Origin of the sequence: Larkinella punicea (assembly GCF_003334855.1) — a bacterium.
Lineage (GTDB): Bacteria > Bacteroidota > Bacteroidia > Cytophagales > Spirosomataceae > Larkinella > Larkinella punicea.
Map to the genome: position 1 here is coordinate 1 of NZ_QOWE01000036.1, position 57,671 is coordinate 57,671.

General features: G+C 52.9%; 51 protein-coding genes (1 of these 51 running past the window's edge). 34 read left to right on the forward strand and 17 right to left on the reverse strand.

Going from position 1 to position 57,671, the window contains the following annotated elements; genetic code table 11:
• Nucleotides 1–209, forward strand: a 209-nt coding sequence (locus tag DUE52_RS33185) for a hypothetical protein (RefSeq protein WP_222930348.1), incomplete at its 5' end; no start/stop codon positions are given.
• Here DUE52_RS33185 and metG read toward each other — a convergent pair.
• Nucleotides 206–2,287, reverse strand: a complete 2,082-nt coding sequence (metG, locus tag DUE52_RS30245) for a methionine--tRNA ligase (protein WP_114409881.1) — start codon at nucleotides 2,285–2,287, stop codon at nucleotides 206–208. The two genes, DUE52_RS33185 and metG, sit on opposite strands and share 4 nt — an antisense overlap.
• Before the next feature lie 171 nt (nucleotides 2,288–2,458).
• Here metG and DUE52_RS30250 point away from each other — a divergent pair, with 171 nt between their 5' ends.
• From DUE52_RS30250 to DUE52_RS30270, 5 genes are all read left to right on the forward strand, one after another.
• Entirely contained in the window at nucleotides 2,459–3,556 is a 1,098-nt protein-coding gene (locus tag DUE52_RS30250) for an AAA family ATPase (RefSeq protein ID WP_114409882.1), read from the forward strand.
• The gene (locus DUE52_RS30255; RefSeq protein WP_114409883.1) at nucleotides 3,531–4,049 is read left to right on the forward strand and encodes a hypothetical protein; all 519 of its coding nucleotides are present in this window, start codon (nucleotides 3,531–3,533) and stop codon (nucleotides 4,047–4,049) included. Before DUE52_RS30250 ends, DUE52_RS30255 begins: the two co-directional genes overlap by 26 nt.
• Entirely contained in the window at nucleotides 4,030–5,061 is a 1,032-nt protein-coding gene (locus DUE52_RS30260) for an SDR family NAD(P)-dependent oxidoreductase (protein WP_114409884.1), read from the forward strand. The genes DUE52_RS30255 and DUE52_RS30260 overlap by 20 nt, the downstream gene beginning before the upstream one ends.
• Nucleotides 5,062–5,243: 182 nt before the next feature.
• A complete protein-coding gene (locus DUE52_RS30265) occupies nucleotides 5,244–6,647 on the forward strand; it encodes a tetratricopeptide repeat protein (RefSeq protein ID WP_114409885.1) in 1,404 nt (467 codons plus the stop codon).
• A gap of 100 nt (nucleotides 6,648–6,747) precedes the next feature.
• Nucleotides 6,748–7,581, forward strand: a complete 834-nt coding sequence (locus DUE52_RS30270) for a hypothetical protein (protein WP_114409886.1) — start codon at nucleotides 6,748–6,750, stop codon at nucleotides 7,579–7,581.
• On the opposite strand, the gene DUE52_RS30275 is transcribed toward DUE52_RS30270, so the two are convergent.
• Complete coding sequence (locus DUE52_RS30275; RefSeq protein ID WP_114409887.1) at nucleotides 7,575–8,453, reverse strand: mechanosensitive ion channel family protein; 879 nt, start codon at nucleotides 8,451–8,453, stop codon at nucleotides 7,575–7,577. The genes DUE52_RS30270 and DUE52_RS30275 overlap by 7 nt on opposite strands.
• A gap of 61 nt (nucleotides 8,454–8,514) precedes the next feature.
• Nucleotides 8,515–9,513, reverse strand: coding sequence for a glycosyltransferase family 9 protein (locus DUE52_RS30280; protein WP_114409888.1), 999 nt, complete (start codon nucleotides 9,511–9,513; stop codon nucleotides 8,515–8,517).
• Nucleotides 9,514–9,753: 240 nt separating this feature from the next.
• Here DUE52_RS30280 and DUE52_RS30285 point away from each other — a divergent pair, with 240 nt between their 5' ends.
• The 3 genes from DUE52_RS30285 to DUE52_RS30295 are packed head-to-tail and all read left to right on the forward strand — an operon-like array spanning nucleotide 9,754 to nucleotide 13,178.
• Nucleotides 9,754–10,086 (forward strand): PadR family transcriptional regulator, encoded by a 333-nt coding sequence (locus tag DUE52_RS30285; protein WP_114409889.1) that lies wholly within the window; start codon nucleotides 9,754–9,756, stop codon nucleotides 10,084–10,086.
• Nucleotides 10,083–12,812 (forward strand): FtsX-like permease family protein, encoded by a 2,730-nt coding sequence (locus tag DUE52_RS30290; protein ID WP_222930349.1) that lies wholly within the window; start codon nucleotides 10,083–10,085, stop codon nucleotides 12,810–12,812. Before DUE52_RS30285 ends, DUE52_RS30290 begins: the two co-directional genes overlap by 4 nt.
• A gap of 18 nt (nucleotides 12,813–12,830) precedes the next feature.
• Nucleotides 12,831–13,178, forward strand: coding sequence for a hypothetical protein (locus DUE52_RS30295; RefSeq protein ID WP_114409890.1), 348 nt, complete (start codon nucleotides 12,831–12,833; stop codon nucleotides 13,176–13,178).
• 192 nt (nucleotides 13,179–13,370) lie between these two features.
• On the opposite strand, the gene DUE52_RS30300 is transcribed toward DUE52_RS30295, so the two are convergent.
• A complete protein-coding gene (locus tag DUE52_RS30300; protein WP_114409891.1) occupies nucleotides 13,371–13,991 on the reverse strand; it encodes a hypothetical protein in 621 nt (206 codons plus the stop codon).
• A 132-nt stretch (nucleotides 13,992–14,123) separates the two neighbouring features.
• Between DUE52_RS30300 and DUE52_RS30305 the strand changes: the two genes are divergently transcribed.
• The 5 genes from DUE52_RS30305 to DUE52_RS30325 all read left to right on the forward strand — a co-directional run bounded on the left by DUE52_RS30305 (nucleotide 14,124) and on the right by DUE52_RS30325 (nucleotide 19,416).
• A complete protein-coding gene (locus DUE52_RS30305) occupies nucleotides 14,124–15,371 on the forward strand; it encodes a M16 family metallopeptidase (RefSeq protein ID WP_114409892.1) in 1,248 nt (415 codons plus the stop codon).
• A gap of 159 nt (nucleotides 15,372–15,530) precedes the next feature.
• Nucleotides 15,531–16,196: an O-methyltransferase gene (locus tag DUE52_RS30310; protein WP_114409893.1), complete on the forward strand. Its 666-nt coding sequence runs from the start codon at nucleotides 15,531–15,533 to the stop codon at nucleotides 16,194–16,196.
• 6 nt (nucleotides 16,197–16,202) lie between these two features.
• A complete protein-coding gene (locus DUE52_RS30315) occupies nucleotides 16,203–18,491 on the forward strand; it encodes a LysM peptidoglycan-binding domain-containing protein (RefSeq protein ID WP_114409894.1) in 2,289 nt (762 codons plus the stop codon).
• 18 nt (nucleotides 18,492–18,509) lie between these two features.
• On the forward strand, nucleotides 18,510–19,073 hold the full coding sequence (locus tag DUE52_RS30320) for a DUF3109 family protein (protein WP_114409895.1): 564 nt from the start codon (nucleotides 18,510–18,512) through the stop codon (nucleotides 19,071–19,073).
• A gap of 16 nt (nucleotides 19,074–19,089) precedes the next feature.
• Nucleotides 19,090–19,416, forward strand: coding sequence for an MGMT family protein (locus tag DUE52_RS30325; RefSeq protein WP_114409896.1), 327 nt, complete (start codon nucleotides 19,090–19,092; stop codon nucleotides 19,414–19,416).
• An 8-nt stretch (nucleotides 19,417–19,424) separates the two neighbouring features.
• Here DUE52_RS30325 and DUE52_RS30330 read toward each other — a convergent pair whose 3' ends face one another.
• The 4 genes from DUE52_RS30330 to DUE52_RS30345 form a co-directional block, all read right to left on the reverse strand.
• Nucleotides 19,425–19,904, reverse strand: a complete 480-nt coding sequence (locus DUE52_RS30330; RefSeq protein ID WP_114409897.1) for a response regulator — start codon at nucleotides 19,902–19,904, stop codon at nucleotides 19,425–19,427.
• Nucleotides 19,905–20,128: 224 nt separating this feature from the next.
• A complete protein-coding gene (gene mtgA, locus DUE52_RS30335) occupies nucleotides 20,129–20,848 on the reverse strand; it encodes a monofunctional biosynthetic peptidoglycan transglycosylase (RefSeq protein ID WP_170315715.1) in 720 nt (239 codons plus the stop codon).
• A gap of 193 nt (nucleotides 20,849–21,041) precedes the next feature.
• Entirely contained in the window at nucleotides 21,042–22,181 is a 1,140-nt protein-coding gene (gene hemW, locus DUE52_RS30340) for a radical SAM family heme chaperone HemW (RefSeq protein ID WP_114409898.1), read from the reverse strand.
• Between the two features lie 81 nt (nucleotides 22,182–22,262).
• Nucleotides 22,263–22,715 (reverse strand): GNAT family N-acetyltransferase, encoded by a 453-nt coding sequence (locus tag DUE52_RS30345; RefSeq protein WP_114409899.1) that lies wholly within the window; start codon nucleotides 22,713–22,715, stop codon nucleotides 22,263–22,265.
• Nucleotides 22,716–23,625: 910 nt separating this feature from the next.
• On the opposite strand from DUE52_RS30345, the gene DUE52_RS30355 reads away from it, so the two are divergent.
• The gene (locus tag DUE52_RS30355; RefSeq protein WP_133299987.1) at nucleotides 23,626–24,039 is read left to right on the forward strand and encodes a DoxX family protein; all 414 of its coding nucleotides are present in this window, start codon (nucleotides 23,626–23,628) and stop codon (nucleotides 24,037–24,039) included.
• Here the strand turns inward: DUE52_RS30355 and DUE52_RS30360 are convergent.
• From DUE52_RS30360 to DUE52_RS30370, 3 genes are read right to left on the reverse strand one after another with little or no spacing between them, the layout of a single operon-like run.
• Nucleotides 24,036–24,848: a PhzF family protein gene (locus DUE52_RS30360; protein WP_114409902.1), complete on the reverse strand. Its 813-nt coding sequence runs from the start codon at nucleotides 24,846–24,848 to the stop codon at nucleotides 24,036–24,038. The genes DUE52_RS30355 and DUE52_RS30360 overlap by 4 nt on opposite strands.
• Nucleotides 24,849–24,863: 15 nt before the next feature.
• On the reverse strand, nucleotides 24,864–25,550 hold the full coding sequence (gene hxpB, locus DUE52_RS30365; RefSeq protein WP_114409903.1) for a hexitol phosphatase HxpB: 687 nt from the start codon (nucleotides 25,548–25,550) through the stop codon (nucleotides 24,864–24,866).
• 3 nt (nucleotides 25,551–25,553) lie between these two features.
• Nucleotides 25,554–25,841 (reverse strand): YciI family protein, encoded by a 288-nt coding sequence (locus DUE52_RS30370; protein WP_114409904.1) that lies wholly within the window; start codon nucleotides 25,839–25,841, stop codon nucleotides 25,554–25,556.
• A gap of 133 nt (nucleotides 25,842–25,974) precedes the next feature.
• On the opposite strand from DUE52_RS30370, the gene DUE52_RS30375 reads away from it, so the two are divergent.
• From DUE52_RS30375 to DUE52_RS30385, 3 genes are all read left to right on the forward strand, one after another.
• Nucleotides 25,975–28,440, forward strand: a complete 2,466-nt coding sequence (locus DUE52_RS30375) for a S9 family peptidase (protein WP_114409905.1) — start codon at nucleotides 25,975–25,977, stop codon at nucleotides 28,438–28,440.
• Between the two features lie 101 nt (nucleotides 28,441–28,541).
• Entirely contained in the window at nucleotides 28,542–29,753 is a 1,212-nt protein-coding gene (locus tag DUE52_RS30380; RefSeq protein WP_114409906.1) for an alpha/beta hydrolase family protein, read from the forward strand.
• A 127-nt stretch (nucleotides 29,754–29,880) separates the two neighbouring features.
• On the forward strand, nucleotides 29,881–30,210 hold the full coding sequence (locus DUE52_RS30385; RefSeq protein ID WP_114409907.1) for a hypothetical protein: 330 nt from the start codon (nucleotides 29,881–29,883) through the stop codon (nucleotides 30,208–30,210).
• Between the two features lie 122 nt (nucleotides 30,211–30,332).
• Here the strand turns inward: DUE52_RS30385 and DUE52_RS30390 are convergent, their stop codons facing one another.
• Together DUE52_RS30390 and DUE52_RS30395 are read right to left on the reverse strand one after the other, a co-directional pair.
• Nucleotides 30,333–31,469 (reverse strand): endo-1,4-beta-xylanase, encoded by a 1,137-nt coding sequence (locus DUE52_RS30390; protein ID WP_114409908.1) that lies wholly within the window; start codon nucleotides 31,467–31,469, stop codon nucleotides 30,333–30,335.
• 125 nt (nucleotides 31,470–31,594) lie between these two features.
• Complete coding sequence (locus tag DUE52_RS30395; protein ID WP_114409940.1) at nucleotides 31,595–32,773, reverse strand: aldose epimerase family protein; 1,179 nt, start codon at nucleotides 32,771–32,773, stop codon at nucleotides 31,595–31,597.
• 233 nt (nucleotides 32,774–33,006) lie between these two features.
• Between DUE52_RS30395 and DUE52_RS30400 the strand changes: the two genes are divergently transcribed.
• From DUE52_RS30400 to DUE52_RS30435, 8 genes are all read left to right on the forward strand, one after another.
• Nucleotides 33,007–34,014 (forward strand): FHA domain-containing protein, encoded by a 1,008-nt coding sequence (locus DUE52_RS30400; RefSeq protein ID WP_114409909.1) that lies wholly within the window; start codon nucleotides 33,007–33,009, stop codon nucleotides 34,012–34,014.
• A 145-nt stretch (nucleotides 34,015–34,159) separates the two neighbouring features.
• Nucleotides 34,160–35,611: a PP2C family protein-serine/threonine phosphatase gene (locus DUE52_RS30405; RefSeq protein ID WP_114409910.1), complete on the forward strand. Its 1,452-nt coding sequence runs from the start codon at nucleotides 34,160–34,162 to the stop codon at nucleotides 35,609–35,611.
• On the forward strand, nucleotides 35,611–37,194 hold the full coding sequence (locus tag DUE52_RS30410; protein WP_114409911.1) for a serine/threonine protein kinase: 1,584 nt from the start codon (nucleotides 35,611–35,613) through the stop codon (nucleotides 37,192–37,194). Before DUE52_RS30405 ends, DUE52_RS30410 begins: the two co-directional genes overlap by 1 nt.
• A gap of 7 nt (nucleotides 37,195–37,201) precedes the next feature.
• Complete coding sequence (locus DUE52_RS30415) at nucleotides 37,202–38,500, forward strand: serine/threonine-protein kinase (protein WP_114409912.1); 1,299 nt, start codon at nucleotides 37,202–37,204, stop codon at nucleotides 38,498–38,500.
• 16 nt (nucleotides 38,501–38,516) lie between these two features.
• A complete protein-coding gene (locus DUE52_RS30420) occupies nucleotides 38,517–42,500 on the forward strand; it encodes an FtsW/RodA/SpoVE family cell cycle protein (RefSeq protein ID WP_114409913.1) in 3,984 nt (1,327 codons plus the stop codon).
• Nucleotides 42,501–42,519: 19 nt separating this feature from the next.
• Nucleotides 42,520–43,419 (forward strand): FHA domain-containing protein, encoded by a 900-nt coding sequence (locus tag DUE52_RS30425; protein ID WP_114409914.1) that lies wholly within the window; start codon nucleotides 42,520–42,522, stop codon nucleotides 43,417–43,419.
• A 47-nt stretch (nucleotides 43,420–43,466) separates the two neighbouring features.
• Entirely contained in the window at nucleotides 43,467–43,715 is a 249-nt protein-coding gene (locus DUE52_RS30430) for a MoaD/ThiS family protein (RefSeq protein ID WP_114409915.1), read from the forward strand.
• 94 nt (nucleotides 43,716–43,809) lie between these two features.
• A complete protein-coding gene (locus DUE52_RS30435) occupies nucleotides 43,810–44,220 on the forward strand; it encodes a molybdenum cofactor biosynthesis protein MoaE (RefSeq protein ID WP_114409916.1) in 411 nt (136 codons plus the stop codon).
• Here the strand turns inward: DUE52_RS30435 and DUE52_RS30440 are convergent.
• A complete protein-coding gene (locus DUE52_RS30440) occupies nucleotides 44,217–45,386 on the reverse strand; it encodes an endonuclease/exonuclease/phosphatase family protein (RefSeq protein WP_114409917.1) in 1,170 nt (389 codons plus the stop codon). The genes DUE52_RS30435 and DUE52_RS30440 overlap by 4 nt on opposite strands.
• A 243-nt stretch (nucleotides 45,387–45,629) precedes the next feature.
• Here DUE52_RS30440 and rimP point away from each other — a divergent pair, with 243 nt between their 5' ends.
• The 6 genes from rimP (at nucleotide 45,630) to DUE52_RS30470 (ending at nucleotide 54,633) form a co-directional block, all read left to right on the forward strand.
• Entirely contained in the window at nucleotides 45,630–46,109 is a 480-nt protein-coding gene (gene rimP, locus DUE52_RS30445) for a ribosome maturation factor RimP (protein WP_114409918.1), read from the forward strand.
• Nucleotides 46,110–46,212: 103 nt separating this feature from the next.
• Nucleotides 46,213–47,457: a transcription termination factor NusA gene (gene nusA, locus DUE52_RS30450; protein ID WP_114409919.1), complete on the forward strand. Its 1,245-nt coding sequence runs from the start codon at nucleotides 46,213–46,215 to the stop codon at nucleotides 47,455–47,457.
• Nucleotides 47,458–47,560: 103 nt separating this feature from the next.
• Nucleotides 47,561–50,992: a translation initiation factor IF-2 gene (gene infB, locus DUE52_RS30455; protein WP_114409920.1), complete on the forward strand. Its 3,432-nt coding sequence runs from the start codon at nucleotides 47,561–47,563 to the stop codon at nucleotides 50,990–50,992.
• A gap of 76 nt (nucleotides 50,993–51,068) precedes the next feature.
• Complete coding sequence (locus DUE52_RS30460; protein ID WP_114409921.1) at nucleotides 51,069–51,806, forward strand: metallophosphoesterase; 738 nt, start codon at nucleotides 51,069–51,071, stop codon at nucleotides 51,804–51,806.
• Nucleotides 51,807–51,921: 115 nt separating this feature from the next.
• Nucleotides 51,922–53,997: a BatA domain-containing protein gene (locus tag DUE52_RS30465; protein ID WP_114409922.1), complete on the forward strand. Its 2,076-nt coding sequence runs from the start codon at nucleotides 51,922–51,924 to the stop codon at nucleotides 53,995–53,997.
• 36 nt (nucleotides 53,998–54,033) lie between these two features.
• Nucleotides 54,034–54,633 (forward strand): Uma2 family endonuclease, encoded by a 600-nt coding sequence (locus tag DUE52_RS30470; RefSeq protein WP_114409923.1) that lies wholly within the window; start codon nucleotides 54,034–54,036, stop codon nucleotides 54,631–54,633.
• A 3-nt stretch (nucleotides 54,634–54,636) separates the two neighbouring features.
• Here DUE52_RS30470 and DUE52_RS30475 read toward each other — a convergent pair whose 3' ends face one another.
• Together DUE52_RS30475 and fmt are read right to left on the reverse strand one after the other, a co-directional pair.
• The gene (locus DUE52_RS30475; RefSeq protein WP_114409924.1) at nucleotides 54,637–55,131 is read right to left on the reverse strand and encodes a dihydrofolate reductase; all 495 of its coding nucleotides are present in this window, start codon (nucleotides 55,129–55,131) and stop codon (nucleotides 54,637–54,639) included.
• Between the two features lie 3 nt (nucleotides 55,132–55,134).
• The gene (gene fmt / locus DUE52_RS30480) at nucleotides 55,135–56,061 is read right to left on the reverse strand and encodes a methionyl-tRNA formyltransferase (RefSeq protein ID WP_262511016.1); all 927 of its coding nucleotides are present in this window, start codon (nucleotides 56,059–56,061) and stop codon (nucleotides 55,135–55,137) included.
• 297 nt (nucleotides 56,062–56,358) lie between these two features.
• Here fmt and greA point away from each other — a divergent pair, with 297 nt between their 5' ends.
• Complete coding sequence (greA, locus tag DUE52_RS30485; RefSeq protein ID WP_114409926.1) at nucleotides 56,359–56,832, forward strand: transcription elongation factor GreA; 474 nt, start codon at nucleotides 56,359–56,361, stop codon at nucleotides 56,830–56,832.
• A 96-nt stretch (nucleotides 56,833–56,928) separates the two neighbouring features.
• Entirely contained in the window at nucleotides 56,929–57,318 is a 390-nt protein-coding gene (locus tag DUE52_RS30490; protein ID WP_114409927.1) for an HIT family protein, read from the forward strand.
• A gap of 1 nt (nucleotide 57,319) precedes the next feature.
• On the opposite strand, the gene DUE52_RS30495 is transcribed toward DUE52_RS30490, so the two are convergent.
• A protein-coding gene (locus DUE52_RS30495) for an NAD(P)H-dependent glycerol-3-phosphate dehydrogenase (RefSeq protein WP_114409928.1) crosses the window boundary here: on the reverse strand, nucleotides 57,320–57,671 show its 3' end. It continues 647 nt past the right edge of the window; only the last 352 of its 999 coding nucleotides appear in the window; its start codon lies off the right edge, out of view — the gene reads right to left on this strand; its stop codon occupies nucleotides 57,320–57,322.

Here is a 57,671-nt window from a genome sequence, read left to right on the forward strand (position 1 = left end):
TTCAATGCCAAGATCAAAGCCTTCCGGGCTCAGTTCAGAGGGGTAAGAAACGTCGAGTTTTTCCTTTATCGATTAACGCAGTTATATGCTTAAACCAAGATGCTCCACAACTTTTGCTCTTGATCCAGGAAGGAAGGAAGGAAGGGAAAAAGGAAAACCGCATTGAGAACCCTTTTTCCTTTCCTCCCTTCCTTCCTCCTCTTTTTTAACTCACCGTCCCCCCGTTCCAAACCGCCTTATCCGGCCCGATCAGTGACAGGCTGCCGTCGCGGTCTTCGGCCATCAGGATCATTCCCTGCGATTCGAGCCCCATCATTTTGCGGGGAGCCAGGTTGGCCAGAAACGTTACCTGCTTGCCAATGAGGGCTTCGGGGGCAAAATGTTTGGCAATACCGCTCAGAATCTGGCGCGGGCCGGTGCCATCTTCCACTTTCAGTTTCAGGAGTTTATCACTTTTCGGGACGCGTTCGGCTTCCAGAATGGTTCCGATGCGGATGTCCATTTTAGCAAAATCATCGTATTGAATCGCCGGTTTGGCTTCCGGAATGGTTTTGGTGGCCAGTTCGTTCATGCGTTTGGATTCGTGCAGTTTAGTGACTTGTTGGGCAATTACCTCGTCTTCCAGTTTCTCGAACAGCAAAACCGCTTCGCCCAGAGCATGACCGTGGGGCAGCAAATCCGGTTTTCCCGCATTGATCCAGTGAAAAGCCGATCCGACGGCATCTTCCGGCGTAATCTGGTCGGTATTGAGCAGTTTCCGTAATTTTTCGGCGGTAAAAGGCAGAAACGGTTCACAAACGATGCTGAGACTGGCCGAAATCTGCAAGGCAATGTTCAGAATGGTATGAACGCGCGGCAAGTCGGTTTTGGCCACTTTCCACGGTTCCGTTCCGGCCAGATATTTGTTTCCCAGCCGCGCCAGATCCATCAGATACGTCAGGGCTTCGCGGAAACGGTATTGCTCGATGGCCTGACCGATGCGGTCCGGGAACTGGGCCAGTTCGTTCAAAACCGCCTGATCGGTTTCGTTCAGCTCGCCTTTCGACGGCACTTTGCCTTCACAGAATTTCTGCGTCAGCACCACCGCCCGGTTCACAAAATTGCCGAAGATCCCGACCAGTTCGCTGTTGTTGCGGGTCTGAAAATCCTTCCACGTAAACTCGCTGTCTTTGGTTTCGGGGCCGTTGGCCGCCAGCACATAGCGCAGCACATCCTGCTTGCCCGGCAGTTCGTCCAGATACTCGTGCAGCCACACCGCCCAGTTCCGCGAGGTCGAAATCTTGTCGCCCTCCAGGTTCATGAACTCGTTGGCGGGCACGTTATCGGCCAGAATATAGCTTCCCTCGTGCATCAACATCGCCGGAAAAATGATGCAGTGGAACACGATGTTGTCCTTTCCGATGAAATGAACCAGCTTCGTGTCCTTGTCACGCCAGTACAATTCCCAATCCCGGCCCTGCTGCTCGGCCCACTCCTTGGTCATCGAAATGTAGCCAATCGGCGCATCGAACCAGACGTACAGCACCTTGCCGTCGGTATCGGGCAGCGGCACCTTAATGCCCCAGTCGAGATCGCGGGTCATAGCGCGGGGCCGCAGTCCTTCTTTCAACCACGACTGGCACTGCCCCATCACGTTGGTTTTCCATTCCGGATGGCTGTTGACGTATTCCTCGATGCGCGGCTGCATCCGGTCCAGGGGCAGATACCAGTTTTTGGTGGCTTTCAAAACCGGTTTGGCCCCCGACAGCATCGAGCGCAACGGCTCTTTCAATTCGGTTGGGCTGAGTGTGGAGCCGCAGTTTTCGCACTGATCACCGTACGCATTGGGGTTTCCACAAACCGGACAAACGCCCACGATGTAGCGGTCGGCCAGAAACTGGTTGGCGGTTTCGTCGTAATACTGCTCCGTGACTTCTTCGGTGAAATGCCCGTTGTGATACAGATTCAGAAAAATCTCCCGTGAAGTTTCGTGGTGAATCGGTTTCGACGTCCGGGAATACATATCGAACGAAATCCCGAAATCTTCAAACGCCCGTTTGATCTGGACATAATATTTATCGACCACCTGCTGGGGCGTAATGCCTTCTTTCTGAGCGCGGATGGTAATGGGAACGCCGTGTTCGTCGGTGCCGCTGATGAAGGCCACGTCTTTGCCCGTTGCGCGGAGATACCGCACATAAATATCGGCGGGCAGGTAACAACCGGCGAGGTGTCCGATGTGAATCGGGCCGTTGGCGTAAATCAGGGCCGCCGTGACGGTATAACGTTGCGGATTTTCGAGTGACATGGTATTCAGTTTACGGTTTTCCGTTTACGGTTTACTCTAGAAACAATAGCGGGTTCCTTCAGGTAAAATCGCAGACTTGAAAACCTAATTTTGGCGCGAAATTAGCAAATCGGCGGCAAACGTTGTTATGTTTACAAAAATGCTCGTCACCGGGCGGATCTGAATAACACCATGGAAAGCACGAATAATTTCCTGAACTGGGTTGAAATCAAAAACTTCAAGTCGATCAAAGACCTGCGGCTGGACTGCAAGCGGGTCAACGTCTTCATCGGCAAGCCGAATGTGGGGAAATCGAATATTTTGGAAGCGTTGGGGTTGCTGGGGGCAAATTATAGTAGAGGGAAGTTCATGGAGGGTTTTATTCGATATAAGGAATTAAAACATCTTTACCGTGACGGTGATATTCATCAAACTATTCAAATTTTATCAGACCAACAAGTAGCAATTTTATACTCCTATGTTCTTAATTCTCAAATTGAAACGGCCTTTAGATTCTGGATTTCCTCTTTTTCAACCTACAAGTACATTTTAGACTTCGGAAAACATTACGCTGATTTATCAAATGATAAGAATACCCTTTCGATGGAGCTACAAATAGATGGGAAATTTAATCGTTTTAAAAACAGTGAAAATGAGAATTTTAATAATATTTACAACACTGTAAAAAAATATGACTTTACAAATCTGACAGAATTTGAAAACTTATTTCAAGAATTTCTCCTGCCACCTCAAGGGCCAAATCTCTACGAAGTAATCAGAAGAAATAAAGATTTATGGGGAGAATTTGCAAAGTTATTCACTGATCAACAACTGGAGCTTGTCTTATTTGACGCAGAACAAGAGTTTATCTTACAGAAGAAACAAGGTCCATACGTTACCCAATATCCCTTCTTTTCTATTGCCGATACCTTCCGTCGGTTCATGTTTTACATTACTGCCGTTGAATCCAATAAAGATTCGGTCATTGTATTAGAAGAACCGGAAGTTCACTCCTTCCCGCCTTATACGCAGGAATTAGCTTATCGAATAATTTACAACACTGATAACCAGTTCTTTATTTCAACACATAGTCCTTATCTGCTGCACACGTTTATTGAAAACTTAGAAGAAGACCAACTAAACGTTTTCGTAACATACTATGAAAATTATGAAACCAAAGTACATGCTTTAACCACTGAAGATTTGCGTCATATTCTTGACTTCAGTACGGACGTGTTCTTTAACCTAGATAAATTTATTCCCAATGCCGGACGTTCTGTTTCTGCCTGAGTGTTTCGCAGATACGGCACTGGTGACCATGCTACTTCCATCTGCTACGTTAATCGATCATAGTTTTGGCGTCCACAATGTTGTAAAAACAATGAAAAGTGCATCAATAAGCCAACCAATGTATAAAATCATTGGAATAATCGATAAAGATGTAACCTATAAAGCCAAGTATAGACCTCCTTATTTTGATGATTTTACGTTTGTTGATGAAAGAGATAGAATAACGCATAAACAAAAAACCGGTACTGATCAACATCTAATCATGCTTGATAAAGCAGTCGATTCATTTCTTCTCTGGAATGCGAATGAAGTGGATATTGATGTAACTAACTATGGATTTAGCCCTGAACTTCGGGAGTTTTGTAAAGCGATGAAGCGGGCAACTATTGGCTCAGACCCCAACTACCTCCAACTCCTCACCGACCTTCACACCCGCCAGGCTCCCGGTTTCATCACCCTCGAAAACATCCTGAATGACTTCTTCACTCCCTGATATCACCCTCATTACCGGCGCCAACGGCCTCATTGGCAGTCACATCATCCGGCGGTATCTCGACGCGGGCCGAACTGTGGCCGCGCTCCGGCGCGCCAACAGTGATCTGAGTTTACTGAACGACATCCAGAACCGCGTCACCTGGCTCGAAGGTGACATTCTCGATATTCCGTCGCTGGAAGACGCGCTTCAAACCGTGCAGACCTACGGCACGGTCGATGTGGTTCACGTGGCCGCCATGATTTCCTACTCGCCGAAAGACCGCGACCGCATGGACAAAGTCAATGTCGAAGGCACCGCCAATGTGGTCAATCTGTGCCTGGCGAAGCACGTCCGGAAACTGGGCTACGTCAGTTCAGTGGCCGCTGTCGGTCGACCGACGATCAAAGGCGAAAACACCAACGCAGCGATTGTGATCGATGAAACGCAGCGCTGGGAAGAGTCGCCCCAAAACTCCTTTTACGGCCAAACCAAATACCGGGCGGAACTGGAAGTCTGGCGCGGGATTGCCGAAGGGCTGGATGCCGTGATGGTCAACCCGTCGCTGGTGCTCGGCGAGGGCGACTGGACGCGCAGCAGCACGCAGCTCTTCAAGTATGCCTACGACGAAAAACCGTTCTATCCCGCCGGAATTGTCAATCTGGTCGATGTGCGGGATGTAGCCGAAGCGGTTTTTCAGCTCATGCAGAGCCCCATCACCGCCGAAAGGTTTATTCTGAGCGCAAAAAGCCTGTCGTACAAAGAATTTCTGGACCAGATGGCGGATGCAATGGGCAAAAAACGAACGAAATACCGCGTTTCACCCAAACTGACGCAATTGCTGTGGCCCGTCGAAGCCATCCGCTCCTGGATCACGGGCAAGCCCCCGCTGATTACCCGCGAAACCGCCCGGTCGGCGTCGGGACAGTATCAGTATGATGGCCGCAAGATTGAAAAAAAACTCCCGTTCCAGTATAGAAATATGGACGAAACGATTCACCGGATTTCTGTGTTTTTCAAGCAGAAGCAGTGACCATTGGACGGGAATCGGATCTAAAATACTGATCGCCAATTCATGCGAAAACCGGTCCAAAACCACTACCTCCTTTTTTTGCGCGAATAGTTGCGGAATAGATTATTAGTTGTATATTTCTACTACATTTCCACGCTGAATAGTGGTGTATAGTATATACGTAACCCCTGTACGAAGTGAATATGGAGCAAGAGTTTGAGGAAAGAGAAAGCGAAATAAAGGCCTCGATACAGCGATTTGAGAGTATGCTGGACGGCTCCGAAAACCAATTTTTCGATCTGGATGTCTACGAGCAGATGGTCGAACATTACATGGAAGAAGGCGACCTGGAAAAGGCCATGAAAGCCTGCGAAGCCGGGCTCGGAAATTTCCCCTACTCGCTGGAATTGATGCTGGATAAAGCCCAGTTGCTGGCTACGAATGGAAAATACGAGCAGGCCCTTGGCCTCCTGGATCGAGCCGCCCTGTATAATCCCAGCGACCCCGATATTCAATATATGCAGGGAACGATCAGCAACCTCGCCGGAAATTTTGAACAGTCCGTTGAGATTTTGAATGATCTGCTGGAAACCGCCGACGAGAAAGACGACATCTATTTTCAGATTGGGCAAACCTACCAGAATTGGGGAAAATACGAGCAGGCCATCGAGCATTATAAAACATCGATTAACCACAACATTAACAACGAAAATTCCCTGTACGAACTAGCGTTTTGCCTGGATTTGATCGGGGAGCTGGAAAACAGTCTGGATTATTACCAGCAACTCATCGACCGCGACCCCTATTCGCACAACGCCTGGTACAACATTGGCATTGCCTACAGCAAACTGAGCCGGTATACAGACGCGGCCGAAGCGTATGACTACGCGACGATTATCAAGGAAGATTTTGCGTCGGCGTATTTCAATCTCGGCAACACGTATATGAACCTGGGCGAGTTTGTGAAGGCGGAGGAAGCTTACCGCAGTACGCTAAAGTATGAGGAAGCTACGCCCGAAACGTATTGTTACCTGGGTGCCAGTCTGGAGAAACAAAACCGCTACGGAGAAGCCATTACGCGCTACCGCGACGCCGTTCATCTCGATAGTTTATGGGATGAGGGTTATTACGGCATCGGCGTTTGTCTGAGTGAATTGGGAAAATGGCACGAATCCATTCCGTTTTTGCGGAAAGCCCTGAAACTGAACGAGAAAAATGCCGAGTACTGGCTCGCTCTGGCCGAAACCGAGTATAAGCTGGGCAATGGCATATCGAGTCTCGAAGCGTTTGAGAAAGCCGTCGAAGCCGATCCGGCCAATGTCGATGTGTATCTGCAATGGTCGCTCGTGATGTTCGACCAGGGGGATTTCACCCGCGCCCACGAAATCATTGAGATGGGCATCGAGGAACTGCCGCAGGAAGCGGATCTATACTACCGGGCGGTGATTTACCTCATTCATGCCGGTATGTATCGCGAAGCACTTGTCAGTCTGGAAGCGGCTTTGACGCTCAACTACGACCAGCACGTTCTGTTGTTCGATTTTTTTCCGGAACTGGAAAAACAGAAAGCCCTCTACAAGATTATCGAGCAGTACCGTAAAAATTAATTTGGCGCATTCCGCCGTAAAAGCCGCCCTTTTTAGAGTGGCTTTTTTTACGGGCATAGTTTTTGCAATCGACTCGTAAACCCAATACAGACTCAACGTTATGCAGAAAACGTTATTTTCCCTCTTGTTTCTCAGTTTAGTAGTCGGATTCGCCAGTATCCAACCCGCCGTTGCCCAAAATCGACTCAAGAAAATCACCTACCCCGATGGCACGATCCGGCAGTTTTTCTACGATGCCGCCGGTAAACTCAGTAAAGAGGAGCTCACCCGCGAACAGGCACCACTCAGTCAGTTTCAGCACAGGTACGGCACCAGTGGCAAACTGACCACCTATTCGATGCGCTACCAAACCCCCGAAACGCCCTGGAATTACGGCTATTCGGAACAGTATAACTACAGCAAGGAAGGACGCCTGAATTCGAAAGAACGCTACCTGCTCCGCAAGGGGATTTCGCTGGATAAACCCGAAAAATCGCTCTTTTTTACGGACTCTCTGATCTACAACGCCACGGGTCAGATTGTGGGTCGCCAGCGGTATACCTACCCGCCCCGGGGTGAAATGGCCGGGCGCTCACCGATTACGTTAACCACCAATCAGTACCGCTACGATGCCAGCGGCAACCTGGTCGAAGAAACCGTGACCACCACCCCCCTGCAACGGAACGCAGCCGCGACCACCACCACCCGCCGGATCGTGTATGAATACGACAACAAACCCAATCCGTATTGCCTGGCCGAATGCCCGATTTTCGATCAGATGAGCTGGTCGAAAAACAACTGCATCCGGGCCTCTACGTATCAGGTGGAAGCAGGGACACAGGCCAAACCAACGGTTAGCGAATACCGCTACGTTTACGACAACAACCTGCCAGTCAGACGATTATTGGCCGAAAATTCTACCCTTCTGGAGCAGTACGAATACGAAACCTATTGATTGGACGGCTCGACTGACTCGTTGGCGCGCTTCTTCAGGTCGTAGGTGTGGGGCGGAAAAAGCATCAGCACATCGTTTTCGCCGAAGGCTTTTTTGACGGCAATGATGGCTTCGCTCAATGCCTTGGTGGCATCAACTTTGGTCGGATCGATCCAGAACCAGACCAGAAACTGGATCATTTCGAGCGAAACGCCTTTGTAGTGCATTTCAACCGGTTTGTCTTTCCGAATAAACGGCAGGGCTTTTACGGCGCTGATCGCCACCCGCTGGGCTTTGCTTAAATCATCGAGGTGCGACACCCCCGCCGTTAGTTCGATCCGCCGTTCGCCGGTGCTGGAGAAGTTGGTGATGGGCTTCTGAAAAATATCCTTGCTCGGGATTTCGATGGTTTGCCCCGCCGAATTGTCCAGCACAATCGAACGCAGTTTGATGCGGACCACTTTCCCCAGAAAACCATTGGTCTCTACCACGTCGCCAACTTCAATCGGTCGCTGAAGGGCAATGATCGTTCCTGAAATGAAGTTGGCCGTCAGGTCCTGAAAGGCAAAACCGATGGCCAGCGCCAGCACACCGGCCCCCGCCAGCAACGACGCCACGGTTTTTTCGAGCCCCAGAATATCCAGCGCAATGAACAAACCCAGCATCATAACCACCAACTGGGCGACGGTTCCGGTCAGGTTGATGAGCGACAGATTATCGCTAAACCGGTCGAAAGTCCGCACCACCAGCCTGCGGAAATACCGGGATATGAAGTTAAAAATAACAATGACCAGCAACGCCACCGCCAGATTCGGCACATACAGGACGGCGGTTTTGACCCAGCCTTCCAGACGCTCGAAAATGAGTCGCGCGACCTCTCCTACATTCAGCATAGCAATAGACAAAGTGTAATAGGGTAGAAACCGTTGCCGAAGCGGATGTGTTTCAACGAACTTACGTAGGCAGTCGCTGCATCAGTTGCTCCGTCCGGATTCCGTAGGCACACTGGAAATGGCCCAGCGGACATTTTTTGCGCCCGTGCAGACCGCAGGGACGGCAGTCGAGAATTTCCTCAATCTCGATCTGCTGCGAATCGTCGGCCAGCGGCCCGAAACCGAACTGCGGAATGGTTGAACAGAAAATGGCCGTTGTCGGGGCATTCACCGCCGACGCCAGATGCAGGGGGGCCGAATCGTTGACGTAATTCATCTGCGCCCCTTTCATCAAAGCCGCCGATTCCAGAAACGACAGTTTTCCGGAAAGATTCACCACCCGTTCGCTGCCAACCCCCTGCCGAATCCGCTCCACGGCTTCGGAGTCCGACGGGGCACCCAGCAAATATACCGTCAGCGACGGCGGTATCTGTCGCAGAAAGTCCATCCATTTTTCTTCCGGATACTGTTTGGTAAACCAGACCGATGTCGGTGCCAGGCAAATGTACGGTTTGGTCTGGTACGGTTTTATACGCTCGAAATCGCCGGGTGACGGATACAGCTTGGGCTTCAGTGCGGCATGATTCGTAAACCAGCTAACCAGTTCCGTATTGCGGTTAATCTCATGAATATCAGGCGCAATCCGATGATCGATGCCGTACGTAAAGAAGCGGGAAAACGGATTTTTCTCAAACCCAACGGTTTCGTCGGCCCCCGATAGCGCCGTTAGCAAACCCGTTGCGCCGAAGCGTTGCAGGTTGATCACCTTGTCGTAGCGACGGGGGCGAATGAGCCGGATCAAGCGCAGCAAATCGCGGTATTTACCGTTCTTTTTATCCCAGATCAGTACGTCATTCAAGTGCGGATTGTTTTTCAGTAACCCTTCGTTCCCCTTCCGAAGCAAAAAGTCGATCGTAGCATCCGGAAAATGGAAATGGAGTTTTTCGACCAGTGACGTGGCCAGAATGACATCGCCGATGAAAGCGGTTTGGACAATAAGAAACCGGGGCGGTTGATTCATCTACTAAATTTCAGAATGGCCTTTACCTCTCAACACATTAATCCATTCAATATTAGATTAAAAACCCCTGATTCCAAAAACCGGAGACCGGATTCTGTCCATTTGTGTACATCCGCTGTCCGTTTCTGGACAAATTCCCTTTCAGCCCGTCATCAAAACCGGCCCTATTGCAACCAGAAAGGCATTCTGGCAGTTTGGCAAGGCATTTGTTTAGCAAATAACAAGGAAATACAAAAAACCATGGGAAGACCATATCTGGGCGAATTTGAAGAACTGGTTTTACTCACCGTGGCGGTGCTGGACGGAAGTGCGTATGGCGTGACGATTGCGGCTGAACTAAAGCAGCGTACGGATCGCGTCATTAGCCTGAGTGGTGTTCACATCGCCTTATACCGTCTGGAGGAAAAAGGGTTCGTAAGCTCCGAACTGGGCGGTGCCACGGCCGCACGGGGTGGTCGCCGAAAGCGGTTATTTGGCATCACGGCAGCCGGCAAACAAACCTTGAGCGAGATGCGGCAGGTACGCAACGACCTCTGGGAATCCATTCCAAACCCGTCCTGGTCGAACGTATGAACACTCCCCAACCACCCGCCTGGGCCGACCGTTTGCTGAAGGGATTGTGCCCCCCCGCTTTGCAGGAAGAACTCCTGGGTGATCTGCACGAGCAGTTTGCCGATCAGGTCGCCGGGTTTGGCATCCGGAAAGCCCGGCGGCTGTACGCACTGGAAGTGATCAAATTCTGCCGACCGTATTTTCTGAAACGACGAACGGCCCATTTCATCAAACCGTCTGCCAATCCGGTTTCAAAAACCGCTCACCGATACCCTTTACGTGACGAACGCCAACCTTTTTTTCTGCAACCAGACATGCTCCGTAATTATTTAAAAATCGCCTTTCGCAACCTTTGGAAAAGCAAAGGATACGCAGCCATCAACGTGGTGGGCCTCTCGGTGGCCTTCTGCATCTGCGTTTTTTTGTTCCTGACGTCCTATCTACAGTTGACCTACGACTCCTTTCACCAGGATGGAAACCGAATTTTCAAGACTTATCTTTTTTCGAATGATCCGGAAAAAGCGACGCGCAGTGCCAACATGCCGTTGCCTTTTGTGCCGGCTCTGAAAGCCGACTATCCCGAACTGGAAGCCGCAACCCGGATTATGACCGGCCGGAAAAGCCTGGTAGAAGCGAAAGGCAAGTATTTCGACAAGCTGCTGTTACACACCGACCAGGATTTTCTGAAAATCTTTTCATTTCCCCTCCTCAAAGGGAACCGGGAAATCGCGCTTCGCGACCTGAGCAGCATCGTTCTCAGCGAGAACATGGCGACGGCCATTTTTGGCACCGAGAACCCGATGGGAAAAACCGTGCTGGTGGGCCGCGACGCCGATCAGAAGCAGTACGTTGTCACCGGCGTCATCGGCGATGCGCCCTACAACAATTCGTCGATTCAGTACGATGCCCTGGTCCGAATCGAAAATGCGCCGAACTATCAGAATAACAAAGAACAGTGGAATGGCCATTTTTATACGGTTTACCTAAAATTGCCGCCCCAGGTCGATCAGGCTACGTTCGAAAACCGCCTGAAACCATTTGCCCAAAAATACTTCTCCGGTGTGCTGAAAGACCTCAAAGAGAAAAAAGCCCGGCCCGATCAACGGGGTGATTTGTTTGCCATCCGATTGCAGCAGCTTTCCAAGGTGCATTTTGACCGGGAAATATCCGGAGGAAAAGGTGCCCCGATTGCGATTGTATATACGCTGCTGGGAATGGCCGCTTTTATCCTGCTGATTGCCAGCATCAATTTCATCAACCTGAGCATCGCCCGCTCGTTCACCCGCGCCCGGGAAGTTGGCGTCCGGAAATCGTTGGGGGCGCTTAAAAACCAGCTTTTTGTCCAGATCTGGGGTGAATCGACTCTCCTTTGTCTGGTGGGTTTTCTGGTGGGCATCCTGCTCACCTACCTGCTGATGCCGCAGTTCAACGCCACGTTCGACGCCCGGCTGAAACTGGAATACATGCTCAAACCCGGTTTTGTGGGCATGATTCTCGGCGTATTTATACTGGTTACCCTCGTGGCCGGGGGCTATCCGGCCTGGCAAATGGCGAAGTTCAACGCGGTGGAAGTGCTGAAAGGCAAACTGTCGATGAAACGGCCGGGCGTTTTACGCAACTCGCTGATCGTTACCCAATTCGCGATGTCGTGTTTGCTGGCCTGCTGCACGATCATTGCCGCCCAGCAAGTCGATCATCTGCGCACCCGGCCCCTCGGTTTTGAAAAAGAACAGGTCATCAGCATTCCGGTGGGCAATCAGGTCGACGGACGGCAAGTGCTCGGGCGGTTGCGGAACAAGTTGGCAACCGATCCTGCGGTGCTGGCCGTAACGGGCACGAGCGTCAACATCGGTCGCGGGCGGGATCGGGTTACCTCGCGCACCTCCGCCGGATTTAAATACAAGGGAAGAGAGGTCGCTACGGATATCTTGCTGGTCGATTATGATTACCTCAAAACGCTGAATATTAAGCCGGTATCTGGCCGTGACTTTAGCCGCTCCTATTCGACAGATTCCGTAAATCGGATTATTATTACCGAAAGCATGGCCAAAATGCTGGGCGAACCCAAACCGGTGGGCCTCTTTATGGGCGACGATGAAGATACGACAGGCACCAAATCGGAAATTATCGGCGTCATTCCGGATTTCCATTTGTATTCGCTGGCCGATGAAAACCGCCCCATTACGATGCATCTTTCCCATTCGGAAACCATTCATTACATCTTTATTCGGGTCACTCCGCAAAGTCTGGCGGGCTCGATGGAGAAGCTGAGAGCGGTCTGGCAGGAAGTGGCCCCGCAATCGGAATTTATGGGGACGTTTATGGATGAAAATGTTGATGCGTGGTACCAGAACGAAGAACAGATGGCAAAAATCTGCAGCCTGGCGGCCGGTATTGCCATTTTGTTGTCCTGCCTGGGTCTGTTTGCCGTGGCGATGATGGTGATCGAACAGCGAACGAAAGAAATCGGGATCCGAAAAGTGATGGGCGCCAGCATCCCGAACCTCATCGTGGTGCTATCGCGCGATTTTGTTAAACTGGTGCTGGTGGCCCTGCTGATTGCCCTTCCCATTGCCTGGTTTTTGATGAATACCTGGCTCGACAATTACCGGGAGCGCATTCAAATCAGCTTCTGGGTGTTGGCCGGTGTTGGCCTGTCCGCCATCCTGATTGCGCTGGCGACGGTCAGTTTCCAGACTATCAAAGCCGCCCTGGTGAATCCGGTAAAAAGTTTACGCAGTGAATAAAACCAAACAACAGATTCTATGAAACTCCTTTTGATTAGCCTGTTCCTAACCATCAACACGGTCGCCATGGCTCAATCTTCGCTGCGAATGCGCATTAGCGACGACGAGAAAATGCTCTCGATCCGGATCGATGGCACGCGGAACGGACGCAAAATCCATTTCAACCGGGCATTCGATGTGTCGGACATGAGTGCATTGCGCAAAGAATTGCTCAAATACCGGGTTTTCACGTCCCTCGAATTGTCGCCACCGCTGCATGAAATGCCGTGGGTCATTCTCTCGATATTGGGAGTTGTGGTCGTATTTTTCACGGGATTAGTCCTCCGGTTCCGGCCATCAAAACCGGCGCGGTTTCGATCGGTGTAAACAACTGCTACAAAATGATTCATCCCTACGGGATTTTTATGGATTCGATAATCCAATCCCGTAGGGATGAATCATTTTGTAGCCCCCGGTTTCAATCGGGGGTAGAGAATGAAACAAACAGGTCGAAAATCCCGTAGGGATGAATCATCTTGTAGACCCTCCTAAAACCGTATAAACCGGAAATAGGGCCATTCACCGGCCTTTTAGCGTGTATTGAATCGATGCGACACCTTGCACCGGTTTTCTACCAACGCCCGGCACGTAAATGGTGGTGTTCGATAAATCCGGCTTTTCGAAGACATACGTATTGGCCTGAATTCCCAGATCCAGAGTCAGGCGGGGCGCAATGTTGGTTGTAACGCCAGCAGTAATTCCCCCACTTAGAAAATTCTGCCTGTTCTTTCCTTCCCTTTCCAATCGCGGGCATGGGGCCATAACACAATACACAACCGTCGTCGATTTTCCAGTCTGATTAAGATAGCCAGCGGTTAGCTGAGGACCGAGATAAATGCGAAACTTCCCGGTTTCGTTCCAATACGCCCTGGCACCCAGTTTCAGGTATGCTCCGCCTGCTGTTCCTTCCCAATATCGATCATACGATTCATTCTGATTAGTTTGATAAAACTTCGGAAAAGAATAACCGCCGTGAAGGAAAATTTCATATCCTGGCGTTCTCAACACCGTCGCGTTTACTTCCACGGTTTTATTGAATAACGGCACCATATTCAGGCCGATCTGCGGGCTGAGTCGTTGCGCAAACAACCCATGACTTAAAGCGAGTAAACCGAGCAACAGCAGGTAGATTGTCTTCATCGTTGTATTGGGATGAACTATTCTTTGACTAAATTTAGTTTTTAATTCTGTACCTGCAACTGCACACGCAGCAAACAACCGCCGGTATTGCTGATTATCAGACCCTGGGCATCCCAACAGGGTTGGAAAAGAATGGAAGATTACGAAGTATACACCTTACCGAACGGAATCCGGATTGTTCATAAACAAGTACCGCATACCCAAATTGCCCATTGCGGCATCATGCTCGACATCGGCAGCCGCGACGAATTGCCCCAACAGGAGGGCCTGGCCCACTTCTGGGAACACATGGCGTTCAAGGGGACCAAAAAGCGCAAATCCTTTCACATCATCAACCGGCTCGAAACCGTGGGTGGTGAGTTGAATGCCTATACGACCAAGGAGAAAGTCTGTTTTCACGCGTCGGTTTTGGGGTTGCATTTCGAAAAAGCCACGGAACTGCTGGCCGATATTGCCTTCCATTCGGTGTTTCCCGAAAAGCAGATCGAAAAAGAACGGAGCGTGATTCTGGAAGAAATGGCGATGTATTACGACTCGCCCGAAGATGCGCTCCAGGATGATTTCGACCAGGTGGTTTTCAAAAACCACCCGCTGGGCGGCAACATCCTCGGCACACCCGAAACCGTCAAATCCTTTACGCGGGACCAACTCCAGTCGTTTATTGTCGACAATCTCGACACCGAACGGGTCGTTTTTTCGTCGGTCAGCAACCTGCCATTCAGCAAGGTCAAAAAGATTGCATCCAAATACCTGATCGATATTCCGCACCGCACTTCGGAGCGGAAACGGCTGGCACCCGAAAGCTATGAACCGCAGCGGGTGACCGTCGAGCGGCCCATTACGCAGGCCCAGTGCGCCATTGGCCGCCCGTCGTATGCACTGGCCGATCCCCGCCGGTTGCCGTTTTTCATGCTGGTCAATCTGCTCGGCGGACCCGGCATGAACTCCCGGCTGAACATGAACCTGCGCGAAAAATACGGACTGGTCTATTCCATCGAAGCCAGCTACACGCCCTTTCTGGATACCGGTTTTCTGGGAATTTACTTCGGCACCGACCAAAAACACCTCGACCGCAGCAGCGCGCTCATCACCCGCGAACTGAAAGCCCTGCGCGAAAAACCGCTCACCAAACTGCAACTTCACAACACGAAAGAGCAGTTGATGGGTCAGTTGGCCATGTCGGAAGAAAGCAACCAGAGTTTTATGCTCACGATGGGAAAAAGCATTCTGGACACGGGAAAACTGGACTCGCTGGAGGAGATTTTCAAGGAAATCCGGGAAGTCGATGCCGGTTTGATGCAGGATCTGGCCAACGAGATGTTCGACGAAAGCCAACTGAGCTACCTCACCTTTGTGCCGGAGCCGGACGAGGACGAATAACTACGCCCTTCCCGTTCGCTAATGTAAATCGCCGAAGCGATGATAAAATAGGAGCGGCCCATTCCCGTTAACAGAATAGTCGTATTTTTACACGGCCACCGGGTTTCGTTTTCAACCGCCTAAAGTAAACCGGGCCGAACAGGCTCACAGTCAACCGGCATGGATTTTTTGCCACCTGAAATTTCAGCGTATTCCGAAGCGCACACCTCGCCCGAAAGCGAGTTGTTGCGCCAGCTAAATCGAAACACCCGCGCCCGGATGCTCTATCCGCGGATGCTTTCCGGCCACTTGCAGGGGCGGTTTTTAGCCATGATTTCCCGGATGCTCCGCCCCCATCGAATTCTCGAAATTGGCACCTTCACGGGGTATTCTGCCCTGTGTCTGGCCGAAGGGCTGGCCGAGGATGGCGTCCTGATAACCATCGAAAAAGACGACGAACTGGAGTCCTTTGCCCGCTCCTACTGGAATCAGTCGCCGGTGGGGTCGCGGATCGACCTCCGCCTGGGCCTGGCCCCCGAACTGATCCCGACCCTCGAAGGGCCGTTCGATCTGGTCTTTATCGATGCCGATAAAGAAAATTATAGTTTGTATTACGACCTGGTTTTCGACAAGGTGCGACCGGGTGGCATCATTTTAGCTGATAATGTTCTGTGGAGCGGCAAGGTCGTCCGGCCCGTCGGCAAGGGACGCACGGCCGCCGAACGCCGGGCCGACAAAGACACGCAGGCGGTGCTTGATTTTAACCGAAAAGTGAGTGAGGATTCGCGCGTCGAGCAGGTTTTGCTGCCCGTACGGGACGGATTAATGATGATTTACAAACGATAACAGCGTATGAAAAAGAGACTTTTGACTCTCCCCTTTTTTCTTTTCTTTGCCCATTTTCTCGTTCTCTCCGGCGTCGCTCAGGTTCCCGCCGACGTTCCCGAATCCATCCGCTTCGCCGATCTGACAGTCCGTTTTGACGAAGGCGCCCGCCGAATTATCCGACAGGACATTACCTCTCTGGTTCAATCCAACAAAAAATACTGGGATGCTAAACTCGACCGCGTCGTCCTCTACTTTCCGCTGATCGAATCCATTCTGGCGGAAGAAGAAGTACCGGTCGATCTGAAGTATCTGGCCGTTCAGGAAAGCTCGCTGGTTCCCGACGCGGTTTCGTCCTCAACGGCCGTTGGCTACTGGCAATTCAAAAAAGAAACCGCTACCGACCACGGCATGCGCGTCGATGACGAAGTGGACGAGCGCAAAAGCATCGTTGCCTCCACGCGCGGAGCCGCCCGGTATTTCAAACGAAACAACACGGTTTACAACAACTGGGTATCGTCCCTGTTTTCGTATTACCTCGGCACCACCGGCATCAGCAAACTCGTGCCGGCGGAATGGTCTTACGCCCAGGAAGTCACGCTGGACAGCAAAACCGACCGCTACATTCTTCGTTTTTTTGCCCATAAACTGGCTTTCGAAAGCGTTTTGCCTTCTTTTCAGACTGCCAATTCCGTGGCGCTGATTGAATATCCGTATGGCAGTGGAAAAAGCGTGGCCCGGGTTTCGGAAGATCTGAAAATCAGCGAACCGGAAATCCGGAAATACAACCGCTGGATTCTGGGCGACCAGATTCCGTCCGACAAGGAATACGTTCTGGCCATTCCGGCCACGGGCGATCAGGCGGCTGCGCTCCGGCGTCAGGCCCAGCAAGCCAAACTGGTTGCGCAAACCAAAGCCCCGGAAGCAGTGGCGAGAGCGAAATTCGACACCGGTTTTCCGGTTTTGCGCAAGGTGAATTATTCGAAAGGCAAACCGGATGTGGTGCTGTATGAAATCAACGGCTTGCCGGGGATTCAGGCGCTGGCGGGTGACAATGCCTCGACGCTGGCCCGCAAAGCCCGGATCAGCGTGTCGAGTTTCCTGCGTTACAACGACATGAGCGACCGCGACCCGGTGACTGAAAATGAAGTCTATTACCTGGCAAAGAAAATGCGGAAGGCGGTTGTTCCCCACCACACGGTGCAGGTGGGCGAAACCGTGCGGAGCATTTCGCAGATGTATGGACTGCGGCTGAAAAAACTCCTGCGCTACAACCGCATTGATCGCTCCGACCGTTTGCAGGTGGGCCGGGTCATGTGGCTGCGCGAACGTCGTCCGGGCAACAAACCCGTCGAAATCATCAAAACGCCGACCAACTCAGCCCCCGCTTCCCGACCGATTGCGAGCCAATCCAGCCCGAGCGAAAACCGGGTAAGCCAGTCGACTCCTTCCGATCGCCCGGCGAATACCATTCCCAGAAATGCCTCCGAACGCAAACTGTATTCGCCGAAACTGGTCGAATCGAAGGACGCGCCCGCAGCCAGCCCTTCGCCAGCCCCGGATACGCGCGTAGCGAACACCACACCAGCCAGCGCACCCGCCAGCCGACCCATTGACAATCAGGAGAACGCTGTAAATACGGTGGTAAAACCGCCGGTTTCTGAGCCGACGGTCGCCAGCACCCCGACGGTGACTACGCAGAATTCCGGTTCGACGCAACGGGTTGTTATCGTTCGCCCGGAACGCTCGACCGACTTCGACAGCGAACCGGCCCCTACCCCCAGCCGAACCACGACGTCAGCACCGGTTAGCCGTCCAGCCGAGCGGAAACCGGGTACATCTGCTCCCGTAACCGCCAGTGCCAAACGCCCCGCGACCGAACCGATGGAAGAATCATCGTCCAGAGTAACCCGCACTACTTCACCTCCCGCAACGACGACGCGGTCTGCCGGATCAATGACGCACCGAGTGGAGCCGGGACAAACGTATTACAGCATTTCGCGGCTCTATAACGTCTCGGTCAACGACCTGCTGGCCTGGAACCGCCTGACCCAGAACGACAAACTGGCGGTGGGTCAATCGCTGGTGATCAAAGGTGATGGGGCCGTATCCAAAAGCCAGCCTGTCACGTCCGGCAGTTCGACAACCGATACGCAGGTTTCGGAGGAAATTGTTTACCATACCGTGCAGAAGGGAGAAACCATGTTCCGCATTTCGAGACAATATGGCGTTACGGTTGAGCAGATTCAGACCTGGAACCAGCTATCGGGTGGCGGGGTCAACGTGGGTCAACAGTTGAAAATAATCAAGAAATAAGACTCGTCCGATAAATCCATGATACTCATTGACAATACCTGCATCAGCGATGATGTGGCCGAGAAGTTTTTCGTTTGTAACCTGGACAAATGCAAGGGTGCCTGCTGCGTCGAAGGCGATCTGGGCGCACCGCTGGAGACCTCGGAACTGGCGGTACTGGACGAAATCTATCCGCTGGTCAAACCGTACCTGATGCCCGAAGGCGTTGCCGCCATTGAAAAGCACGGTTTGTACGAATCCGACGAGGATGGCGGCTTTGTGACCACCACCATCGAAGGGCGCGAATGCGTTTTTGCCAATTACGACAAACGCGGTATTCTGAAATGCGGCATCGAGGAAGCGTACAACGATGGAAAAGTGGATTTCAAGAAACCCATTTCGTGCCATCTGTACCCGATCCGGATCACCAAATACGACAGTTTTCACGCCCTCAATTACGACCGCTGGCCCATTTGCAGCCCCGCCTGTGACTTTGGCGAACAACTGGGCGTCGAAGTCTACAAGTTTCTGAAAGAACCGTTGATCCGCATGTACGGACCAGCGTGGTATGGCGAGCTGGTGAAAGAAATCGAAGAGAAGTAGCCCCGATTCGGGTGATATGGAACACCGCGATTATTTTGAAGATGTCTACGATGTGGTTCGGCTCGTTCCGGCGGGGCGGGTGACGACCTACGGCGCTATTGCTCAGTACCTGAGTCTTCGCGCCGGGGCTCGCATGGTGGGCTGGGCCATGAACGCGGCCCACGGGCGCGATGTACCGGCCCACCGCGTTGTCAACCGCATCGGCGTTTTGTCGGGTAAACATTTTTTTGGCAGCCCAACCGCCATGCAGGATTTGTTAGTGGCCGAAGGAGTGTTGGTACAGGACGACCGCGTCGTGGAATTCAGAAAAGTGCTTTGGGACCCGACAACCGAATTGCTATAACCGGAAGCTCAGAGCAGCTTGGACCAGCGAACGCTGGGAACTTCCAGAAAACAGGCCTGCATGCTAATGACGAGGTGGTTGTAATCATCCATCAGATTGGGTTTTTGGAGATACCCATTGGCGCCCAGACTATAGGCTTTTTGCACCAAATCTTCCTCAATGGAGGTCGATAACATCACAGTCGGAATATGCTTTAAAGAATCGTTGGTTTTGATCGCTTCCAATACTTCGATTCCGCTCATCCGGTGCATATTGACGTCCAGAATAATAAGTCCGCATCGGGCAATTTTCTCTTCAGCATCGTCGCTTTCCAGCAAACTGTGCATCAACTGCTCCCCATCTTCAAATTGCAGAATCTGGTGTTTTGCCCCTACATTTTGAAACGCCCGGTGAATAAAATGGCGATCATCTTCATCATCATCGACAATAATGACACAGATTTTTCGCTGTAAGGAAGGAGAATGCAATAACTTGGCCGACTGTGGCATTTTGATATTAATCAGATAAAGGATGCCGTTACGATGGTGTACATTACTAGCAATAAAATTAGTAAACAGACCCGATTAACAGAGATTATTTCATATGAATAAAAGCTAGAAATAAGCCGTTTTAAAATAAAAACCCGCTTACTTCGATGTAAGATTTAGAACGGTTTATAACAATTCTAAATCAGGCCTTTGTTTCGTATTAAAAATACAAAAAAATAACGGTTTTACAAATTTTTAAGGTAAGCGCGCCCACCCAGATACCGCATCTGGCGGGCAATCTGGCGGGTGCGTTTCTGGGTGTAGGCCGACGGTTTTTTGATGGAGAACAAACGTGGATTGGGCAGAACGGCGGCAATGCGGGCAGCCTCGGTTCGCGTCAGAGATTGGGCCGAATGACCATAATACCGCCGGGAAGCGGCCTCGACGCCGAAGGTCAGCGGGCCGGTTTCGGCCACGTTCAGATACACTTCCAGGATGCGTTCCTTGCCCCAGATCAGTTCGATCAGAAACGTGAAATAGACTTCCAGCCCTTTGCGCAGGTAGCTGCGACCATTCCACAGAAAAACATTTTTGGCCACCTGCTGCGAAATCGTGCTGGCACCCCGCGGTCGTTTCCGGTGCTGGTTGTCTTTGATCGCATCCTGAATTTCGTCGAAATCAAATCCCCAATGGGTTGGAAACGCCTGGTCTTCCGACGCCACGACGGCCAGCGCTACTTCCTTCGAAATCGATTCGTAGGGCGTCCAGTTCTTGTAGAGCTTGCTGTCCTGATCCTCACCCATCGCTTCCAGTTTCCGCGAAATCATCAGGGGCGTAAACGAAACCGGCAGGTATTTCAGCAGCACCACCCAGCCAAACGAAAGCAGAAAGGACAGCGTGACCAATTTAGCAACCAGCCGAACCGCCCGTTCCAGCCACGGACGCTGACGGAGAGAAGCCCCCATACGCGGGGACTGGCCCGAACGGGAGGAAGCCGAAGGAGGGGTTGACGAGCGCAAACGATTGACTTTAGCGGAACGAAGAGTACTCATTAAACGTAAAAATAATAAAGAGTAATGAGTTATGAGTGAAGAATTAAGAGTTATGAGTTTTGGGTTAGCATATGTCATCCAACTCATAACTCTTAATTCTTCACTTTTAACTTATAAAAAGCTCCGAGGCTACGCGGTCGGCGAACAGTTTGCCGGCTTCGGTTAAGGTTAGCCGATGGTTCCGGAGCGAGAGCCAGCCCCGGTTGTATAAATTTTGCAGTTCAGTCCGGCGAAGTGCCTCGAAATCGGTTCCGGCCAGCGCCGTCAGTTCCCGGACGTCGCAGCCCCATTTCGTCCGGATTCCCGTCAAAATATACTCGTTTACCTGATCGGCCTTCGACAATTCCTCGACGGTACCCGGAATTTCGCCCTTTTCTATGGCCCGGACATACTGCGCATTGTTGGCGACATTATACTGACGGCTGTGGTGGTTGAACGAGTGCGCACTCGGGCCAATGCCGAGATAGGGCCGCCGTTTCCAGTAGCTGCTGTTGTGGCGGGCTTCCCAACCGGGACGGGCAAAATTCGAGATTTCGTACTGTTCGTAACCATTCGCCACCAGCGTTCGCACGAGGATCGTAAACTGGTCGGCGGCAAATTCGTCATCGGCAGCCTGCATCCGGCCTTTTTTTTGCCAATTCCCAAAAACCGTTCCTGGTTCGATGGTCAGACAATAGGCCGAAATGTGCGGGATTCCAAACGACAGAGCTTTCGCCAGATCGGCTTCCCAAACGCCGTGGGTTTCGGCGGGAATGCCGTAAATCAGATCGATCGTGAGGTTATCAAAACCGGCTTCCCGGGCTAATTGCACACATTTTTCGGCTTCGGAAGCCGAATGGGCGCGGTTCATCAGGCGTAAATTGGGTTCGTGAAACGACTGAATGCCAATGCTCAACCGGTTGACGTATTGCCGAAAAAGCCGCAACGGAGCCAGCGGGTCGTCTGCTGGTCCCACCAAATCGTCCGGATTGGCTTCGAGTGTGATTTCTGCGTCTGGAGCCACGGTATAAAACCGGTGAATCGTCTCGAAAATCAGTTGCAATTCAGCTTCATTCAGCAACGAGGGCGTGCCTCCGCCCAGGTAAATGGTTTCCAGATGGCGGGTGGGCAGGTAGTCTTTTTGCAGTTCAATTTCCCGGCAAAGGGCCTCGACCAAAGTAGCTTTCTGCTTCAGACTGGTGCTAAAATGAAAGTCACAATAGTGACAGGCCTGTTTGCAGAAAGGGATGTGGATGTAGAGATGCATCGGCGAAACTACAAATCTGGACCGGATCAAGTTCCCCGCGAACGACGGAGTGAACCCGGTTTGCCGGTAGAAAGCCGGGCTTTACAGTGTCTTTTCCAACACCAGCGTGGTGTGGCTATTGGCACTGGTGATGGTACCGATAATGTCAAAACCGTGTCGCAGGTTCAGGATGAGCATGTCGCGCCATTGATTGCGGGTGTGGGTCCGAACGGTCTGGTAGCCGTTGGTTTTGCACCAGTCGTGTTGTTGCTTCATCAGTTCGCCCGCGATGCCCTGCCGCCGGTAATCCGGGTTTACGCAGCCCAGCCAACTGTAGAAATGACCCGGTTTACGCTGATATCCCATTTTATAGCCCACAATCGTATCATCGTCGGTAGCCACAATCGTCAGCAACCGGCGGTTTTTCATTTCCTCAAATTCCTGAAAAAGCTGGTCGGGTGTCTGACCGGTGAATACACGCTGGTGCAATTGGATTATTCCTTGCAGTGTAGTTTCGGGGGGGAAACCGTCGTAAATTTCGTAGTGGCATTTCATACCACAAAGTTGGCAGAAATACCGCTTATCTTTTTACAGTACGGTTAAAAAAGAAGAAGGTGTACTGGGAAAAACTTTTACTTTTCGGGGCACTTTTTGCAGTGATTCCCTTTCTTTTTCCATTTTTTGCAGCACTTTTTAAACACACAGTCCACCTCACCCAGAAAAGGGTTGGCACCAAACGCTTTGGCATTTTCGGCTACAAAAGAGAACTCAAACGATTTTTCGGTCAATTCATTCATGGCGCTTTCAACATTGCGCAACAAAAGTATTATTTATTTAGAATAAGTACAAATATTGTTTTTAAACGGGACACGAATTTTCAAGCCCATTATAAAACTTTTGCTTATTGCCCCTAAATCCCCTTCAGGGCAGGGCTGTTACGTTCTTTTTTTACACCAAATTAGCTTTGGTTTAGCCATGGAGAACTTCGTCAATGCTTGATCTACCCCACACTCGTTTAAACCACGCTATCAGGTAATAGAAATGTATGCCCCGCGCTTAGGAATTGATTACGTGCCATCGGCACGAGATGTTTGTAGTAGAACGAGCCCCCGCATCCTCCGTCGTGCCGTTAGGTACGAAATCTCCAGTGCCTGTTTCGTACCTAACGGCACGACGGAGGATGCGGGGGCTCGTTCTACTACAAACATCAGTCCGCTACGCGGCCAGTATTTCCCAGGTTCGTGTCCATATGGTAAAACGATGGGCCAATAAAATTTGGCATTTTTGCTAAAAAAGTACGGCTCTAATCAGAACGTAACAGCCCTGCCCTAAAGGGGACTTGGACACTGCTTAATCCGGATCAGAAAGTCCGGCAGCGGCCGACCGTCCTTTAGGGGATTTAGGGGCAATTTGTAATTGCAACTGAATTATCAGATTTAGATCCTACTATTAATTGAAATTTTCCATGAAAGACATATTCGCTCGTGTATCCCGGCTTCGGCCCTATGCGCCCTTCCTGCTCCGGCTGGCGTTTGGTTATCAACTCATCGACGCGGCCGGGCACACGGCTTTGCATCCCACCGAGGGGATTCCGGGCTACGCCGACTGGCTAAAAAGTCTGGGATTTCCGTTGCCGCTGGTCGGCGCAACGCTGTCGGCCTATGCGGAGTTTCTGGGAGCGATTCTGATGATTGCCGGACTTTGGACGCGCTGGGCGGCTTTTTTCCTGCTGATCAACTTTGTGCTGGCGGTTTTGGTGGGGCACGTGGCCATTCAGGATACGTACAAAAACACCATGCCAGCCCTTAATCTACTGGCAATGAGTGCCTTTCTGCTCCTGAATGGCCCCGGAAAACCGTCGGTCGATGAGGGGCTTTAAAGTTCAAATTCGCCCGTCAGGTAGAGTTTTACCTGTCCGGCAATTTCAACGCGATCCTCCAGCAATTTGCACCGCAGAAAACCGCCCCGTTTGGAAACCTGGCGGGCCGTCAGCTCCGTTTTGCCGAGCTTTTCGGCCCAATACGGAATAAGGGTCGTGTGAGCCGAACCCGTCACCGGATCTTCGTCAATGCCGGACTGTGGACCGAAAAACCGGGAAACAAAGTCGATGGAGCCGTTTTCGGTCGGATTTCCGGGTGCCGTTACGATCACCCCGCGCGCCGGAATGGTTGCCAGTTCGCGGAAGTCGGGCTGCATGTCCAGAATCTGTTGTTCGTTCTCGAAAACAATCAGATAATCCGTTTTTCCTTTCAGCACTTCCACCGGTTTAATGCCGCCCAGACTCGTTTCCAGGGCCGGTGGCTGAATGGCGATGTGCGTGCTGTCGGTCGGAAAATCCAGCACGAGCCAGTCGTCTTCGCGCCGAACCCGCAACAGTCCGCTGCGTGAATCGAACGCAATGGCATCACCTTCCGCGGTTTTTTCCAGGAAAAACACCACGTAGGCCGACGCCAGCGTGGCATGACCACACAGGTCGACCTCCACCGTGGGCGTAAACCAGCGAATGTGATAAAAACCGTTTTCCTGATCGGTCGGAACGTAAAAAGCCGTTTCGGCCAGGTTGTTTTCTGCCGCAATGGCCTGCATGGTTTCATCGGGGAGCCATTCCGTCAGCGGGCAGACCGCAGCCGGGTTTCCGCCAAAAAGCTGGTCGGTAAACGCATCAAGTTGATAAAGGCGGATAGGCATAGTGGGTTTAGGTTTTCAGCGGGTTATTTGTGTGATTGACAATTGATTTTCCAGTTCCCGCAATTGGGACAGGGTAAAGGCCGTCAACGACGGAATTTTTAGCGTAGCCAGGTCGAACTTCGGGTCATCAAATTCGTAATCGGCGGGTACCGAAACCGTCAGCATCTCAGCCGCGTGGGCCGATTTCAGGCCATTCCCGGAATCTTCAAACGCCACACAGCGGTGGGGCTCGACGCCCAGTTTGCGGGCCGTTCCCAGATAAACATCCGGATGCGGTTTATTGCGTTTTTCCAGGGTGGCCGAATGCCAGAGCGTAAAATACGACCGGATGTTCAGCCGGTCCAGCACGACTTCGATCAGGTGCATGGGCGATGCCGACGCGATCGCCATCGGAATACCCTGCTGCCGAAACAACTCCAGAATGGCCGGAACGCCCGGCATCGGCCCCGCGTGTTTTCCGATCTGATCGTAGGCGCCCTGAATAATATCGGCATTCACCTCCTCCACGCTCCGGTTGTGCCAGGGGTGTTTCTCGTACCAATACCGCACCACCGTGTCGGTGGGTAAACCGGTCGTGCGTTTACACATCTCGTCGTCCATTTCCAGACCAACCGTGCGAAATACCTCAATCTCTACTTCCCGCCAGAATGGCTCCGAATCGACCAGAAGGCCGTCCATATCAAATATTGCTGCCTGAATCATTGCTTAAATATCCGCCTGCTTAAACGGCTTGATGTCAATTCGTTCCCAAACTTTTCCTGAAATATAAACCTCGTTCTGCAACCAGTCGTTCAATTGGTCTTCCGTATCAAAATCGAGCAACATCATGGAGCCGATCATCTTGCCGTCGGGATCGAGTAACGCGCCACCCAGGACGAAATGCCCATCAGCTTTCAATTGACGGGCGCCATCGAAGTGGTTCGGACGAACAGCCAGACGCCGGCCCATGGCCTGATCGTCGGTATAATCGTAAGCGTGAATAACGTACCGCATCCTTTTTCAATACTAAAACAAAAAATAACACCAAAGTTGGAGGCTCCAACGCTTGTTTTTGTCCAAATCTAATCCTTTTCCCTTTTTCTCGCTAATTTCATTGTTTAAAAGCGTACTAGCCTCTTATTCATCAATGAAACAACTACTCATCGGATTGGGTTGCCTGCTGATTGTCAGGGCAACAGCCCAAACGCCGACTGCATCCCCGCTCACCGTCGAAAAAATCATGCAGGACCCGAAGGGATGGATCGGAACGTCACCATCGGGCATTTTCTGGGCGGAAGATTCCAAAACGATCTATTTCAACTGGAACCCGACAAAGGCCAAAGGGGATTCGCTGTACAAAATACCCCTCACCGGCGATCGGAAACCCGTTAAAGTAGCCGCTGCGGAACGACAAAAGCTTCCCCCTGCTACCGGCGGAACCTACAACCGCGCCCGCACCCTGAAACTCTACGAAAAAGACGGCGATCTGTTTTTGCTCGACTGCAAACCGGGAAAAACCGGCGGGCAAACCGTTCGGCAACTGACCAATACCGTTGAGCGGGAAAGCAATCCGGCCTTCAGTGGCGACGAGCAAAAAGTGGTTTTTGCCCGGTCGAACAATCTCTTCACGGTTTCGCTCGCAACCGGCGAATGGACGCAGATCACGAACCTCGACCCCGGCACCAAAAAACCGGCCCCCAAAACCAACGATCAGGAAACCTGGCTCAAACGCGACCAACTGGCGCTGTTCGATGTGCTGAAAGAACGAAAAGCGAAGAAGGACGAGGGCGAGAAAATTACAAAAGCCGGGCAACCCAAACGACCGAAGCAGTTTTATACCGAAGGCAAAACCGTTCAGAATCAGCGGCTCAGCCCCGACGGCCGGTTTGTGACGTTCTCACTGCAAAAGTCAGCACAGGGAGCCAAAACCGCCATTGTGCCGAGCTACGTAACGGAATCCGGTTTTACGGAAGACCTCACCGCCCGCACCAAAGTCGGCGCGCCATTGGCCAGTTCCGAGTTTTATGTTTATGATATTCAGCGGGATACGATTCAGGCGGTTTCGACCAAATCGATTCCGGGCATTACGGATTCGCCGGATTATGCCAAAACCGCTCCGTCACCGTCGTCCGTTCCCGATGGCAACCGGCGCGGTCCATCGGCGGCCGAAGTGACCACCGACACGATCAAAAAGACGAAAAAACTGGCGGATCGCAGTGTGACGATCAGTGGGCCGATCTGGTCGGAAGACGGAAAATATGCCGTGGTGATCATCCGCGCCTTCGACAACAAAGACCGCTGGATCATGCGGCTCGACCCCGCCACGCGCCAGTTGAAACTCCTCGACCGCCAGCGCGACGAAGCGTGGGTCAGTGGTTTTGGCCCTTTGACGAGCATGACCGGTTTTCTGACAGATAACCAGACGTTCTATTTCCCTTCCGAAACCGACGGTTATTCCCACCTGTACACCGTCAATGTGGAAACGGGTGAGAAAAAGCAGTTGACAAAAGGCAAGTTCGAAGTGCAGCAGATCCAGTTGTCGAACGATAAGAAATTCTTTTACCTGACCACCAACGAGCTTCATCCCGGCGAGCAGCATTTTTACCGGATGGCCGTCGACGGCGGAGAACGCGTGAAACTGACCACGATGACCGGTGCCAACGACGTGACGCTTTCGCCCGACGAAACCCAACTAGCCATTCGCTATTCCTACAGCAACAAACCGTGGGAGTTGTTTTTAGTGGACAACACACGATCAATACCAAAAAAAGGGAAGCAAAAATCAGCGACTCAGTCGACGCCGGTTCAGCTTACGACTTCACTAACCCCTGAATTTCAGGCGTATCCCTGGCGCGATCCGACCATCGTAACCATTCCGGCCCGCGATGGACAAACCATTTACGGACGGCTGTATAAACCCGCCAAACCCAATGGAAAAGCCGTGGTGTTTGTACACGGCGCGGGCTATCTGCAAAATGCACACAAATGGTGGAGTCAGTATTTCCGGGAATACATGTTTCATAACCTGCTGGCCGACAAGGGCTACACGGTTCTGGACATCGACTACCGTGCCAGTGCGGGCTACGGTCGCGACTGGCGAACGGGCATCTACCGGCACATGGGCGGCAAGGATTTAACGGACAACGTCGATGCGGCCCAGTGGCTCGTCAGAACCCAGGGCGTGGATGCCAAACGGATCGGTTTGTACGGCGGTTCATACGGCGGTTTTATTACGCTCATGGCCATGTTCACGACGCCCGACGTGTTTGCGGCCGGAGCCGCCCTGCGGCCCGTAACCGACTGGGCGGCTTACAACCACGGCTACACCGCCAACATCCTGAATGAACCGTTTAGCGACACGCTGGCCTACCGCCGGAGTTCGCCCATCTATTTTGCCAACGGTTTGAAAGGCCATCTGCTCATTTGTCACGGCATGGTCGACGTAAACGTTCATTATCAGGACGTTGTGCGGCTCACCCAGCGATTGATCGAGCTTCGGAAAGAAAACTGGGAAGTGGCATCCTATCCCGTTGAGGACCACGCTTTTGTGGAACCAACCAGTTGGATGGACGAGTACAAGCGAATCCTGAAATTATTTGAAGAACGGCTTTAACCGACACGAACTAAGCGCTTTGGAGCGTTGTTGTCAAAACAGGCGTTTTCTGATCCTGGAAAACGGCCTTTTTCTACCCCTTTACGACCCAACTCATTCGTATGCTTATTAATCGCAAGGCGTTTCTGCTGTCTCTTCTCCTGTCCATCACGGTTCTTTTGTCGGGCTGTGATACCACCGGAACCGGTTCTGACCCCAAGCCCGAACCGGATGTGTATCTGGTTAGCAGTTCCGACATTAACGCATTCACCAAGGACCAGCTTGGCGCACAGATTGCCCAGCAATTCCCGGCTCAGTACCAGAGCATTATCAAGGGATTTCTGCGCTACGATGTCAAGGTGTATAAACTGGTTTACAACACCAAACTGCCCGATGGAACGGCCACCAAAGCCTCAGGAGCGATTATTGTTCCGACCGTCACCACGGCGGTGCCGATGATCAGCCAGCAACACGGAACCATTCTGAACGATGCCGATGCGCCTTCCAATTTCGGGCCGGGCAGCGATGCCGCTTTTGGCGGTACGTTTTTTGCCTCCAACGGCTACATCATGGTTTGCCCGGACTACATCGGTTACGGCGAATCGAAGGCTATTCCGCACACCTACGAACACCGCGAAGGGCTGGCCACAGCCTCGCTGGACATGATTCGGGCAGCCAAGGAATTCATCAAGCAAAAGTCGATCAAATGGGATAACCGGCTGTTGCTCACCGGCTACTCGGAAGGCGGTTTTGCCACGATGTCTTTGCAGAAAAAAATTGAGGAAGAATTTCCGGCCGAATTCACCCTGGCGGCTTCCAGCATCGGCGCGGGCGCTTACCACAAAACGGCCTTCATGAAGTACATCATCAACCAGAAAACGCACGGTAAGCCCGAATACAACCGTCTGTATTTGTGGACGATGCTCACGTACAACAGCTTGTATAAGCTGAACAAACCGATGAGTTATTACCTGAAAGAGCCCTATGCGACGCAGGCCACCCAGAATGGAATAAATATCAACATTAGCGTTAGCATCAGCGATATCTTCACGGATAGTTTCAAAAAAGCGGTGAACGACGGGACCGAAACCGGGTTTCTGAATGCGGTCAAAGACAATGATGTCTACGACTGGAAGCCCAAAACGCCCACGCATTTGTATCACGGAACTGCCGATAATCTGGTGTTCTTTTTCAATACGCAGGATGCCTACGACGCCATGCGGAAACGAGGAGCTACCAATGTCGAAATAAAACCGCTGGAAGGCGAAGACCACGGCACGGCGGTTATCGACTATCTGCTGCAAACGTATCTCTTTTTCTCAAGCGTCCAGTAATCAGCCGCTTAGCGTTCAGCGTAAACAGAAAATCCTCCTTTGCCTGGAGGATTTTCTGTTTTTACCCAACAATTGCCCTTTGATGCTGGTTAATAGGAGGAGATTCAAAATAATTCCAACCAACATCATGAAAAAATTGTGGATTGTTGCTTTGCTTGCCGCATTCGGTTTTACGGCAAATGCGCAGACAGTGAAAGAGGAAGCGAAGGAGACCGCGCACCATGCCGGCCAAACGGTGAAAAAAGCCGCCGATGAGGTAGGAGACGAAGCCCGCGAAACCAAGCAGGAAGCGAAACGGAAAGCCAAGAAAGCTGGTAAGAAAATAGACAAAGCCGCCGACGACGCGGGTGATGAGGTTCGGGAAACGGCCAAAGAAACCAAGCAGAAAGCGCGCGAAGCGAAACGCAAAACCGGCAAGAAAGTAGAGAAAGCCGGTGAGAAAATGCAGGAAAATTAAGGATTGAAGGGTTTAGAAATGGCTGGATGGCTTAGATGGTTAAAAATGGTTGAATTGCTGCTAACCATTTTTAACCATCTAAACCATCCAGCCATTTTTTAACCATCTAACCATCAAAACCATTACTTCTTCCCAGTCATCTTCTTGATAAATGCCGTTTCGGCCGGGATGTACGGCTGACCGTTTTCGCGGAAAATGTCATGGAACCACACCGGTGGCTCGGCGGTGTACTGCTTCTGCCACGAGTCCCACGGATAAATAGTGTTCGATTTACCGGACACAAAGCCCCAATTCATCATTCCCACATTCTCGGCTTTGGCAATCGGCAGCGAGCCTTCAAACGTGCTGCCGGCCGGGCGAGCCATGTACTCCGTACAGATCAGGGGTCGGCCAAATTTCTTAAGATCCGCTACCCGCTTTTTGAAATCATCCGGTTTTCCGTAGTTGTGGAAAGTGATCACATCGGAATTCTGAACCAGAAACCGGTTCATGTCATCCATTTTTTCGAGCGACGACCAATCCCCTTTCCAGGGTCCCGACGTAATGGGCTGCGTTGGTTTGGCTTCCCGCGCCCAGCCAAAACCGGCCTTCACCAGTTCGGTGCCGAGTTGGGCTTTGTTGGGCAATTCGGTTTTGATTTTGCCGTTGCGGCCGTAGCTGTTGGCGTTGTCGTTATCCGGTTCATTGACAATGTCCCACGCCAGAATCCGCTTGTCGGCCCGGAACGAGCCCACGATGTCTTTTACGTAACTCCGCAGACCTTCCCACTTGCTTTTATCGCTCAGAATGGCCGCGCCGGGGCCTTGCACCCAGCCCGAATTATGCCGCCCCATAACGGGCGCATGTTGTTTGCCCAGTTTCGGCTGCGGGTCCCAGCACGAGTCGAACAACACCAGCATGGGTTTGATGTTGTGTTTGGCACACAGCGCCAGAAACTGATCGATGCGGTTTTTGAACCCTTTGGCATCCTGCCGCCACACCATATCGTGCAAGAAAACCCGCATTGTGTTCATGCCCAGCTTCTCGGCGTAGCCCAGTTCTTTATCGATCGTTTTCGGATCAAAGCTTTCGGCCTGCCACATTTCCAGTTGGTTGATGGCACTGGCGGGCATAAAATTACTCCCCACCAGCCAGGGTTGGCTCTTATACCAGTCGTTGGCCTGCTTGGGCGTCCACTGCTGCGCAGTTGTCTGGAGCGACAAAACCGTCAGAAGGACCAGAATGGCGGTTTTTAGCTTAAATTGAATTCTATTTTTCACGAGTTATCAGGATTGTTAACATCAAATGTAAAATGATGAATGCTAAATGTAAAAGTGATCGGCTGGCTGCTCCTAACTTTTACATTTAGCATTCACCATTTTACATTTGTCATTAAAAGAAAAAATTACTTCACCGAAAACCGGTATTCCGTCGTGGTTTTGTACGTTTCACCCGGTTTCAAAACCGTCGGTGGAAACTTGGACTGATTGGGTGAATCGGGAAAGTGTTGGGTTTCCAGACAGAAGGCCGACCGTTTGTCATACGGTTTTCCGCTTTTGCCGATCCGCTTTCCATTCAGGAAGTTACCGCCGTAAAACTGCACGCCCGGCTCCGTCGTCAGCACATCCATCGAGATGCCGGTTTTGGGCGAGGTCACTGTGGCAATCAGCCGTGGTTCAGCGGTTTGTCCGCCGTTCAGCACGAAATTATGGTCGAAACCGCCCCCATTTTTAATCTGCGGGTGGTCGGCATCCTGGCGTTCGCCAATGGCAACCGGTTTCCGCAAATCGAACGGCGTTCCATCCACCGGAGCCAGTTCGCCCGTCGGAATCAGGGTCGCGTCCACCGGTGTGTAGCGGTCGGCTTTGATTTCCACCAGATGGTCGGCCACGGAGCCGGAACCTTCGCCGTTCAGGTTGAAATAGGCGTGGTTCGTCAGGTTCACCACCGTGCTTTTATCGGTAGTCGCCTGATAGTCAATCTTGATGCCGTTATCGTCGGTCAGCGTATACGTCACATCGACGGTCAGCGTTCCCGGATAATTTTCTTCCCCATCCGGCGAAACGTAGTGCAGTTTCAGGCCGTTGGTCCCCACCGGCGTGGCATCCCACATCTTGGCGTTGAAGCCTTTTTTACCGCCGTGCAGCGAGTTGGGGCCGTTGTTGGTGGCGAGTTGGTACGTTTTGCCGTCGAGCGTAAACTTCCCTTTTCCGATCCGGTTGCCATACCGCCCCACCAGCGTCCCGAAAAAGGATTCGTTTTCCAGGTAGTCATCGATGCTGCTGTGGCCCAGGTTCACATCCAGCAGTTTACCGGTTTTATCCGGCACCAGGATGCTAACAATGCGGCCGCCGTAGTTCGTGATGGCGACTTTCATTCCGCTGGCATTGGTCAAAACAAATAAATCAGCCTGTTTCCCTTCGACGTCTTTCTGAAAACGCGAGCGATCAGGCAAACCGCTGGCTGAATCAGCGGCCGCTGTGCTTGTACTATCCGACATGGTTGACGATTCTTGTTGTTTTTGGGAGTTATTACAGCCGACGAGCATCCCCAGCAGGACGGCGGAGAGAAAGAATTGTTTCATACGAACGTTTAGAAGGTATCGGGGTTTATAAACCGGCTGCCGTTCGTCGAGTTCGACGAGAAAACCGGGCATCAAATATCAGACTTATTTTGTAAAAACTATAAATCTGAACGGAAAAGGGCTGGAACCGGTATAACCTACTCCAAACCGGACGCAGGAACTTCTTGATCCATCAAAAGAAATCTTTTACATTCAGCGTTAAAGAGACAATACCATCCTAACGGAATTCATTCATGGCAGATCAGCCCAGCAACTGGCTTAATAAATTAGGGAATCTTCTGGTGCCGTCCTCCAGTCAGCCCAAAACCAATCCGGTTGCTACCGTTTCCAATACGCGCATTCTGAACGAGCTGGTGGCGTCGTTTCAGGATTCCGTGCCGCGGGAATCCGTCGGAAAAAGCATGCTTTTCAATGCCCATTTTTTGATTATCCTGCATCCCGACACCTACGAAGCGCGCCAGAATGCGTTCCCGGTGATTGTCAACGAAGCCGTGAATGCCTTTACGACTTTCATTGAGTCGGAGAAAACCAACTACGAACGCGTGGTGCCGGTGGCCGCCAACTGGTTTTTCAAGTTTGGGGGCGGCCGTGAATTTGGCGGAGAACCGGTTACGCCAACTGATGTGAAAGTGGTGGGTGCCCTGACCGGAATTTTGCCCGGAAATGACCCGACGCAATCACCCGACCGGATTCACGTCACGCGCCGGGTCAAACAGACCAACCGGTTTGAGAAAGTGGACATCGACCCGAACACCTTCCAGCACATCGACTTTCGGGAGCCGGGGGCGTTTGTCGTGAAGTTTGCGTTTTCGACACCGGCACCAATCACCCCACGACCACCGGCCGGAGCCCCCGCGACCCGCCATGCACCGGGATTGCCCCGCAGTCTGGGGGCTGGACTGGCCCAGATCAACCACTACATTGCGGAATTGAACAAGGAGGATTCGTACCTGATGCGCGACCGGGAAATCGTGGTGGCGCGGAAGGAACCCGATAACCAGCATTTTCCCAACTATCTTTTGCTCGAATCGGCTTACGTCTCGAACCCGCACGCCCGGATTCGCTACAACGACGAGATGCACGCTTTTCAGATTGCGTCGTTCAGCCGCAACGAAACCCGGGTGAACGAACAGCTTATTCCGCGCAGCGAACCCGCCAGTCCGCAGTGGTACGCGCTGCCGGATCAGGCTCAGATTCTGCTCAATAGCATGGTCACCCTAACCTTTCAACGCCATGATTGATGCGCTGTTTGTCGTGTTGCTGCTGCTGTTTGTACTGGTGTTGGTAGTGCGGCATTTTCAGGATTTACCCCGATAAAGCCAACAGAATGCGCTGCCAGCGGTTCTATTCAGTAGAACTGTTTCCTTTATCACGTTCCCTTGCTCAATGAATCCGTTTCTCATTGCCGGTCAGACCGATGTAGGCCAACGCCGAAAAAATAACCAGGATACGTTCATCTGCTCGACGATCTGGTCGGAATCCAGCGCGTTGCTGGCAGCCATCGACGGCGTGGGCGGTTATGCCGGGGGCGACCGGGCTGCGGCCATCGCGAAGGAGTCGATCGAACAGTATATGGCGACGCCCAACGGCGATCCACTGTCGATGCTGCGCGAAGCCGTCGTGTTTGCCAACAACCAGATCAATACGCAGCGCGAGCAGAATCTCCAACTGGCGCAGATGTGTTGTGTATTGACGACGGCGGTGGCCGATAGCCGCACCCAAAAACTGTATTTTGTCCATGTGGGCGATACGCGCCTGTACCGGTACCGCCGGGGCGTCCTCGAAAAGCTCACCCACGATCACTCGATGGTGGGCGTTCGGGAAGATGCCAACGAACTGACGGAAGCCGAAGCCATGCAACACCCGCGACGAAACGAAATTCTGCGCGAAGTGGGGTCGATGGCGCACCGGGTCGATGATCCGGACTTCCTGGAATCGGGCGAAACGGACTTTCTGCCGGGCGATTTGCTGCTGCTTTGCAGCGACGGCCTGACCGATATGATTACGCAGGCCCAAATCCGGAGCGTTCTGGATCAAAACCTTTCCCTTGAAAAACAGGTAACCGAGTTGATTGGGCTCGCCAATAAACAAGGCGGCAACGACAACATTACCGTCGTTCTGGCCCGAAACACGACGCCAGCCACCCCGCAACCGGTGGTTGCCAACTCTACCGACCAGACGTTGCCGTTGAAACCGTCGTCAAAACCGGCTCCGGCCATTAGTCCAAAAACGACTTCGGGAAAGACCGAACCGGCCAAACGGGGCCTGACGGGTTTCTGGATTCTGATCGGGCTGGTGCTGGCAGGAACCATTGCGGGACTGGTTTGGTATCAAAACCAGGGTCCCAGCCAATCCGATCCGTTGGTTTCCGGCAGTCCACCGACGGTCAGCGATCCGGCTGATTCGACGCAGGCTATCGCGCCAACGGTTTCTCGCTTTGATTCCCTGTTGCAGACGGCGTATCGCAGCAGCAATCACCGGCTAACGCTGCCCGCAGATACGGTTCGGCTCACGCAGCCCCTGCTGCTCACCGACTCGCTACAAAACATTGTGGGCGCAACCGGACTGACGGTTTTCGTGCCCGCCGATACGGCACAGGCGCAGGTGGCATTACGGATCACCCGCTCGGGGCCGGTGGCGCTTCAAAACCTGGTCATTAGCGGTTTTAAAACCGGGATTGAGACCAGTCCCGGAACGCGGCTGCATCTATCGAAGGTGTCGTTTCGCAACGTGAGCCAGCCCGTTCAGGCCGTTATCGGACAGGAAACCTTCCGCGATGCCGTTATTGTGGTTACCTTGCAGAACCAGACTGATTCATCCAAAACACGCCCTCGCTGATGTCTACCACTCGGTTTGATACACGGTTTCCCGGCTACGAAGTGCTGAGTGAACTGGGCCGCAGCAACGCCCGGATTCTTAAGGCGCGTCACCTGGCTACGGGCGATCTGGTGGCCATCAAGCACTTTGCGCTCAACACCGATGCCGAAACGCTCCGGCGGTTTCAGCGGGAATCGGCCATCATGACCAGCATCGCCCACCCCAACGTGGTCAAGGTTCGGGAGGTGCAACTGGAAGCCGAACTGCCTTACATCGTGATGGAACTGATCGAAGGCGGGAGCTTGAAACAGCTCATTACCGGTCAGCAACGCATCGACGTATCGACCACCATCCGGCTGGGGCTGCAAATGGCCAGTGCTTTCAAGGCGATTCATCCGCAGGGCATCATTCACCGGGATGTGAAACCGGAAAATATCCTTTTCCGCCCGCTGCCCAGTGGTGAACTGCATTTTTTGCTGACGGATTTCGGGATTGCCCGGCTCCACGAACAATCGAGCACGCTGACGGGGCAATCGCTGATGACGTACGAATATGCGTCACCCGAACAGTTTAACGACCCGAAAGGCGTCGGAACGGCCACGGATTATTATTCGCTGGGCGTCGTTCTGTACGAATGCCTGCACGGAAGCGTCCCGTTTGCGTTGGACGATCATTCGGGCATCGTGACGTTTATGAACAAAGTGCTGACCGAAGCGCCACCCGCCCTGACCGTGACCAGCCAGGACCAAACCCTGGGTCTGTTCGCGGAGCTTCTGGAGGGTTTATTGAAAAAGAAAGCCAGTGAACGCCTGAACGATCCAGACGAACTGACGTGGTTGCTGAAACGGGCCGAACTAAATTATTTACAGGCCGGTCGAACCAGCCCTAAAACCGCTCCATTGACACGGGTTACGCTTCAGAATCCGGCGAAGCCAGAGCCCGAAGCAGCCAGGGGTCCTTCGCCCGATCCGGTTGTTGTGAAACCCGAACCGACTAAACCGCCCCGGAGCAAGTCGTCGGGCAAAAGTTTAAAACTGGCGGCTCTCGTGCTGGTGATGCTGGCGGGCGGAGCGGGGCTGTATTACGTCCTTACCGATTTTGGAACGAAACCCATCGCCAGCGTGGTGGCCCCAAACGATACGACCAATACGTCAAGAGATCAGACTGCGGGGACAGATGTGCCGGAAGATCTGGAACAAGAAGAAGACACGGTAAGCCTGCGGCTGGCGGAAGAAGCCCGGCGACGGGAACAGTTCCGGGAGCAGGTTCTGGCGGCCGGAAAAACCCTGACCGTGGAGCCCCTTGATTTTAAAGTCGGTTTCTTCGGCGGGATCAAAAAAGCGCAGATTCAACTCAACAATCCCAGCGCAATTCCCTTTCCGGCGGTGGCGGTTCAGGTGAGTTATTTCAAGGAGAAAGGCGGTCTTTACAAAACCGAGAAGATGTTTTTTATGAATGTAAAGCCCAATTCATCTCCCGTTCGACCGGCTCCGGACAGTGACCGGGGCATTCGAATCAGTTGCAAGATATTGAAGTATGATTTGCCCAGGAATCTGGACTCCCTGATGCAGGTGATGCCCGTCAAAACCGACTCGTTACTTTAATCGACTCATGCCAACCGTAAGCGTCAATACGCATTTTCCGGGTTATGAAATTATCGGCGAACTGGGCCGCTCGAACGCCCGCGTTCTGAAGGCCCGTCACCTGGCAACGGGTGATTTGGTGGCGATTAAACATTTTACCCTCAACACCGACGCCGAAACGCTCCGGCGGTTTCGGCTCGAATCGCAGTTGATGACCGACATCCGCCACCCGAACGTGGTGCGCGTGCGAGAGGTTCAACTCGACATGCCCATGCCCTTCATCGTCATGGAATGGATCGAGGGCGGCAACCTGCGGACGCTCCTGGCGGAAAAAGGACATCTCGAAATACCGACCGTCATCCGGCTGGGTCTGCAAATGGCCGAAGCCTTCAAAGCCATTCATCCGCAGGGCATTATCCACCGCGACCTGAAACCGGAGAACATCCTTTTTCGACTCCTGCCCAGTGGTGAACTGCATTTTTTGCTGACGGATTTCGGCGTGGCCCGGCTGCGCGAACAGTCGCAAACCATGACGGGACAGTCGCTGATGACATACGAATACGCGTCCCCCGAGCAGTTCGACAATCCCCGGGGCGTAGATGTGGCGACGGATTACTATTCGCTGGGCGTCGTGTTGTACGAATGTCTCTCGGGCCGGGTGCCTTTTTCGATGGCCGATAACGCCGGTATCGCCACCTTTATGGGGCAGGTGTTGCGCACGCCCCCGCCGGCTTTGGTGTTGCCGACGGGGCAGTTCATGCCGCCCAGCCTCAACACACTCCTCGACTGGATGCTTACCAAAAACCCGGCGGAACGGCTGAGTGATGTCAATGAACTGGTGTTGCTGTTCGGCCAGGCGAATGTGGAGCAGTTGCAGGTCGGCCGGTCAAACGATCGCCGGGGGCCGGTGTCGTCGCGCACGTTGGTGGCCTCCGAACCGCTGCCGCAACTGGAGTTGCCCGAAGAACCGGAAGAAGAACCCGCGAACCGCCAGACGGGCTGGTACATCGGTCTGGGCATTCTGGCCGTTATTCTGATCGGTTTGGCGGTTTTTTATACGTACCAGGCGAAGGAAACCAACCTCAACACAACGGCGGCACCGGATTCGACGCGGATGGAAACCGACTCCAACGCGTCGGAAACACAAGGCGAGATGGTTGAGGATACCGCAACGACGCCGTCGGATGGTTTTATCGAAAGCACCACCGATTCGACCCAATCGGACAGCAGTCCGGCAACAACGACGGAACCCGAAATTCCGACCGTTCCGGCATCGCCCCCGGATTCATCGAAAACCGTCGTTGACACCACGAAGACGGGAAATTAACTACTCAACCCATTGCATGAAAGGTACGTCTGTATCGTCTGGTCGTTTGTATTTGCTGGGAGCATCCGTCATGCTGCTTCTGCTGTTTGTGCGTTTGTACATCAACCTGCTTCCCGGTTTGAATCAGGCGAAAGAAGCCCTCGCCAACGGGCAGGCCATCACGCTGCAACCCGGTTTGAAATCCACACCGATCCAGCGTTTACTCAACAGCGGTAATTACTACAGCGATCCGGCCGACCGGACGCTGGTGGCCGACTCCCTGGCCGCTAAACTCGGCGCAAATGGCTCCCCCGACAACCTGGGAGCCATCAACAAACGGCAGTTTTCGATCCGGGCACCGGTGGCGTGGCGCAGCCGGATTGGCGGAGCGGATTTTCAAAACCGCCTGCAACTGTCCCGCCAGCAAATGGGCTTCGACTCCATCCTGTACGTCCGCGAACTCAATAATCCGAAACCGTATCCGGCCACCGTGAGCGCGGGGAGCGGAACGGCCACCATTTCGGGACAGGTTGCGCTTACGGAAACGGAGCAACCGGTGGCGAATGTGCTGGTGCAACTCAAACGCCACCCCGCCACCGCCCAGCCGGACACGCTTCCCAACCAGTTTACCTACGCCCGCACCGATGCCGGGGGGCGGTTTTCGTTCACCGGCCTGACAACGGATCTAGGCTACAGCGTCGTCGCCCTCAAACCCGGTTTTGAGTTCGGCAGCCGCCGGGGAACGAGTCAACTGACCAGCGATCAGTCCTATACCTTTACAGCCCGGCCCCACCAACTGCGACTCATCGGCTCCGTCGTTTACGGACAACTCAAGTCGGATCATGCATTTATCGTTCGCACGCCAACGGCTTTTACCGTGCAATTCTGGCTCATCGTCGTGCTGTTTATCGGGGCTTTCTGGGCCGTGCAGGGCGTCTGGTCGATCCGACGATTTTCCCCCGATCCGCTGCTGCTGTCGGTTCTGATGTTGCTCACCGGTATTTCCGTCCTGACACTGTTAGCCATTCAGGACCCGTTGCAGGACACCTTATATGCCTGGCAAACCTTGCAGGGCGTGGCGGCTGGGCTGTTCGGTTTGCTCATCGTGTCCCAGATCAACATCGGTCGTCTGTATGCCGACTGGCGGTTTGATTGGTTGTTTACGTTTTTTAACCGCTCTTCCGTCCGTTTATCGGGCTGGACGTGGCTGGTACTCGCCCTCGGTCTTGCCGCCCTGACGTTGTTCATCGGTTCGGGGCCGGAAGGCAGTGGCGTCCGCGTGAACCTGTCGGTTTTGGGACTGACGTTTCAACCCAGCGAAATCACCAAATACCTATTGCTGGTTTTCTTTGCCGGTTTTTTTGCTGCGAATGAACAACAGATCCGGCAACTCCCGGATTTGCGCTGGCGGTTTGCGGTGAGCTTTGGCGCGCTGGCCGGTGCCGGTCTGCTCATGCTACTCTACCTCCTGCTGGGCGACATGGGTCCCGCGCTGGTCGTCTGCTTCACATTTTTGCTGTTTTACAGCATTGCCCGGGGCAACCTGCCGCTGACACTTGCGACAGGAGTCGGCTATGGCATTGCCCTGTGGTTTTTGCCGGGCTGGATCGCCACCCTTCTCAGTCTGGTAGTGCTGATGGGTTATCTGTTCTGGCGGGGAGAGGCCCGTTCCAAAACCGCCCTGGGTTGGGCCGCTTTGCTGACGGAAGCGCCGGTTCTGCTGCTGATGGTAATCGCAATGTTCGCCTTTGGCGATCAGTTGCCCTTTGTGGGGAGCCGCCTGGCCGACCGCAAAGCGATCTGGCTGAGTCCCTGGAACAACGACGTGTACGGCGGTGATCACCTGGCCCATAGTTTCTGGACACTGGCTTCGGGCGGCTGGACGGGACAGGGTCTGGGCAAAGGCTTCGCGAATGCGATGCCAGCCGCCCACACCGACATGATTCTGCCCAGTGTGGGCGAAGAGTTGGGCGGATTAGGGGTCATTGCGGTATTTCTACTGATGGGCCTTCTGCTGCACCGGACTTTCCTGCACGCCCGCCGGGCGGGTCAGCCGTTCAGCTTCTTTCTGGTCGCCGGTATTGCCATCGCAACGGGGGTGCAGTTTCTGATCATTGCCAGCGGCTCCATCGGGCTACTGCCCCTGACCGGCATTAGCGTACCGTTTCTGAGTTACGGAAAAATTTCGCTCATCGTCAACCTCATGGCGATGGGCGTTGTGTTCAGCGTGGCGCACCGACCCGGTCAGGCCGAGCAGCGTGAATACCTGGAAAAAAACTACGATGTGGTGCTGATGGCCGGTATTGCCGGTTTTCTGCTGGGCGTAGCGGTTCTGATTGGCCGGTTGCTGCCGATCGTGGGCTGGCGCGGAAACGAGTATATTGTACGGCCCGCCCGGGTCATCACCCGCAACGGCGACCCCATTTACAGCTACAATCCCCGGATTGAGCGGCTGACGCGTGTTCTGGCTTCGGGCACGATTTACGACCGAAAGGGCCTGGTGCTGGCCACGAGTTCGCCGGATCGGGTTACCCGGCAATTGTCCCGGCTGAAAAAAAGCGGGCTGGAGTCGGATCAAATCCGGGCCATGAGTCAAAAACGGTTGCAAAGGTATTATCCCTTCGGCGAACACCTGTTTTTCTGGACGGGTGATCTGAATACGCAACTATTTTGGGGACAGAGCAACGGGTATTATGCCGAAGCCACCCACTTCAGCGAGTTGCGCGGTTTCAACAGCCGCCCCCGCAAAACCAATCTTGTGGCCACCCACTACCGGGCCGACCGTTTCAGTCCAACGGTCGAGCAAACCCGGACGCTGTCGGTTTACGATTACCGGGAACTGGCACCGGCTTTGCGGGCGGGGGTCGATAGCCGGGAGGTCGCTAATCGAAAATCCAAAAACCGGGATCTGTTTCTGAGCGTCGATGCGGATCTTCAGGTGGCGTTGCAAAAGTCACTGGCTCAATCCGAATACCGGGACAAGCGGCTTTCGGTGGTGGTATTGGATGCGGCTTCGGGCGACGTATTGGCGTCGGCCATGCACCCTTTACCCAATCTAAAAACCCCGGAAGCCATGCTCTTGTCGGATCGGGAGCGGCTGCAACTGCCGTATCTGGTGACGGAACGGGATTTAGGCATGACCTTTCCGACCGCCCCCGGTTCGACAGCGAAAATTCTGACGGCGATGGCGGCCTTTAACAAACTGGGGTCGCCGGCGTCGGCGGTTCGGTATTCCATTTCGTGCCAGGAAATCATCCGGCGGGGCGAGCGGGAATCGGAGCCCTGCGGGGAATCCGTCGATATGCGAAAGGCGATAGTCCGGTCGAGTAACGTCTATTTTATCCGGCTGGCAAACGACCAGGCCCTCGACAAAGAAATGGCTGATCTGTATTTAGCCACGGGGATGAATGTCGATTACATCGGCGGCTACTCCTTTTCGGATACGCACACCGAGGCCGAGCGCGTTCAGATCCAGAAACACTGGCGCGATTCTTCGTTTGTGGTTCGCCGGAAGCTCTACCAAAGTTTGCAGTATCCGAGACGGTACCGCGGTGAGTTTTCGGGACTGGCCTGGGGGCAGGGGCAACTGAGCACCACGCCCGCAGCCCTGGCCCGGATGGCGGGAGCGATTGCCAACAAAGGCGTTTTGCAGCCCTCGCGCTACGTGGTGGCCAAAGCGGGGCAAACGCAGCCGGTTGGAACCGGCAAACCCGTAGCCCGAAGTTCCGATTACGCGGAGCAATTAAAGGAATTCATGATCGAACAGTCGAACCCGGCGGGGCGCAACAAAATCAACCTGGCGCGGGTGGCGGGCAAAACCGGTACGCCCGAACGGATTGTGCAGGGTGTTCAGGAAAATGACGGCTGGTACGTCTTTTTTGCACCCACACCCGACGGCCGGTCGAATACCGTGGTGACGGTGCGCATTGAGTTGGGAAAATCCTCCGCCGATGCGGTCAACTTAGCCAATACCGTCGTGGCGCCCATTTTAAAACAACGCCGGTATCTGGGTAGTTTTTAACCCCAAACCGCCCTTTTTTATGAGCATCCTGGACACAGTAAAGAAACTATTCGGATTTACACCGGCAGAACCGCCAGCCGCTGCGGAGCGTCCGGCGGAGGTTGCCAAGCGCACAGAACCGGTCCCTGTTATCCCCAAACCGGCTCCCTCCGGGCCACCCCCGGCTGCTCCGCGACGGGATCAGCTCATCCGGTTTGTGATCAACAAACTGCGGGCTTACCAGAACGAGCCGGAAACCGCTCCCGTGGGACTTAGGCTTGTGATTTTTTGTCCAACCCCGGAGGAAGAAGAACTCTACCGCGTGGTTTTGTGGACCAACCAGCCGGGGAAGTTCCAGCGGGAATTAAACCGCCTGCTGGCCGACAATTACATTGTTTTGCCCAAAAATTGGCGGTTTGACTATGCGCTTTTTGCGGATGAATGGCCAGCCACCACCTACCGGGAAAGCAACCTGGGTTTGCTTGTCGAGGATCAATCGAAGCCCGACGCCACCCCGCTGCTGGCCCGCATTGTGACCCTGGTGGGCCAGACGGAGCAGGCAGAGTATCTCCTCGATTCGTCCCGGAAAGGCACGTTTTGCATCGGTCGCGGGCATACCGCCCAAACCAACTCGGGCCGGGTGCGAACCAACGACATTGTGATTCTCAACGACGACGATGCCGGTTTTGATCCGGACAAAGGGGCGGGAAATGGGGCCGTTAGCCGGGCGCATGCCACGATCCGGTATGATTCCGGGCAAAAACAATACGCCCTGCTGGTCGATCCGGGAGGGTTGCCTGCCAGCGGCAACAAGACGAAAATCATGCACCCCGACAACACCATCGAACGGGCCGATATTGCCGGGATGGGCTATCCGCTTCAGCATGGCGATCAGATCGAGTTGGGGGGCGAGGTGGTTCTGCTGTTCGAACTTCGGTAAGCGGTTTTGCCATTTCCAAACCCGCATTCTGTTTTGTATCTTTGGGCATGAGCAATCGAATTTCTGTTCAGCTTTTTGGCATCACCCGCGAGATTGTCGGCTCTTCGGCCCTCACGCTTGACCTGCCCCAACCCGGCCAGGTGGGTGAATTATTGAGTAATCTGAAAGAGCAATACCCCGCCCTGACTGGTCTGCGTTCGTTGCTGGTGGCCGTCAACGGCGAATACGCCGAAGCGGATCAACCGTTACATCCCAACGATGAAATCGCCCTCATCCCGCCCGTCAGCGGAGGCTGAAAATAGAATGATGGATGATGAACGATGAATGGACTAACGCCATCGTCCATCGTCCATCATTCATAACTCATCGTTCATCATCCATCATTTCCTTATGGTTTCGATTACGACTGATCCCATCGATATGAATGCGGCTTACCGATACGTTTCGACGGATGCGGCCGGGGCCATTACATTTTTCTTCGGAACGGTTCGCGACAGCACCGACGAACGCGCGGTCGAGCGGCTGGAATACGAAGCGTATGACCGCATGGCCTTAACCAAGATGCAGGAAATTGCCGACGAAGCCTGCCGACGCTGGGATGTCCGGAAGTATACGATCATTCACCGCAAAGGTAATCTGGCCATTGGTGACATCGCGGTTTTGATTGCCGTGGCCACGCCCCACCGGGCCGATTCATTCGATGCCTGCCGCTACATCATCGACACCCTCAAGCAACAGGTTCCGATCTGGAAAAAGGAGATTTTTGAAGACGGCCAGGTCTGGGTCGACGCCCATCCTTAGAAATCAAACTCTACGTGGGTTCGGGGCGTCCGGTCTTTGCTGATTTCGCGCGGTTTGATGGCGTATTGGGCCATAATGGGGTAATGGTCGGAGAATTTGACGTCGCGGTAGGTCACGTAGTTGAGCGGTTCCAGAAACCGGGCGTTGTAGAACTGGTTGTCGATGCGCAGAAAACCGGGGGCCTTGTTGTAACTGAAACCAAATCCGCGCCCCGCATCTTCGAAGGCATTCCGGAGCAGCCGACGCAGTTTTCCGTACGTATAACTGTAGGGCGTGTCGTTAAAATCGCCACAGATGATAATGGGATGCGGGCTGTTTCGGTAAAACTCCTCAACCCTGACAATCTGGTTTCGGCGCAGGGTCAGGCCCTGCCGGAGCTGCCGTAAAACCGTCCGCGTGTTGCTTTTGACCCGGTTGGTCTCCGTTTGATCCAGCATTCCACCCACCCGAATGCCCATCGACTGCATGTGGACACTGATTACCCTGACGGTGTCGGCTCCCACCTTGACATCCGCCCAAACCAAACCGTTGAAATTATCGAAAACCTCGTCACCCCGCTTCACGATGGGGTAGCGCGAAAAAACCGCCACGCCGAAAAACTTCCCCGGCCCCTCCCGCTCCGGCGGATGCAGCACGGCATAATACGGATACCCGGCTTTCTCCAGCCGCCGGATGGTTTTGAAGACGACCGAACTATTATCGTTGTAAAACTCCTGGAAACACTTCACGTCCGATGGTTCTTTCAGGACCCATTCAATCATCTTGTTGGCATCGTCGGGGCGCTGGGTATCCACGATGTCATATTTATTGAATCCCATCGCGTTATAGCTCATGACCTGCAGCATCGGACGTTTCTCACTGTTGCTGCCCGGTTGGCTATACGTCAGGGTGCGTCGCCAGAACGGAATACCGATCAGCATCGTCAACACGGGCAGCACGGCCCGCCAGGGGCGAACCAATACCCAAAAGAGGATAAAAAACAGATTGCAGGCCCAGGCGACGGGCAATGAAATCATCAGGATACTGGCGGTCCAGTGTCCAATCGGCACTTCGTAGAGCAGGTAATAAACCAGCAGTGTATACAGAAACAACAACAGGTTCAGCGACCAGAGCAGCGACGAAAAAAACGAAGAAACCAGTACGCCAAGCCTAAGCGAAAATTTCATACGAACGAATCAGATGGGTGCGGGTCACGCAGACCGCCTTTTTTCAGTAACGACAGATGTAGGGCGTAGGAGTACAAAGTTACAAACGTTTGTTCGGAAAATAGCCCGTTTAATCAGCCGTAAAAATTGTTAGAGGCAGTTCGGCAATTTGATTGGGAAACAATTCATAAAATACTTATCTTTGCACCACTTATCAGCATTTGTGCATGGCAGGGAGTTTTCGACTCCCTTTTTTGTTAATTTATGGATGTAAAGGCGAAAGTCAACGAACTGTTACAGCCGTATCTGAACGAAGATCAGTATTTTATCGTTGGCATTCAGGTATCCCCTTCCCGTACTCGTGCTAAAATAACCGTCTTGCTGGATAGCGATACCGGAATCACTATTGAGGAATGCGCGGGAATCAGCCGTCAGTTGGGCAACCAACTGGAAGAGTTGGAAGTATTTGACGGACAGGCATTTACCCTGGAAGTATCATCGCCGGGTGTGGATGAACCCCTGGTGTTGAGACGGCAGTATCTGAAAAACGTAGGTCGTGAGGTGGAAGTGTTGCTGAACGACGGTCAGATTCGGAAAGGGAAGCTGGAGAGCATCGGAGACGATCACATTGTGATCACCGAAATACCGCTCAAAAAACCGAAGAAAAACGATCCTCCGATCGAACCGACGGCCATCCCGTTTACCGAAATAAAGAAGAGCACAATACAAGTTTCATTTAAATAAAGGAAGGTCGGTTTCTAAGTCGCGTTTTCAGTTCGTAGTTTCTGTTTATTCTGACTGGAAACCTATAACTGAATCCCTACACTGAAAACTGAGAACTGAAATTATGGATAGCGGAGTACTCATTGAGTCGTTTGCAGAGTTTGCACGGTCGAAAAATATCGACCGCCCGACCATGATCAAAATTCTGGAAGATGTATTCCGGACGATGATTCGCAAGAAATACGGCACTGACGAAAACTTTGACGTTATCATCAACGCCGAAAGCGGTGACCTCGAAATGTGGCGCACCCGCGAGATTGTGGATGACAATTCGGAAGACATCTGGGATTATGACAAAATCCCGCTGGCAGAAGCCCGCAAGATTCAGGCCGACTTTGAAGTGGGTGAAGAAGTAGCCGAAGAAGTAAAACTGGAGGATTTTGGTCGCCGGGTTGTGCAAACCGCCCGCCAAACGTTGATTCAGAAGATCAAAGATCTGGAGAAAGAGATCCTTTACGATAAATATAAAAACCAGGTTGGTGATTTACTGAACGCAGAAGTTTACCAATTGCTTAAAAATGAAGTAATTTTGCTCGACAATGAAGGCAATGAAATCAGCCTTCCCAAAAGCGAGCAGATTCCGAAAGATCGGTATCGGAAAGGAGAAACCACCAAAGCCGTCGTCCACCGCGTTGAAATGATCAATGGCACGCCCAAGATCGTTTTGTCCCGGACATCGCCGGTTTTTCTGGAGCGCCTGTTTGAGAACGAAATTCCGGAGATTTACGACGGACTGATTTCCATTCGCCGGATCGTTCGCGAACCAGGTGAGCGGGCCAAAGTCGCCGTGGAATCGTACGACGACCGGATTGATCCGGTGGGTGCCTGCGTCGGGATGAAAGGATCGCGGATTCACAGCATTGTTCGGGAACTGGGTAACGAGAATATTGACGTTATCAACTATACCGACAACTTTGAGCTGCTGATCAGCCGGGCGTTGAGTCCGGCCAAAATCAGTACGATGACCGTTGACCGCGAAGCCAAACGCGTATCGGTTTTCCTGAAACCCGATCAGGTTTCACTGGCCATCGGAAAAGGCGGTCAGAATATCAAACTGGCCGGTCGGCTGGTGGGTATGGAGATCGACGTGTTCCGGGATGTCGAAGGGCAGGAAGACGATGAGGATGTTGATTTGTCCGAATTCAATGACGAGATCGACAACTGGATGATCGAGGAACTGCGCCGGGTTGGGTTGGACACCGCCAAGAGCGTGCTGGCCCGTTCGAAAGAAGAACTTGTCCGGATGACGGATCTGGAAGAAGATACAGTTGAAGAGATTCTGGCCATTTTGCGCCAGGAATTTGAGTAAAATGATGAACTATTGAGGATGAACGATGAATTAAGTCGATCCATTCATCGTTCATCATACATAGTGTATCATTAAAATGCTTTTTTCATTCTAAACCATTTGTATGGCAGAAGATAAATCCATGCGCCTTAGCCAAGTGGCAAAAATACTCGGAGTAGGTTCGTCTACTGTGGTGAGTCGTCTTTCTGCCAAAGGGATTAAGGTTGATAGTAACCCTAACGGCAAGATTTCTACGGATCAAGTGGAAATCTTGGCGAAAGAATTCGGTAATACTGAACTGTTGAATGGTGGAGCTGTTCGCAAACCAGCTTCAGAGACTTTTGTGCCCGAACCCAAACGTCGGGAAGATGATGATTTGCCGCAATATTTCCGCAGCGAACCCGCCCGGCCTTCCCAGCCGGTGCCACCTCAGCCTGTTGCCAACCCGGTTGTTCCCAAACCTGCCCCTGTACAGGAAGCGCCGGTAACTCCGAAACCGCAGCCGGTTACCCAACCAGAACCCGTTGTAGCAGAAAAGGCCCCCGAGCCGAGCCAGCCCAAGCCAGAACCGGCGCCGGCACCTGTGGCTCCGCCCCAGCCAGCTCCTGTTGAAGCCCGTCAGCAGCCCGCACCGGTGGAACCAAAGGAAACTCCTCCTGCGCCGACACCGGCACCTGCCCCTAAACCGGAAGCAGTGGCTCCTGTACCCGTTATAGAGAATAAACCGGAACCTATTCAGCCTGTGGCACCAACACCGGTTGAGCCCCCACGCCCAATCGAAACCCCTCAGGTTGAAAATCGTCCGCAAGTGACCTCACCGGAAAGTAAAGAACCCGCCCAGCCGGAAATTTCCAGTCCCCGCTTGCCGGGATTGACGGTTTTGGGTAAAATCGACCTGGAGAGGAAACCCTCTCCGCAGCCCTCGCAACGGCCCAACGACCCGAATGCGCGGCAGCAACAGCCCAACCGAAATGACCAACGGAATACGGGTCCCCGGCCGGATGGCCAGCGGCCCGATAACCGGTCCGGACAACAACCCAACCGGAATGACCAGCGGAATGTGGGTCCCCGACCGGATGGACAGCGCGGTGATCAAAACCGTGCCGGTATTCCAGGCCAGGGACAGGGTGGCAATCGCCCATCCGATCGTGACCGGAACCGTCCACAGGACAACCGGGGCCAACAGCCTCCGCGTCCTGTAGAGCCACGGCCCGTTACGCCCCGGATGGAAGAAACACCGGTTCAGCCAGAACCCGTCGTTGATCTGCCAGTCGATGAGCCTATTGAAACCATCCGCGCCCGTGGTGAACAACTGCGTGGTCTGACGGTTTTGGGAACCATCGAACTGCCTTCCGAACGCTCGAAGAAACAAAATGGCCCGGTCGCGTCAACCGACGAACGGGATAAAAAACGCAAACGCAAACGCCTGCGCCGTGACCCGGTCGGTGGTGCCCCCGCAACCGGCGGAGCAACCCAACCACAAGGTCAGGGTGGCGCACCGCGCACTCGTGATGCAAACGCACCTACCAACCGCAACCAACCACCGGGTCAGGCCAACAAGCCAGCCACCGGAACAGGTACGGGTGCCGGAGCTGCCAATAAAGGGAAAGCCGGAGCCCGGGGCGGTACACGTGACCGCCGGGAAGAGCCAACCCAACGCGAAGTAAAAGATTCGATCAAGGCAACACAGGCCCGGATGACCGGTAACAAACCGAATCGGGGTGCTGACCGTCGCCGGGATCGTCGCCAGGAACGCGCCGAACGCGAACGCGAACGGATCGACCAGGAGAACGAAGAAGCAAAAATCCTGAAAGTAACCGAATTCGTATCCGCGAACGACCTTGCGTCGCTGATGGATGTGTCGGTCAACGAAGTGATTGCCACCTGTATGAGCCTGGGGATGTTTGTATCCATCAACCAGCGTCTCGATGCCGAAGCGATTACGGTCATTGCCGATGAGTTCGATTACGAAGTGCAGTTTGTGTCCGCCGAAGAAGAGATCGAATCGGGTCTGGTCGATGAACCGGATAACGAAGAAGATCTGGTTCACCGCGCGCCGATTGTAACCATCATGGGTCACGTCGATCACGGGAAAACCTCGCTGCTTGACTACATCCGCCGGACGCGCGTTGCGGCCGGGGAAGCCGGTGGGATTACGCAGCACATTGGTGCCTACAGCGTAAAAACCACGGACGACCGCATGATTACGTTCCTCGATACGCCGGGTCACGAAGCCTTTACGGCCATGCGGGCACGGGGTGCGCAGGTAACCGATATTGTTATCATCGTTATTGCTGCGGACGACAGCGTCATGCCACAAACCCGCGAGGCTATCAACCACGCGCAGGTCGCCGGGGTGCCGATTGTCTTTGCCTTCAGCAAGGTAGATAAAGTGGGTGCCAATACGGAGAAAGTGCGGGAAGAACTGTCGCAGATGAACATGCTCGTTGAAGAATGGGGTGGTAAATATCAGACACAGGAAATCTCGTCAAAATCCGGTTTGGGTATTTCGGAACTGTTGGAGAAAGTGTTGCTCGAAGCCGAACTGCTCGATCTGAAAGCCAATCCGAACAAAAAAGCAACCGGAACCGTCATTGAAGCCGAGCTGGACAAAGGCCGGGGCTATGTGACCACGATGCTGGTGCAAACCGGTACGCTCAAACAGGGCGACATCGTGCTGGTGGGTGCGCACTTTGGCCGCATTCGGGCCATGACCGACGACATTGGTCAGCGACTGAAAGAAGCCGGGCCATCGACGCCGGTTCAGATTCTGGGTCTGCCGGGTGCTCCACAGTCCGGGGATAAGTTCAATGTGATGGAAACAGAGCGTGAAGCCCGCGAAATTGCCAACAAACGCGAGCAGTTGTTGCGTGAGCAAAACCTGCGGACCCGCAAGCACATTACGCTGGAAGAAATCGGTCGCCGGAAAGCCATCGGTAACTTCAAAGAACTGAACGTGATTGTGAAAGGTGACGTGGACGGTTCGGTAGAAGCCCTCTCCGATTCGCTGTTGCAGCTTTCGACGGAAGAAGTACAGGTCAACATCATCCACAAAGCCGTGGGTCAGATTTCCGAATCGGATATTCTGCTGGCGTCGGCGTCGGATGCGATCATTGTCGGCTTCCAGGTACGGCCTTCGGTCAGTGCCCGTCGTTTGGCCGAACAGGAGCAGATCGAAATTCGCCTGTACTCCATCATCTACGATGCCATCGGCGAAATCCGGGATGCGATGGAAGGCATGCTGGCCCCAACCACCGAAGAGGTCATCATTGGCAATATCGAAGTGCGCGATGTGTTCAAGATCAGCCGCGTCGGAACGGTAGCCGGTTGTATGGTAACGGAAGGAACCATCAAACGGAACAACAAAGTCCGCATCGTCCGCGACTTCATCGTGGTTCATACCGGCGAAATCAGCGCCCTGAAACGGTACAAAGAAGATGTCAACGAAGTGCGGTTTGGCTATGAGTGCGGCTTGAGTATCAAGAATTTCAACGATATTCTGGTCGGCGACATCATCGAAAGCTTCGAACTGAAAGAAGTGAAGCGGACGTTGTAAGCCATTCGGTATAACACGATAAAAAAAGCCTTTCCTGCAAATTGCAGGAAAGGCTTTTTCAATATATTGGAGATTCATGAAAATTATTACAATCTCTGACCTCCACGGACGGAATTCCTGGCTTCACATTGACGTCGGACACTACGATAAGGTGATCTTTCTGGGCGATTATACCGACAGCTACGAACTGAGTGATGCGGCTATTTTAGAAAATCTCTCCCAAATTATCCGGCTTAAACAGCAGGCTCCCGATAAGGTTATTCTGCTCATCGGCAACCATGATGCCCAATACCTGCATTTCCCGCATTACCGTTGCTCCGGTTTTCGTCCGTCGATGCAACCCGCACTGACATCCCTGTTTAAGGCAAATCTACCCCTGTTTCAGATTGCCCACCAGGAAGGTCTTTATCTGTTCACCCACGCGGGCGTAACGAATCGCTGGCTGGCCCATATCCCCAAGGGCGATCTAAGCGCAAAACTGGAACTAAATTTGCAGGCCCTGGGTCAATTGGCCGATGCGATGAACCGAATGCACCTGGATCGGATGTTGCGAACGTCACTGTTTGACGTCAGTTCCCTGCGGGGCGGTTTTGACGAAGCCGGTGGGCCATTGTGGGCCGATCAACGCGAAACATCGACGGATTACCTGCCCGGTTTACACCAGATTGTGGGTCATACGCCCGTACCGGAATTTACCACCATTGGCGGCAAAACCGGTTCGATTACGTACACCGACGTGTTGCAGACGCAGGATGCTTTTTACACCATCGATTTCGACGATGTAAATCAGGCGTTCGTCGATTTATCCGGGTAAATCCGGCCAATTCGTGTTATCCGCGTGCTATTCTTGTTAAATTCGTAACGGTCAGAACAACATTGGTTTATTTGGCCGTTATTAAAGAAAATAATCGCTACAACGACCCGTTTGAATGAGTTTTCTATATCCTTCGTTTCTCTTTGGGCTCCTGGCGGTCTCTGTCCCTGTCGCCATCCATTTGTTTAATTTTCGCCGGACGCGCCGGGTGTTTTTTACCAATGTCGCCCTGCTCAAAACCGTCCAGACCGAAACCAAGTCGTTCCGGCGGTTGAAACATTACCTGATTCTGCTGTTCCGGTCGCTGTTTGTGATCTGTCTGGTACTGGCCTTTGCCCAACCGTTTCTGCCCAGCAAAAGCAAACTGGGCCTGTCGCGGAAGGGCCTGACGAGTCTGTACCTCGACAATTCGTACAGCATGCAGAATGAATTAAACGAGAAACGGTACCTGGATATCGCGACCAGCAAACTGGATCAACTGCTGGGTTTGTTTCGCAACGCAACCTCACTACAGCTTGTCACTAACGATTTCAGCAGCCAGGAACAAACCGTCGGAACCGCCGACGCCCTGCGCGACCGCGTCACCACCGTCCGGTTTGCCCACACGCCCCGCACGTTGCCCGATGTCTACCGCCGGCAGTTGAACCTCCTTGCCTCACACAATCCGACCGGCCCCAACCAGTTGTTCTGGTTTTCCGACTTTCAAAAAAGCACCACCGGCGATTTATCGCGCCTGAAAATAGACACTACCAACCGGCTTTTTCTCGTTCCGCTGGAAACCCAGCCGACCAAAAACGTTTTTGTCGACTCGGTTTGGCTCAGCACGCCATTCATTCGGGAGATGCAAAACAACACGCTCAACGTCCGCGTCCGGAATAGTGGCGATGAGTCGGTCCGGAATTTGCCCATCAAACTTTTCATCGACCAGACGCAGGTTTCCACGGCTTCCGTCACGCTGCCGGGCAAAGGAGCCGCTACGGCTACGCTCAATTTTAACGTGACCCAGAAAGGATTTCGCCGGGGACGCATCACCTTCGAAGATTATCCGATTACGTTCGATAACGAGTATTATTTTGTCATTCAGGCATCACCTTCGATTCGGGTTTTGCACCTGTTCGACCAGAAATCGGAAGCCAATTATGTCGAGAATGTCTACGGCAACGACAGTCTGTTTGTTCGCCGGAGTTTCAATGCGCAAAACGTTGACGTGGGCCAGTTGAAAACCGCCGACCTGGTGGTTCTGGAAGGTGTCAATCAGGTGAATGGAACGCTACGGAGCGAACTCGAACGGTTTGTACGGCAGGGTGGTAGTCTGGTGATCATTCCGCCGACGACGCCGGATGCGGCCACCTGGTCGCCGTTTTTTGCCGGTTTAGGCGTTGGCGGTTTGCAAACGCAGGCCCCTCCCCTGCCACCCCAGCAGCCGCTGTCGGCTCCGAATCGTCAGAACCCGTTTTTCCGTGATATTTTTGAACAGACCAACCAACAGGGCATCGAAAACTTGCCGAATGCGGTTCCGGTCTGGCAATGGCGCGTGGTGGGTGAGCGGCTTCTGACGCTGCGCAACGGCACACCATACTTAACGCAATCCAGAACGGGCGGTTCTACGGCCGGACAGGTTTACATTTTCGCTAGCCCATTAAATTCTGAATACGGTAATGTAGCTCAACACGCTCTTTTTGTGCCGATTATGTACAAAATTGCCGCCCAGAGCGTTCGGCCCCAACGCACGGCATATTCGTTCGATGACAATACGATTGAAGTACCCGTCAGCAATGCGTCGCCCAATACCGTATACAAATTGATGCGAGATAAACTGGAGATCATTCCCGTGCAACGCGTCAACGGGCAGCAACTGCTGATGGAACTCCCGAAAAGCAACCAGTTGAACGACGGGCAACAACTGGCCTCCGGCTATTACGAGCTGCAATTGAATGGCAAAACTGAAAAGCTGCTGGCTTTCAACCACGGCAACCGGGAGTCGCAGATGGAGTTTTACAAACCCGACGAACTCCGGCGGATTTTCGCCAACCAGCCCAATGTGGCGGTTTTCGACAGCATTGAGGACGATGATTTTGTGGAGGAACTCCGACAACAAAATCTGGGCACCAATCTCTGGAAGTATTTCGTCATTGCCGCCCTGGTGTTTCTGCTGGCCGAAGTAGCGGTAATCCGGTTTATGAAGGGATAATTGGAATTCGTATCTTCGTATTCAACTCAGCAGGCTATGAATATGCTACTCACCAACGGGTTTTCTGTACTGAAGATGCCCCGGGATTTTCGTCCCATGACCGATGATGAGTTTTTCTACTATTGTCAGGAAAACCCGGACCATAAATTTGAGCGCGCTGCCGACGGAACAATTATTGTAATGGGACAAACAGGCGGAGAAACCGGAAAACGCAATAGCGAATTAATCATTGATTTAGGAATCTGGAACCGGAGTACAAAACTCGGTTTTGTATTTGATTCCTCAACCGGTTTTATTTTGCCCAATGGAGCGGTGCGCTCACCGGATGCGGCCTGGGTTGCGGCTGAACGCTGGAATGCCTTGTCATCCGACGAACGTAAAAAGTTCCCGCCCCTCTGCCCCGAATTCCTGGTTGAATTAATGAGCGAATCAGACGTCCTGCGCATGGCGGAAGACAAAATGCGCGAATACATCGACAACGGTTGCCGCCTGGCCTGGCTCATTGACCCCAAAACCGAAACCGTCCGAATCTACCGGTCGGACGGTTCGGTGCAGGTTATCCAGGGTTTCGATAATACCTTATTAGGGGAAGATATCTTGCCCGGTTTTGCTTTTACCCTCAGTTTATTACGCTAAAATTCACGGTTTTCGCTCCCAAACCACAAAATCAAACGCCACGGCGTGCCGGTCGTCAACGCCATGATGCCGTCGGCTGATCTCCTGCCAGTGGCTTTTGTCAAAATCCGGAAAGGTGGCGTCGCCTTCGAAAGACGCTTTCACTTCGGTTAGATAAAGCCGGTCGGCAGAGACAATCGCCTGCCGGTAAATTTCGGCACCACCAATCACAAAGGCTTCGTCAATACCGGTTTTTCGGGCTTCGTCAAGCGCTTTTTCCAACGAATCGACCACCACAACGCCTTCGGGCCGATAGTCCGGATTGCGGGTAATCACGACATTGAGCCGGTTTAGCAGCGGCTTTCCCAGGGATTCGAACGTTTTGCGACCCATCAGGATCGGGTGATGGGACGTCGTTTGTTTGAAGTATCGAAAGTCGTCGGGCAAACGCCACACCAACTCATTGTCCTGACCAATAACGCCGTTTTCGGCCACGGCTGCGATTAAACTGATTAGCATACGTTAAATTTTATTCCCCCGAAAATACTCCTCCACAGCCATCTTCCGTTTTCCCTCGGCCTGCAATTCATCCACCGAGAGCCAGCCATCGGCAGCTTTGATGAGCAGCGTTTTTTTGCCGTCGGACCAGGCTTCACCCGGTTCGGCCGGGAGGGGCGAATGATCGGCGAACGAAACCGCATAAATTTTATAGACCTTTCCGTTGATCTTCGTCCAGGCCGTCGGATACGGCGACATGCCGCGCACAAAGTTACGAACGGCTTCGGCAGGCTGAAACCAGTTGATCTCACAGGTCTCGCGGTGGATTTTTGGAGCGAGTTTCAGTTCGCCGACCAGTGGTTGCGGTTTTCGCGGATACGTGCCTTCTTCAATCGCCCGAACGGTTTTGAGCACCAAGTTGGCCCCTTTTTCCATCAACCGGTCGTGAAGCGTTCCGGCGGTGTCATCCGCATGAATGGGTTCGGTTTCCTGAAAGATCATCTGGCCGGTATCAATTTCTTTTTCGATAAAGAACGTCGTCACACCGGTTTCCTTTTCACCATTGATAACCGCCCAATTGATCGGGGCCGCTCCGCGATACTGCGGCAATAAAGAACCGTGCAGGTTGAACGTGCCAATCCGGGGCATCGCCCAAACCACTTCCGGCAACATCCGAAAGGCCACGACCACCTGCAAATCAGCCTGGTAGCTTTGCAATTGTTCCAAAAAAGCCGGATCGCGCAGTTTCTCGGGCTGCAAAACCGGAATACCGGCCGCAACGGCGGCCCGCTTCACCGGCGACTCCGTCAATTGTTGCCCCCGCCCCGAAGGTCGATCGGGCGCTGTCACCACGGCCACAACCTGGCAACCGTCGCCGAGCAGTTTGCTCAGGCTGGCGACCGCAAAATCGGGTGTGCCCATAAATACGATGCGAAAAGAATCACTTCTCAAAACTGTAACGGGTTATTTGCTCGAATTGCTGATTAGGACATTGGGAGAATGCTCCAGAATTGTTATTTTTGTCTTCCTGAGTTCCACTATGAGTAGTCGAACAGCTATACATACAATTCCGCAGAAAGGCTCCTGACGCTTCCTACAAAGAAACAAGATTTTGTATGGAGAACGGTCAGCGAACCGTTCTTTTCTTTTTTGTAGCCATTTACCACCAAATAAGCGGCTACAGTGGGACTTGTAGGGTCTTGGGAGCAGCGAAACCAAAGGCAAAGAAATTTATAGAGTAGATGTAACATGGGTAAAATTTCGTATTACACTGAAGAAGGTCTAAACCGGCTGAAAGCTGAACTCAACGACCTGAAGACCAAAGGACGGAGCGATATGTCCCGCCAGATTGCTGAAGCACGCGACAAAGGAGATTTGAGCGAAAACGCGGAGTATGATGCAGCCAAAGATGCGCAGGGATTGCTGGAGATGAAGATTTCGAAGATGGAAGAAATTGTTTCGAACGCCCGACTGCTGGACGAATCATCGATCGATGCTTCGCAGGTGTCGGTCTTATCGACGGTAAAAATAAAAAATCGAAAAAACGGCGCAACCATGTCCTACACCCTGGTGTCGGAAGAAGAAGCCGATTTGAAATTAGGAAAGATTTCCGTGGGCTCTCCCATCGGCAAGGGATTGCTGGGCAAAAAAGTGGGCGACACCACCGAAATCAAAGTGCCGGCCGGAACGCTGGAGTTTGAAGTTCTCGAAATCGGACGATAAGTTTCAAAATGAACACTGAGTTTCGAATCCAGATCGAATGCGGAGCTACATCGTAATTCGATATTCAACATTCAGTGTTCATTATTCCTTACCCTCATGGCTTCCATTTTTTCCCGCATTGTCAGTGGCGAAATTCCGGCTTATAAAATTGCCGAAACCGACGATTACCTGGCCTTTCTGGACGTGTTCCCGACGGTGAAGGGGCATACGCTGGTTATTCCGAAGAAGGAGGTCGATTACCTCTTCGATCTGGATGATGAGCTGTATCTCGGGCTGATGAAATTTGCCAAACAGATTGCGCCCGCGATCGAGAAAGCCGTTCCCTGCCAGCGGATTGGCGTGGCGGTGGTGGGTCTGGAAGTGCCCCACGCGCACGTCCACCTCATTCCAATGAACAGCATGGCGGATATGAATTTCAACAACAAGCTGAAAGTGAGCCCGGAAGAATTTAGCGAAATAGCAGCCCGCATCCGGAGTTTTCTCTAACTTACTTCAATACGGTTTTTAACGCATTCGTCGCCACGACCGGCGACGTTTTTTCGTATAAAACCGTGTACACCATCTCCATAATCGGCATCAGAACATTGTATTGCCGGTTAATTTCGTGAATGCTTTTCACGGCGTAATAGCCTTCCGCAATCATATTCATTTCCATTTGGGCCGACTGCACGCTGTAGCCCCGGCCAATCAGATGCCCGAACGTCCGGTTGCGGCTGAAAGGCGAATAGGCCGTTACGAGCAGATCGCCCAGATACGCCGACGCGCTCAGATCGCGTGGCATGGGATACACCCGGTCGACAAACCGCCGGATTTCCTGCATGGCGTTGGACACCAGAACC

What these genes read in the sequence shown, in the direction of transcription:
- DUE52_RS30355 (WP_133299987.1), top strand. Translation starts at nt 23,626, where the DNA reads ATGAAAGACATATTCGCTCGTGTATCCCGGCTTCGGCCCTATGCGCCC.
- DUE52_RS30320 (WP_114409895.1), top strand. Translation starts at nt 18,510, where the DNA reads ATGATACTCATTGACAATACCTGCATCAGCGATGATGTGGCCGAGAAG.
- greA (WP_114409926.1), top strand. Translation starts at nt 56,359, where the DNA reads ATGGGTAAAATTTCGTATTACACTGAAGAAGGTCTAAACCGGCTGAAA.
- DUE52_RS30460 (WP_114409921.1), top strand. Translation starts at nt 51,069, where the DNA reads ATGAAAATTATTACAATCTCTGACCTCCACGGACGGAATTCCTGGCTT.
- DUE52_RS30415 (WP_114409912.1), top strand. Translation starts at nt 37,202, where the DNA reads ATGCCAACCGTAAGCGTCAATACGCATTTTCCGGGTTATGAAATTATC.
- rimP (WP_114409918.1), top strand. Translation starts at nt 45,630, where the DNA reads ATGGATGTAAAGGCGAAAGTCAACGAACTGTTACAGCCGTATCTGAAC.
- DUE52_RS30395 (WP_114409940.1), bottom strand. Translation starts at nt 32,773, where the DNA reads ATGAAACAATTCTTTCTCTCCGCCGTCCTGCTGGGGATGCTCGTCGGC.
- DUE52_RS30260 (WP_114409884.1), top strand. Translation starts at nt 4,030, where the DNA reads ATGACTTCTTCACTCCCTGATATCACCCTCATTACCGGCGCCAACGGC.
- DUE52_RS30285 (WP_114409889.1), top strand. Translation starts at nt 9,754, where the DNA reads ATGGGAAGACCATATCTGGGCGAATTTGAAGAACTGGTTTTACTCACC.
- DUE52_RS30265 (WP_114409885.1), top strand. Translation starts at nt 5,244, where the DNA reads ATGGAGCAAGAGTTTGAGGAAAGAGAAAGCGAAATAAAGGCCTCGATA.
- DUE52_RS30315 (WP_114409894.1), top strand. Translation starts at nt 16,203, where the DNA reads ATGAAAAAGAGACTTTTGACTCTCCCCTTTTTTCTTTTCTTTGCCCAT.
- DUE52_RS30410 (WP_114409911.1), top strand. Translation starts at nt 35,611, where the DNA reads ATGTCTACCACTCGGTTTGATACACGGTTTCCCGGCTACGAAGTGCTG.
- DUE52_RS30470 (WP_114409923.1), top strand. Translation starts at nt 54,034, where the DNA reads ATGAATATGCTACTCACCAACGGGTTTTCTGTACTGAAGATGCCCCGG.
- hxpB (WP_114409903.1), bottom strand. Translation starts at nt 25,550, where the DNA reads ATGATTCAGGCAGCAATATTTGATATGGACGGCCTTCTGGTCGATTCG.
- DUE52_RS30435 (WP_114409916.1), top strand. Translation starts at nt 43,810, where the DNA reads ATGGTTTCGATTACGACTGATCCCATCGATATGAATGCGGCTTACCGA.
- DUE52_RS30295 (WP_114409890.1), top strand. Translation starts at nt 12,831, where the DNA reads ATGAAACTCCTTTTGATTAGCCTGTTCCTAACCATCAACACGGTCGCC.
- DUE52_RS30405 (WP_114409910.1), top strand. Translation starts at nt 34,160, where the DNA reads ATGAATCCGTTTCTCATTGCCGGTCAGACCGATGTAGGCCAACGCCGA.
- DUE52_RS30375 (WP_114409905.1), top strand. Translation starts at nt 25,975, where the DNA reads ATGAAACAACTACTCATCGGATTGGGTTGCCTGCTGATTGTCAGGGCA.
- metG (WP_114409881.1), bottom strand. Translation starts at nt 2,287, where the DNA reads ATGTCACTCGAAAATCCGCAACGTTATACCGTCACGGCGGCCCTGATT.
- DUE52_RS30370 (WP_114409904.1), bottom strand. Translation starts at nt 25,841, where the DNA reads ATGCGGTACGTTATTCACGCTTACGATTATACCGACGATCAGGCCATG.
- DUE52_RS30310 (WP_114409893.1), top strand. Translation starts at nt 15,531, where the DNA reads ATGGATTTTTTGCCACCTGAAATTTCAGCGTATTCCGAAGCGCACACC.
- nusA (WP_114409919.1), top strand. Translation starts at nt 46,213, where the DNA reads ATGGATAGCGGAGTACTCATTGAGTCGTTTGCAGAGTTTGCACGGTCG.
- DUE52_RS30330 (WP_114409897.1), bottom strand. Translation starts at nt 19,904, where the DNA reads ATGCCACAGTCGGCCAAGTTATTGCATTCTCCTTCCTTACAGCGAAAA.
- DUE52_RS30465 (WP_114409922.1), top strand. Translation starts at nt 51,922, where the DNA reads ATGAGTTTTCTATATCCTTCGTTTCTCTTTGGGCTCCTGGCGGTCTCT.
- DUE52_RS30420 (WP_114409913.1), top strand. Translation starts at nt 38,517, where the DNA reads ATGAAAGGTACGTCTGTATCGTCTGGTCGTTTGTATTTGCTGGGAGCA.
- DUE52_RS30360 (WP_114409902.1), bottom strand. Translation starts at nt 24,848, where the DNA reads ATGCCTATCCGCCTTTATCAACTTGATGCGTTTACCGACCAGCTTTTT.
- DUE52_RS30325 (WP_114409896.1), top strand. Translation starts at nt 19,090, where the DNA reads ATGGAACACCGCGATTATTTTGAAGATGTCTACGATGTGGTTCGGCTC.
- DUE52_RS30345 (WP_114409899.1), bottom strand. Translation starts at nt 22,715, where the DNA reads ATGAAATGCCACTACGAAATTTACGACGGTTTCCCCCCCGAAACTACA.
- DUE52_RS30305 (WP_114409892.1), top strand. Translation starts at nt 14,124, where the DNA reads ATGGAAGATTACGAAGTATACACCTTACCGAACGGAATCCGGATTGTT.
- DUE52_RS30400 (WP_114409909.1), top strand. Translation starts at nt 33,007, where the DNA reads ATGGCAGATCAGCCCAGCAACTGGCTTAATAAATTAGGGAATCTTCTG.
- DUE52_RS30250 (WP_114409882.1), top strand. Translation starts at nt 2,459, where the DNA reads ATGGAAAGCACGAATAATTTCCTGAACTGGGTTGAAATCAAAAACTTC.
- DUE52_RS30440 (WP_114409917.1), bottom strand. Translation starts at nt 45,386, where the DNA reads ATGAAATTTTCGCTTAGGCTTGGCGTACTGGTTTCTTCGTTTTTTTCG.
- DUE52_RS30280 (WP_114409888.1), bottom strand. Translation starts at nt 9,513, where the DNA reads ATGAATCAACCGCCCCGGTTTCTTATTGTCCAAACCGCTTTCATCGGC.
- DUE52_RS30380 (WP_114409906.1), top strand. Translation starts at nt 28,542, where the DNA reads ATGCTTATTAATCGCAAGGCGTTTCTGCTGTCTCTTCTCCTGTCCATC.
- mtgA (WP_170315715.1), bottom strand. Translation starts at nt 20,848, where the DNA reads ATGGGGGCTTCTCTCCGTCAGCGTCCGTGGCTGGAACGGGCGGTTCGG.
- DUE52_RS30270 (WP_114409886.1), top strand. Translation starts at nt 6,748, where the DNA reads ATGCAGAAAACGTTATTTTCCCTCTTGTTTCTCAGTTTAGTAGTCGGA.
- DUE52_RS30385 (WP_114409907.1), top strand. Translation starts at nt 29,881, where the DNA reads ATGAAAAAATTGTGGATTGTTGCTTTGCTTGCCGCATTCGGTTTTACG.
- DUE52_RS30300 (WP_114409891.1), bottom strand. Translation starts at nt 13,991, where the DNA reads ATGAAGACAATCTACCTGCTGTTGCTCGGTTTACTCGCTTTAAGTCAT.
- hemW (WP_114409898.1), bottom strand. Translation starts at nt 22,181, where the DNA reads ATGCATCTCTACATCCACATCCCTTTCTGCAAACAGGCCTGTCACTAT.
- infB (WP_114409920.1), top strand. Translation starts at nt 47,561, where the DNA reads ATGGCAGAAGATAAATCCATGCGCCTTAGCCAAGTGGCAAAAATACTC.
- DUE52_RS30275 (WP_114409887.1), bottom strand. Translation starts at nt 8,453, where the DNA reads ATGCTGAATGTAGGAGAGGTCGCGCGACTCATTTTCGAGCGTCTGGAA.
- DUE52_RS30490 (WP_114409927.1), top strand. Translation starts at nt 56,929, where the DNA reads ATGGCTTCCATTTTTTCCCGCATTGTCAGTGGCGAAATTCCGGCTTAT.
- DUE52_RS30475 (WP_114409924.1), bottom strand. Translation starts at nt 55,131, where the DNA reads ATGCTAATCAGTTTAATCGCAGCCGTGGCCGAAAACGGCGTTATTGGT.
- DUE52_RS30430 (WP_114409915.1), top strand. Translation starts at nt 43,467, where the DNA reads ATGAGCAATCGAATTTCTGTTCAGCTTTTTGGCATCACCCGCGAGATT.
- DUE52_RS30255 (WP_114409883.1), top strand. Translation starts at nt 3,531, where the DNA reads ATGCCGGACGTTCTGTTTCTGCCTGAGTGTTTCGCAGATACGGCACTG.
- DUE52_RS30425 (WP_114409914.1), top strand. Translation starts at nt 42,520, where the DNA reads ATGAGCATCCTGGACACAGTAAAGAAACTATTCGGATTTACACCGGCA.
- DUE52_RS30290 (WP_222930349.1), top strand. Translation starts at nt 10,083, where the DNA reads ATGAACACTCCCCAACCACCCGCCTGGGCCGACCGTTTGCTGAAGGGA.